The organism is Arthrobacter sp. Leaf234, assembly GCF_001422665.1.
Taxonomy (GTDB): Bacteria; Actinomycetota; Actinomycetes; order Actinomycetales; family Micrococcaceae; genus Arthrobacter_D.
This window is the reverse complement of the sequence record NZ_LMLU01000007.1, coordinates 168107-225116: the sequence shown is the minus strand read 5'-3', so window position 1 is coordinate 225116 and position 57010 is coordinate 168107. Positions and strand designations below refer to the sequence as shown.

54 protein-coding genes, 1 tRNA gene and 1 riboswitch (2 of these 56 cut by a window edge) are annotated in these 57010 nt (G+C 69.4%); of the genes, 30 read left to right on the top strand and 25 right to left on the bottom strand.

Annotated elements, in window-relative coordinates; genetic code table 11:
• Both cydD and ASF21_RS13360 read left to right on the top strand, forming a co-directional pair.
• Positions 1-1330 carry the end of a thiol reductant ABC exporter subunit CydD gene (gene cydD, locus ASF21_RS13365; protein WP_157365918.1) on the top strand. The gene continues 2492 nt to the left of window position 1, outside the view, so only the last 1330 of its 3822 coding nucleotides appear in the window; its start codon lies off the left edge, out of view; the stop codon is at positions 1328-1330.
• Positions 1331-1546: 216 nt separating this feature from the next.
• Positions 1547-2596 carry a GNAT family N-acetyltransferase gene (locus ASF21_RS13360; protein ID WP_200914838.1) on the top strand — a complete coding sequence of 350 codons (1050 nt, stop codon included), beginning with the start codon at positions 1547-1549 and terminating at the stop codon, positions 2594-2596.
• Between the two features lie 72 nt (positions 2597-2668).
• Here the strand turns inward: ASF21_RS13360 and ASF21_RS13355 are convergent, their stop codons facing one another.
• Positions 2669-5284: a DNA topoisomerase (ATP-hydrolyzing) subunit A gene (locus tag ASF21_RS13355; protein ID WP_082471556.1), complete on the bottom strand. Its 2616-nt coding sequence runs from the start codon at positions 5282-5284 to the stop codon at positions 2669-2671.
• A 125-nt stretch (positions 5285-5409) separates the two neighbouring features.
• Between ASF21_RS13355 and ASF21_RS13350 the strand changes: the two genes are divergently transcribed.
• Genes ASF21_RS13350 through ASF21_RS13335 form a run of 4 tightly spaced genes read left to right on the top strand, consistent with a single transcriptional unit; the run spans position 5410 to position 11013 of the window.
• On the top strand, positions 5410-8265 hold the full coding sequence (locus ASF21_RS13350) for a bifunctional GNAT family N-acetyltransferase/acetate--CoA ligase family protein (protein WP_055772165.1): 2856 nt from the start codon (positions 5410-5412) through the stop codon (positions 8263-8265).
• Positions 8266-8312: 47 nt separating this feature from the next.
• The gene (locus ASF21_RS13345) at positions 8313-8990 is read left to right on the top strand and encodes a DUF5998 family protein (protein WP_157365917.1); all 678 of its coding nucleotides are present in this window, start codon (positions 8313-8315) and stop codon (positions 8988-8990) included.
• Between the two features lie 54 nt (positions 8991-9044).
• Positions 9045-10199, top strand: coding sequence for an alkaline phosphatase family protein (locus tag ASF21_RS13340; RefSeq protein ID WP_321166900.1), 1155 nt, complete (start codon positions 9045-9047; stop codon positions 10197-10199).
• A complete protein-coding gene (locus ASF21_RS13335) occupies positions 10192-11013 on the top strand; it encodes a thymidine kinase (protein WP_082471555.1) in 822 nt (273 codons plus the stop codon). Before ASF21_RS13340 ends, ASF21_RS13335 begins: the two co-directional genes overlap by 8 nt.
• 70 nt (positions 11014-11083) lie before the next feature.
• Here ASF21_RS13335 and sepH read toward each other — a convergent pair whose 3' ends face one another.
• A complete protein-coding gene (sepH, locus tag ASF21_RS13330) occupies positions 11084-12406 on the bottom strand; it encodes a septation protein SepH (protein ID WP_321166899.1) in 1323 nt (440 codons plus the stop codon).
• Between the two features lie 207 nt (positions 12407-12613).
• Here sepH and ASF21_RS13325 point away from each other — a divergent pair, with 207 nt between their 5' ends.
• Positions 12614-12937 carry a DUF4193 family protein gene (locus ASF21_RS13325; RefSeq protein ID WP_055772154.1) on the top strand — a complete coding sequence of 108 codons (324 nt, stop codon included), beginning with the start codon at positions 12614-12616 and terminating at the stop codon, positions 12935-12937.
• A 14-nt stretch (positions 12938-12951) separates the two neighbouring features.
• Here ASF21_RS13325 and ASF21_RS13320 read toward each other — a convergent pair whose 3' ends face one another.
• Complete coding sequence (locus tag ASF21_RS13320; protein WP_055772152.1) at positions 12952-13428, bottom strand: DUF3093 domain-containing protein; 477 nt, start codon at positions 13426-13428, stop codon at positions 12952-12954.
• Positions 13429-13671: 243 nt separating this feature from the next.
• Between ASF21_RS13320 and dut the strand changes: the two genes are divergently transcribed.
• The 4 genes from dut to ASF21_RS13300 all read left to right on the top strand — a co-directional run bounded on the left by dut (position 13672) and on the right by ASF21_RS13300 (position 16486).
• A complete protein-coding gene (gene dut, locus ASF21_RS13315; protein WP_055772150.1) occupies positions 13672-14166 on the top strand; it encodes a dUTP diphosphatase in 495 nt (164 codons plus the stop codon).
• A gap of 150 nt (positions 14167-14316) precedes the next feature.
• A complete protein-coding gene (locus ASF21_RS13310) occupies positions 14317-15216 on the top strand; it encodes a DUF3710 domain-containing protein (RefSeq protein ID WP_082471554.1) in 900 nt (299 codons plus the stop codon).
• A gap of 170 nt (positions 15217-15386) precedes the next feature.
• A complete protein-coding gene (locus tag ASF21_RS13305; protein WP_235498976.1) occupies positions 15387-15626 on the top strand; it encodes a hypothetical protein in 240 nt (79 codons plus the stop codon).
• 23 nt (positions 15627-15649) lie between these two features.
• A complete protein-coding gene (locus tag ASF21_RS13300; RefSeq protein WP_055772148.1) occupies positions 15650-16486 on the top strand; it encodes a DUF3159 domain-containing protein in 837 nt (278 codons plus the stop codon).
• On the opposite strand, the gene ASF21_RS13295 is transcribed toward ASF21_RS13300, so the two are convergent.
• A complete protein-coding gene (locus tag ASF21_RS13295) occupies positions 16483-17169 on the bottom strand; it encodes a potassium channel family protein (protein ID WP_055772145.1) in 687 nt (228 codons plus the stop codon). The two genes, ASF21_RS13300 and ASF21_RS13295, sit on opposite strands and share 4 nt — an antisense overlap.
• Entirely contained in the window at positions 17166-17837 is a 672-nt protein-coding gene (locus tag ASF21_RS13290; RefSeq protein WP_055772364.1) for a potassium channel family protein, read from the bottom strand. Before ASF21_RS13290 ends, ASF21_RS13295 begins: the two co-directional genes overlap by 4 nt.
• Positions 17838-17950: 113 nt before the next feature.
• Here ASF21_RS13290 and ASF21_RS13285 point away from each other — a divergent pair, with 113 nt between their 5' ends.
• The 17 genes from ASF21_RS13285 (at position 17951) to ASF21_RS13205 (ending at position 39494) form a co-directional block, all read left to right on the top strand.
• Positions 17951-19927, top strand: coding sequence for an APC family permease (locus tag ASF21_RS13285; RefSeq protein WP_055772142.1), 1977 nt, complete (start codon positions 17951-17953; stop codon positions 19925-19927).
• A gap of 9 nt (positions 19928-19936) precedes the next feature.
• Positions 19937-21289, top strand: coding sequence for a class I SAM-dependent RNA methyltransferase (locus ASF21_RS13280; RefSeq protein WP_055772140.1), 1353 nt, complete (start codon positions 19937-19939; stop codon positions 21287-21289).
• 130 nt (positions 21290-21419) lie between these two features.
• Entirely contained in the window at positions 21420-23393 is a 1974-nt protein-coding gene (gene dxs / locus ASF21_RS13275; protein ID WP_055772137.1) for a 1-deoxy-D-xylulose-5-phosphate synthase, read from the top strand.
• A gap of 413 nt (positions 23394-23806) precedes the next feature.
• Positions 23807-27346 (top strand): Rne/Rng family ribonuclease, encoded by a 3540-nt coding sequence (locus ASF21_RS13270; protein ID WP_082471553.1) that lies wholly within the window; start codon positions 23807-23809, stop codon positions 27344-27346.
• A gap of 176 nt (positions 27347-27522) precedes the next feature.
• Positions 27523-27636: riboswitch (TPP riboswitch) on the top strand.
• A complete protein-coding gene (gene thiD, locus ASF21_RS13265; protein ID WP_082471552.1) occupies positions 27628-29208 on the top strand; it encodes a bifunctional hydroxymethylpyrimidine kinase/phosphomethylpyrimidine kinase in 1581 nt (526 codons plus the stop codon). It overlaps the preceding riboswitch by 9 nt.
• 212 nt (positions 29209-29420) lie before the next feature.
• A complete protein-coding gene (rplU, locus tag ASF21_RS13260) occupies positions 29421-29729 on the top strand; it encodes a 50S ribosomal protein L21 (RefSeq protein ID WP_043444935.1) in 309 nt (102 codons plus the stop codon).
• A gap of 55 nt (positions 29730-29784) precedes the next feature.
• Positions 29785-30045, top strand: a complete 261-nt coding sequence (gene rpmA, locus ASF21_RS13255) for a 50S ribosomal protein L27 (RefSeq protein ID WP_028280075.1) — start codon at positions 29785-29787, stop codon at positions 30043-30045.
• A 126-nt stretch (positions 30046-30171) separates the two neighbouring features.
• Complete coding sequence (gene obgE / locus ASF21_RS13250; RefSeq protein ID WP_055772131.1) at positions 30172-31755, top strand: GTPase ObgE; 1584 nt, start codon at positions 30172-30174, stop codon at positions 31753-31755.
• A gap of 4 nt (positions 31756-31759) precedes the next feature.
• A complete protein-coding gene (gene proB, locus ASF21_RS13245) occupies positions 31760-32923 on the top strand; it encodes a glutamate 5-kinase (RefSeq protein WP_055772128.1) in 1164 nt (387 codons plus the stop codon).
• 107 nt (positions 32924-33030) lie between these two features.
• Complete coding sequence (locus ASF21_RS13240) at positions 33031-34419, top strand: glutamate-5-semialdehyde dehydrogenase (protein ID WP_055772125.1); 1389 nt, start codon at positions 33031-33033, stop codon at positions 34417-34419.
• A 107-nt stretch (positions 34420-34526) separates the two neighbouring features.
• Positions 34527-34763: a hypothetical protein gene (locus ASF21_RS13235; protein WP_055772123.1), complete on the top strand. Its 237-nt coding sequence runs from the start codon at positions 34527-34529 to the stop codon at positions 34761-34763.
• Positions 34764-34800: 37 nt separating this feature from the next.
• Positions 34801-35514 carry a nicotinate-nucleotide adenylyltransferase gene (gene nadD / locus ASF21_RS13230; protein WP_414826633.1) on the top strand — a complete coding sequence of 238 codons (714 nt, stop codon included), beginning with the start codon at positions 34801-34803 and terminating at the stop codon, positions 35512-35514.
• A gap of 82 nt (positions 35515-35596) precedes the next feature.
• Positions 35597-36970, top strand: a complete 1374-nt coding sequence (locus ASF21_RS13225; RefSeq protein ID WP_157365916.1) for a hypothetical protein — start codon at positions 35597-35599, stop codon at positions 36968-36970.
• A gap of 27 nt (positions 36971-36997) precedes the next feature.
• Positions 36998-37408, top strand: coding sequence for a ribosome silencing factor (rsfS, locus tag ASF21_RS13220; protein ID WP_055772117.1), 411 nt, complete (start codon positions 36998-37000; stop codon positions 37406-37408).
• Positions 37405-38085, top strand: coding sequence for a histidine phosphatase family protein (locus tag ASF21_RS13215; RefSeq protein ID WP_055772114.1), 681 nt, complete (start codon positions 37405-37407; stop codon positions 38083-38085). The genes rsfS and ASF21_RS13215 overlap by 4 nt, the downstream gene beginning before the upstream one ends.
• 97 nt (positions 38086-38182) lie before the next feature.
• Positions 38183-38255: transfer RNA gene (locus tag ASF21_RS13210), tRNA-Ala, on the top strand.
• A 111-nt stretch (positions 38256-38366) separates the two neighbouring features.
• Positions 38367-39494 (top strand): tyrosine-type recombinase/integrase, encoded by a 1128-nt coding sequence (locus tag ASF21_RS13205; protein ID WP_055772110.1) that lies wholly within the window; start codon positions 38367-38369, stop codon positions 39492-39494.
• 12 nt (positions 39495-39506) lie between these two features.
• On the opposite strand, the gene ASF21_RS13200 is transcribed toward ASF21_RS13205, so the two are convergent.
• Positions 39507-39740: a helix-turn-helix domain-containing protein gene (locus ASF21_RS13200; protein WP_055772107.1), complete on the bottom strand. Its 234-nt coding sequence runs from the start codon at positions 39738-39740 to the stop codon at positions 39507-39509.
• Positions 39741-39782: 42 nt separating this feature from the next.
• Here ASF21_RS13200 and ASF21_RS13195 point away from each other — a divergent pair, with 42 nt between their 5' ends.
• Positions 39783-40091, top strand: coding sequence for a hypothetical protein (locus ASF21_RS13195; protein ID WP_055772104.1), 309 nt, complete (start codon positions 39783-39785; stop codon positions 40089-40091).
• On the opposite strand, the gene ASF21_RS17445 is transcribed toward ASF21_RS13195, so the two are convergent.
• Positions 40092-40220, bottom strand: a complete 129-nt coding sequence (locus ASF21_RS17445) for a hypothetical protein (protein ID WP_268753702.1) — start codon at positions 40218-40220, stop codon at positions 40092-40094.
• Positions 40221-40494: 274 nt separating this feature from the next.
• On the opposite strand from ASF21_RS17445, the gene ASF21_RS13190 reads away from it, so the two are divergent.
• Complete coding sequence (locus ASF21_RS13190; RefSeq protein WP_055772101.1) at positions 40495-41322, top strand: acyltransferase; 828 nt, start codon at positions 40495-40497, stop codon at positions 41320-41322.
• A gap of 54 nt (positions 41323-41376) precedes the next feature.
• Here ASF21_RS13190 and ASF21_RS13185 read toward each other — a convergent pair whose 3' ends face one another.
• From ASF21_RS13185 to ASF21_RS13105, 18 genes are all read right to left on the bottom strand, one after another.
• Positions 41377-42933 (bottom strand): hypothetical protein, encoded by a 1557-nt coding sequence (locus tag ASF21_RS13185; protein ID WP_055772098.1) that lies wholly within the window; start codon positions 42931-42933, stop codon positions 41377-41379.
• A 67-nt stretch (positions 42934-43000) separates the two neighbouring features.
• A complete protein-coding gene (locus ASF21_RS13180) occupies positions 43001-43654 on the bottom strand; it encodes a hypothetical protein (RefSeq protein WP_157365915.1) in 654 nt (217 codons plus the stop codon).
• Positions 43655-43677: 23 nt separating this feature from the next.
• Complete coding sequence (locus ASF21_RS13175; RefSeq protein WP_055772094.1) at positions 43678-45060, bottom strand: SGNH/GDSL hydrolase family protein; 1383 nt, start codon at positions 45058-45060, stop codon at positions 43678-43680.
• Positions 45061-45067: 7 nt separating this feature from the next.
• On the bottom strand, positions 45068-45613 hold the full coding sequence (locus ASF21_RS13170) for a hypothetical protein (protein WP_055772090.1): 546 nt from the start codon (positions 45611-45613) through the stop codon (positions 45068-45070).
• Between the two features lie 71 nt (positions 45614-45684).
• Entirely contained in the window at positions 45685-45870 is a 186-nt protein-coding gene (locus tag ASF21_RS13165; protein WP_055772087.1) for a hypothetical protein, read from the bottom strand.
• The gene (locus ASF21_RS13160; RefSeq protein ID WP_055772084.1) at positions 45867-46640 is read right to left on the bottom strand and encodes a M23 family metallopeptidase; all 774 of its coding nucleotides are present in this window, start codon (positions 46638-46640) and stop codon (positions 45867-45869) included. Before ASF21_RS13160 ends, ASF21_RS13165 begins: the two co-directional genes overlap by 4 nt.
• Positions 46641-46713: 73 nt before the next feature.
• The gene (locus ASF21_RS13155; protein WP_055772080.1) at positions 46714-47073 is read right to left on the bottom strand and encodes a hypothetical protein; all 360 of its coding nucleotides are present in this window, start codon (positions 47071-47073) and stop codon (positions 46714-46716) included.
• Between the two features lie 9 nt (positions 47074-47082).
• Positions 47083-47562: a hypothetical protein gene (locus tag ASF21_RS13150; RefSeq protein ID WP_055772076.1), complete on the bottom strand. Its 480-nt coding sequence runs from the start codon at positions 47560-47562 to the stop codon at positions 47083-47085.
• Between the two features lie 8 nt (positions 47563-47570).
• A complete protein-coding gene (locus ASF21_RS13145; RefSeq protein ID WP_055772074.1) occupies positions 47571-48587 on the bottom strand; it encodes a hypothetical protein in 1017 nt (338 codons plus the stop codon).
• A complete protein-coding gene (locus ASF21_RS13140) occupies positions 48587-49771 on the bottom strand; it encodes a Gp37-like protein (RefSeq protein ID WP_055772071.1) in 1185 nt (394 codons plus the stop codon). Before ASF21_RS13140 ends, ASF21_RS13145 begins: the two co-directional genes overlap by 1 nt.
• A gap of 4 nt (positions 49772-49775) precedes the next feature.
• Positions 49776-50801, bottom strand: a complete 1026-nt coding sequence (locus ASF21_RS13135; RefSeq protein ID WP_055772068.1) for a hypothetical protein — start codon at positions 50799-50801, stop codon at positions 49776-49778.
• Positions 50801-54454, bottom strand: coding sequence for a phage tail tape measure protein (locus tag ASF21_RS13130; protein ID WP_055772065.1), 3654 nt, complete (start codon positions 54452-54454; stop codon positions 50801-50803). The genes ASF21_RS13135 and ASF21_RS13130 overlap by 1 nt, the downstream gene beginning before the upstream one ends.
• Before the next feature lie 350 nt (positions 54455-54804).
• Positions 54805-55374, bottom strand: a complete 570-nt coding sequence (locus ASF21_RS13125; protein WP_055772063.1) for a hypothetical protein — start codon at positions 55372-55374, stop codon at positions 54805-54807.
• Positions 55375-55464: 90 nt separating this feature from the next.
• On the bottom strand, positions 55465-55971 hold the full coding sequence (locus tag ASF21_RS13120) for a hypothetical protein (protein ID WP_055772060.1): 507 nt from the start codon (positions 55969-55971) through the stop codon (positions 55465-55467).
• On the bottom strand, positions 55971-56162 hold the full coding sequence (locus tag ASF21_RS16970) for a hypothetical protein (RefSeq protein ID WP_157365914.1): 192 nt from the start codon (positions 56160-56162) through the stop codon (positions 55971-55973). The genes ASF21_RS13120 and ASF21_RS16970 overlap by 1 nt, the downstream gene beginning before the upstream one ends.
• 9 nt (positions 56163-56171) lie before the next feature.
• Complete coding sequence (locus tag ASF21_RS13115; RefSeq protein ID WP_055772057.1) at positions 56172-56597, bottom strand: hypothetical protein; 426 nt, start codon at positions 56595-56597, stop codon at positions 56172-56174.
• Positions 56590-56931 carry an HK97-gp10 family putative phage morphogenesis protein gene (locus ASF21_RS13110; protein WP_055772054.1) on the bottom strand — a complete coding sequence of 114 codons (342 nt, stop codon included), beginning with the start codon at positions 56929-56931 and terminating at the stop codon, positions 56590-56592. Before ASF21_RS13110 ends, ASF21_RS13115 begins: the two co-directional genes overlap by 8 nt.
• Positions 56932-56946: 15 nt before the next feature.
• A protein-coding gene (locus tag ASF21_RS13105; RefSeq protein ID WP_055772051.1) for a DUF6093 family protein crosses the window boundary here: on the bottom strand, positions 56947-57010 show its end. It continues 365 nt past the right edge of the window; only the last 64 of its 429 coding nucleotides appear in the window; its start codon lies beyond the right edge, outside the window; the stop codon is at positions 56947-56949.

Here is a 57010-nt window from a genome sequence, read left to right as displayed (position 1 = left end):
ATCCGGCGCGATCGAGCAGCTCGTCGGCGACGTCGACGAGCTGAGGGACCTCTCCGCGCGGGCGCTGTCACCCTTCCTCACCGCTGGCCTCACCGGCGCGGCGGCCCTGGTGACGACTGCCGTCCTGCACCCCGCCTCCCTGGGCTGGCAGGTCCTCGCCGTGGGCGGCGCCGTCGTCGTCGCGCCCGTGGTCGCGGTCCTCAGGGAACGGGCGGCGGGTGCTGCGGCAGTGCAGCTGAGGGCGGATGCCCTCGGACGGGTAGCGCGGCTGCTGCGGGCCGCACCTGATCTCCGCGTCAACGGTGTCCACGGTCCCGCCCTGCTGGCGACACGTCGGACGGAGGCGCTGCTCGCCCGCGCGGCGCATCGTTCCGCAGCGGCAGCCGGGGTGTCGACCGCGGTGGTGGTCGCCGCGTGCTCAGCCGCAGCTCTGGGCATCCTCGTCACGGCGGAGGGGCTGCCGGCCGATGTCACGGCCGTCCTCGTCCTCATGCAACTCGCCCTGATCGAGCCGTTCGCGGCCGGTACATCGGCCGTCCGGCACTGGGGTCCGCTCGCCGCCGTGGTGGGGAGGCTCCGGCCGTCGCTGGACGCTGCGCCGACGGCGGGACGCGACGACGCCCGGCCGGACCGGCAGGATCCCGTCGCCGCCTCGACGCTCGCCCTCGAGGACGCCTCGATCGGGTACGTGCCCGGGGAGCCCGTGGTCACCGGCGTGGACCTCACGCTCGTCCCGGGTCGGTGGACGGGTCTCACCGGCGCTTCGGGGAGCGGCAAGTCGACCGTCCTCGGCGCGCTCCTCGGCTTCCTGCCGCTGGATACGGGGCGGCTCCTCGTCGATGGCGGGTCCGCCCGGCCGTCGACGAGGCCGCGGGTCGCCTGGTGTCCGCAGGAGAGCCACCTGTTCACCTCCACCCTGCGGGCGAACCTCCAGCTCGCCCGGAGGCCCGGGGATCCCGCCACGGAGGAGGAGCTCCGCGCGGTGGTCCGGGCGGTGGGCCTGGCGGAGCTGGTGGACGGACTCGAAGACGGTCTCGATGCCCAGGTGGGCTCCGGCGGGTCGCGCCTCTCGGGCGGGCAGCGCCAGCGGCTCGCCGTTGCACGTGCCCTGCTCACGCGGTCCCGCGTCGTGCTCCTCGACGAGCCGACCGCGCACTTGGACCGTGACGGTGCCCGCGCGCTGCTCACCGACCTGCGCGGTGGCCTGCCGCACACCGCCGTACTCCTCGTGACGCACGATCCCGCCGAGGCGGCGACCTGCGACGAGGTCCTGCTCCTCGGCGCGGCGCGCAGGCAGGCGGAGGCCGCGGTACCCCGCATCCGCCCGTAGTCGTGTCCCGATGGGACCTACGGCCCCGCCCGGCCCGCCCGGCCCGCCCGGCCCGCCCGGCCCGCCCGGCCCGCCCGGCCCGCCCGGCCCGCCCGGCCCGTCCGCACTGGACCGGTCCTGCGTGTGCCGGGGCCCGGGACCCCGCCGCGCCCGGAAACCGCCCGGAGGCGGACGGACCTCCAGCGGGGCCGGTTGACCCTGCAATACGCTGGCATCATGACGCGCGAGACTTCATCACCGGACATCGGTCCCACCTCCGACCGCGGGGAGGGCGTCCTCCCGCTGCCCGCTGTGCTGCAGTGGCGGCCGCTGGCCTACGCGGACATCGACCGCTGGCTGGCGCTCGTCAGGCGGATCGCCGTTGAGGACCAGCCGGACTGGGTGGAACAGCGTGCCGATCTCGAGCAGGCCCTCCGGGCGTCGAAGAACGACCCGCGGCGGGACACCCTCGCCGGTCTCGACGACGACGGCGTCCTCCGCGCGTTCGGCCGGGTGTCGATGAACGCCGGCTCGTCACTCGTCCACGGCGCGGGCGGCGTTGATCCGGCCTGGCGCCGGCGGGGGATCGGCGGAGCGGTCCTCGCGTGGCAGGCACGGCGTGCAGCGGAACGAGTGCGGGACACCGGCCGGACCGACGGCATCTTCCGCAACTATGTCGAGGAGCGGAACCCCTCGCACCTGGCGCTGATGACGGCGAGCGGGAGCACGATCGTCCGGTACTTCACCGAGATGACGCGCCCGCTGGACCAACCCATCCCCGATCTGCCGTTCCCCGCCGAGCTGGAGCTGGTGACGTTCGCGGACGGCGCGGACCGCAACATCGCGGAACGGGTGCGCCTCGCCCACAACGACGCCTTCCAGGACCACTGGGGGAGTGAGCCCCGGGACCAGGAGTCATGGCAGTTCACGGTCAGTCATCCGGAGTTCCGCGACGACTGGAGTCTCGGCCTGGTGGACCCCCGCACCGGGGAGGTGGTGGCCTATCAGCTGGCGAGCTTCGACCCGGATTCGCCGGAGCTGCTCGGTCATTCCGAGGGCTACACCGATCTGCTGGGCGTGCGGCGGAAGTGGCGGGGACGGGGACTCGCCCCGGCCCTTCTCGCCGAGGCGATGCGGCGCTACCGTGCGGCGGGAATGGACAATGCCGGCCTCGGTGTCGACACGGAGAACCCGTCCGGTGCGCTCGGCCTGTACGAGCGCATGGGATTCGTCCCCACGCAGCGCTCCATCGTCTTCGATCTGCCCCTCGACCCAGCGATCGACTGACCCTTCCCGCGCGACCACGGGACGCCACGCCGCGCCAGGAGGACGGGCGGCCACCAGCCCGGCCGGGAGGGGCTAGAGCAGGGTGCCCTGCGCGTCGTCGGGTGTTCCACCGGCCGAGCCGTCGACCGCCCTGACCGTATCCGGAGCATCATCGTTCGCGGGCTGCGTCTTCCCGACCGGAGCCTCCGCTCCCGATCTCCCGGGCTCGAGGAGTCCCTTCAGCGCCGGGCCGACCGCGTCGATCTGCTGCGTGAGGGGCACGCCGGATCCGTCCCGGCGTCCGTGCTCGGTCGGCAGGGCCCGCGCCACGCCGTTCGTGGAGGCGGCCCTCGCCGGACCGTGACCGGCCCAGGCCAGGGAGAGCGATTCCTCGCCGCGAAGGAAACGGTGGGCGCGCACTCCCGCGGTCGCGCGTCCCTTGACCGGGTACTCGGCGAACTCGGTGACCTTGGCCGAGCCGGCCGAGGTCCCCGGCAGTGCATCTCCCGCAGCCGTGACCGTCACGACGACGGCCTGGCCGTCGCCGGCCGCGACGGCGCCGAAGTGCAGCACGGTGTCCCCGGCCCCCAGCTTGATGCCTGCCATCCCGCCGGCGGTCCTGCCCTGCGGCCGCACGGCCGACGCCGGGAAGCGCAGGAGCTGGGCCGTGCGGGTGACGAAGACGAGATCGTCCTCGTCCGCGGCGGTCGCGACACCCACGACGGCGTCCTTCGGCTTCAGCGAGATGACCTCCCAGTCGTCCCTGTTCAGCGGATGGTCCGGCTGCACGCGCTTCACCACGCCCTGCGCCGTGCCGAGAGCCACCACGCCGTTGAGCGGAGCGAGTCCTATCAGGCGCTCCCCGCGCTCGAGGGTGATGAACTCCGTCGACGGCACGCCGCCCGCGAGATTCGGCACTCCGGCCGTGGGCGGGAGGGCCGGCATGTCCATCACCTGCAGGCGGATCATGCGACCCGCCGACGTCACCGCACCTACCTCGCCGCGGGCCGTGGACGGCAGCACGGAACGGAAGGCGTCGTGCTTGATGCGCTGGCCGTCGGCAAGAGGCTCCCGGTCCGACGTCCGGGCGAGCTGACCCGAGGCCGAGAGCAGGACCCAGCAGGGGTCGTCGGCGATCTCGAGCGGCATGACGGCCTTCGCCCCCTTGCCCGCGGGAGCGGGCAGGCTGGACCCCTTGAGCGGGGCGGCCGCCTCGGACTCGAGGAGGACCGTGCGGCGTGGTGTCGCGAACTGCTCGGACAGTGCCGCGAGCTCGTCGGAGACGAGGGTCCGCAGGCGCTCCTCCGACCCGAGGATCGCCTCCAGCTCGGCGATCTCGAGACGCAACTGCTCCTGCTCCTTCTCGAGCTCGATGCGCGAGTAGCGGGTGAGCTGGCGCAGGCGCAGTTCGAGGATGTAGTTGGCCTGGATCTCGGTGAGATCGTAGATGGCCATCAGGCGCTCGCGCGCGGCGGAGGACTCGTCGGACGAACGGATGATCTGGATGACCTCGTCGATGTCCACGATGGCGACGAGCAGGCCCTCGACGAGGTGCAGGCGGTCGCGCTTGCGCTGCAGCCGGTAGGAGGTGCGACGGCGGACCACGAGGATGCGGTGCGCTACATAGACCTGCAGGAGCTCCACGAGCCCCAGGGTGCGGGGCTGTCCGTCGACGAGCGCCACGTTGTTGATGCCGAAGGAATCCTCCATGGGCGTGAACCGGTACAGCTGCGCGAGGACGGCATTCGGATTGAACCCGTTCTTGAGCTCGATCACGAGCCGCAGCCCGTGCTTCCGGTCGGTGAGGTCGACGATGTCCGAGATGCCCTGCAGCTTCTTGGCGGTCACGGCGTCCTTGATGCGCTCGATCACCTTCTCCGGGCCGACGGTGTAGGGCAGCTCGGTCACCACGAGGCCTGTCCGCCGCGCGGAGAGCTGCTCCACCTTGACCGTCGCCCGGGTCTTGAACGAGCCGCGGCCCGTCGCGTAGGCGTCGCGCACGCCGTCGAGCCCGACGATCTTCCCGCCGCTCGGGAGGTCCGGGCCGGGGATGAACCGCATGAGGTCCTCGAGCGGTGCGTCGGGGTTCGCGATCAGGTGACGTGCGGCGGCGACGACCTCGCCGAGATTGTGCGGCGGCATGTTCGTCGCCATGCCCACCGCGATCCCGCTCGCACCGTTGACGAGGAGGTTGGGGAAGGCCGCCGGGAGCACCTCGGGCTGTTCGAGCGAGTTGTCGTAGTTGGGGATGAAGTCGACGACGTCCTCGTCGAGGTGGTTCGTCATGGTCAGCGCCGCTGCTGCGAGACGGGCTTCCGTGTAGCGCGCGGCCGCCGGTCCGTCGTCGAGCGACCCGAAGTTGCCGTGCCCGTCGATGAGGGGCAGCCGCAGGGAGAAGTCCTGGGCCATGCGGACCATGGCGTCGTAGATGGCGCTGTCACCGTGCGGGTGGAGCTTCCCCATGACCTCGCCCACCACGCGGGCGGATTTCACATGGCCGCGGTCGGGACGCAGCCCCATGTCGGACATCATGTAGAGGATGCGCCGCTGCACGGGCTTGAGCCCGTCGCGAGCGTCCGGCAGGGCACGCGAATAGATGACCGAGTACGCGTACTCGAGGAAGGACTCCTCCATCTCGGCTTCGACGTCGACGTCGATGATCTTCTCGGTGAAATCCTCCGGCGGAGCGGGGGTCTGGCGCCTGGCCATGTGCGGCTGTTCCTCAGTGGTTCGGGGGGTGATGACGGGGTGCTGTGCCTGCGTCCACCCCGCGGCGCGGCTCCGGTGACGGCCGGGCCTGCGACACCGCAGGGGATGCCGACTACCCTGAGTCTATGGTGGCGGACGGACAATACCCGGAATATTGGGAGGCTGATGTCATCCTGCGCGACGGCGGCACGGCGCACCTGCGGCCCATCTCGCCGACGGACGCCGATGCGGTCCAGGCCTTCCACGTACGCCAGTCCCAGGCATCGATCTACCTCCGCTTCTTCACCTACAAGGCGAAGCTGAGCGCCAAGGAGCTGACGCGCTTCACCGAGGTGGACCACCGGGACCGCGTTGCGTTCGTCATCACGCGGGGTGCGGACATCATCGGGATCGGCCGGTACGACCGCCTCGACGATCCCCTCGAGGCGGAGGTGGCCTTCAACGTCTCGGACCACCACCAGGGCCGCGGCGTGGGGTCGATCCTCCTCGAGCACCTCGCGGTGGCCGCTCGCGAGAACGGGATCCGGCGGTTCTCCGCCGAGGTGCTTCCCGAGAACCGGAAGATGATCACGGTCTTCGCCGAGGCGGGTTACGAGGTGGAGCGCCACTTCGACGACGGCGTGGTGATGCTCAGCTTCGACATCGACCCCACGCGGAAGTCGCAGGCCGTGATGGAGGCGAGGGAGCACCGCGCGGAGGCGCGGAGCATGGCCGAGCTCCTGACGCCGTCGTCGGTCGCCGTCATCGGCGCGAGCCGTGAGTGGGGGACGGTGGGCCACGCGCTGCTGGAGCACCTCGTGGACGGCGGATTCACGGGCCGCATCCACGCGGTCAATCCCGAGGCCTTCGAGCTCGGCGGCATGATCTCGTACGCCTCCCTCGCCGAGGTGCCCGAGCAGGTCGACCTCGCGGTGATCGCCGTGCCCCACGAGGAGGTCGACGCCGTCGTGGACGACTGCGCGCGTGCCGGCGTGAAGGGCCTCCTGGTGGTGACCGCGGGCTACGCCGACGACGCCGGTGAGGGCATGGTGCGGCAGCGCGCCCTCGTGCACAGGGCGCGGGCCCACGGCATGCGGGTCGTGGGACCGGCGTCCCTCGGCCTGGTGAACACCGATCCCCTGGTGCGCCTCAACGCGTCGATGGCACCCGACCTGCCGGAGCGGGGGGCCCTCTCCCTCTTCAGCCAGTCGGCGGGACTCGGGGTCCTCCTCTACGCCAGTGCGCACCGCCGCGGCCTCGGCGTCTCCTCCGTCATCTCGGCGGGCAACCGCGCCGACGTGTCCGGTAACGACGCCATGCAGTTCTGGGAGGACGATCCCTCCACCCGTGCTGTGGGGCTCTACTTCGAGTCCATCGGCAACCCGAGGAAGTTCTCGAGGATCGCCCGGAGGCTAGCCCGCACCAAACCCGTGATCGTGGCGAAGTCCGACGTCACCGGCCTCCAGCTCCCGCCCGGGCACGCCGTGCGGACCAGCCAGGCGCCGCCGGGAGCGCTCGACTCGATGCTCCGGCAGTCCGGCGTGATGCGCGTCGAGACCACGGAACAGCTGATGGACATCGCGCAGATCGTCGCGAGCCAGCCGCTGCCCGGGGGTGGCGGGATCGCCGTGTTCAGCAACTCCTCCGCGCTCGGCAAGGTCGTGGCGGACGGCGTCGTGTCGCAGGGCATGACGGTCGCCCGCCTCCACACCGACCTGCAGCTCGACGCCGGGCAGTCCGTCGCCCTGCCTGCCCTCGCCGCGGCGGTGGACGGTGCCCTCGCCGATCCGGCCGTCCACGCGGCGGTCGTGACGACCCTGCCGGCGCGCGGGCTGACCGCCGAGTCCGTCGCCGCCTGCCTGCAGCGGTGCGCGGAATCCGCGGGCAAGCCGGTCGTCGCCTCCTTCACCGGCATCCTCGACGCCGCCCTGCAGCTCGACGGGCTCGTCACCGCCGCGTCGGCGGGCGGCGTGAGCCCGGCTCCGCTGGACGCCACGCCGGAGGGCGAGGGGAAGGGTGGCGTGCAGGTGGAAGCAGCGCACGACGGGTCCGCACCCGCGGGACCGTCGCGAGCGCCTGCGGGACCTGTCACGACGGCGGCCGACGGACAGGCCGCGACGCCGCTGGCGCTCCCGCTGCAGCGCGGACTGCCCTGCTTCACGAGTCCCGGTGCGGCCCTCGCCGCCCTCGGCGCCGTCGTCCGGTACGCGCGATGGCGTGCACGGGACCACGGCGAGTTCCTCGACCCGGAGGGGGTCGACGTCGACGCCGCGGCCGCTGTCCTCGCGACGGCGCGGAGGCGCGTCGCCGACGTCGAGCTGTCGCGCCTCACCGGCGAGGAGTGCGTCGCGCTGATGGCCGCCTACGGCATCCGCCTGCTGCCCTCTGCGCGGTTCACCACGGCCGAGGAGGCAGTCGCCGAGGCGACACGCCTGGGCTGGCCCGTCGCCCTGAAGACGATGGACGAACACCTGCGGCACCGCCTCGATCTCGGTGGGGTGCGCCTGAGCATCGACGATGCCGCCTCGCTCCGGCGCAACATCGCCCAGATGGAACGTGTCCTGGCCCCGTTCGGGAGCTTCGGCATGGAGGTGCAGTCCATGGCGCCGGCGGGCCAGGCCTGCAGTATCCGCGCCATCGAGGATCCCCTCATGGGACCGGTGGTGTCCTTCGGTCTCGCGGGCGACGCCGTCAACCTCCTCGACGACTGGGCGCACGCCGTCCCTCCGCTCAGCACGGTGGACGCCGCCGACCTGGTGCGTTCTCCCCGCGCGAGCCGCAAGCTGTTCGGGTACCAGGGCCTGCCGCCGGCCGACGTCCCCGCGATCGAGGACCTGCTGGCGCGGGTCGCGCTGCTGAAGGACAACCATCCCGAGATCGCCCGGCTCGACCTCAACCCGGTGCTCGTCGCGACGTCCGGGCTGACCGTCCTGAGCGCCGCGATCGACGTCGGGAACCCGCAGCGGCGGACCGACAGCGCGCGCCGCGCCATGCGGGACTGACGCCACCGGGTTAGGCGCTGGGCGGCCCGGTGGGGGAAACTGGGAGCATGACCCCATCGCCCTCCGCCACGTGGCGCGACCTCGATGCGTCCCTCGAGCGGGCTGGTTTCTACCCCCGACTCGTGGCCGACGTGGTGCACGATGCCCTCGACGGGCGTGAACCCCTGTCCCACGTCGCGCATCTCGAGACCCACTTCGAACGGACCGAGGTGCACCGGCACATCACGGTGCTCGTGCTGACCGAGGACATGCTGGTCATCACGCACGTGGACGACCAGCAGCTCGACGACGCCGGCGAACAGGTCACGGCGCAGATCTCCACGGAGTCGGTGCCCGTCAGCCAGATCCGCTCGGTGGTCCTGAGCTACCTCTACGCGCAGCCCCAGGACTACAAACCCAGCGACCAGACGCGCGAGGTGACCCTCGCCATCGCCTGGTCGGGCGCCCAGCGGCTCGACATCGGTCCGGCGAGCTGCGGGGACCCCCAGTGCGACGCCGACCACGGCTTCACGGGGACGGTGGCCCAGGAGGACATCGTGCTGCGCGTCAGCGCCGAGGCGGACGGCGCGCAGGCGGTCCAGAACGCGAAGGCGTTCGCCCGCGCCCTGCGCAAGGTCAACACGGCGAGCCCCGTGGGTGGCGGGTACTTCGCCGGCCCGGACGTGGCGCCGCGTCGCCAGCCGGGCTTCGCAGGCCGGTTCACGCGGGCCCACCACCAGCGGTAGCGGCCGATGCCCCGACAGCACAGGGAGCCCCTCCCGGCTCCGCCCGCCTACGGCGTGTCCACAGTCTCCGAGGTGATGACGAGTGCGGCCGCCGCGCTCGGCGTCGACGGCTTCACCAACGCCCTCGCCCTGCCTGCCGCGCGCCGGATCGCGGTGGTCATGGTCGACGGACTCGGGATGACCCTGCTGCGCAGATATGCCGCGCACGCCCCGTTCCTCCGCGAGGGCCTCGGGACTGCGAGGACCCTGTCCTCCGCGTTCCCCTCGACCACCGCGGCGTCCCTCGCCGGCCTCGGTACGGGCCTCGCCCCGGGCCAGCACGGCATGGTCGGCTACGACGTCCTGGACCCCGACCAGGGCAGGGTGGTGAATATGCTGGGCCGCTGGGATCCCGGTGTCGATCCGCAGGCCTGGCAACCGCACCGCACCGTCTTCGAGCGCGTCGCCGAACACCTCCCGATGGTGACGGTGAGCCAGCCCCGCTTCGCCGACTCGCCCATGACGCGCGCGGCGCTGCGCGGGGGGCGTTTCGTCGGGGAGAACACGATCCACGCGCGCATCGATGCGGCCGCGACGGAGCTCGCCGCCGCCCCTCGGGCGCTCGTCTACTTCTACGTCAACGACCTCGACAAGGCCGGCCATCGGTACGGGGTCGACTCGCCGCAGTGGATCACCGCGCTCGAGGACCTCGACGCCGCCCTGAAGCTGCTCGCACGCCGCGTCCCGTCGGACACGCTGCTGCTGCTGACCGCCGACCACGGGATGGTGGATGTCGCGCGCTCGCAGCGGATCGACTACTCCGAGCGCCCGGACCTGCTCGACGGCGTCGCCCATACGGGTGGGGAGGCGCGGATGCTGCACCTGTACCTCGAGCCGGCACTCGGCGCTCCTGAGCGTGAACTCCTCGCGGAGCGCTGGCAGGAGGCGTTCGGCAACCGGGCCTGGATCATGACCCGCCAGGAAGCGGTGGCGCACGGGTACTTCGGCACGGTGAGCGACGTCGTCCTGCCGAGGATCGGGGACCTGCTCGTGCTCGCACGGGAGGGGATCGCCCTCGTGGACGGGCGGCGGTCGCAGCCCGCGGCGTTCGAGATGGTGGGCCAGCACGGCTCGCTCACCAGGGCGGAGCGCGAGATCCCGCTCCTGACCCTCGCAGCACCGGTGGGCGACGGGCGCCGTGGGCGGACGACGGGCACGGGGCATGGCTGAGCTGCTGTTCTTCTCGGGCACCATGGACTGCGGGAAATCGACCCTCGCACTGCAGATGGACCACAACCACAAGGCCCGCGGCCGGCGCGGAGTGCTGTTCAGCTCCCACGACCGTGCGGGGGAGTCGATGATCTCGAGCCGGCTCGGCCTGCAGGTACCCGCCGTCGAGGTCTTCCCGGACACGGACTTCTGGGCGGATCTGACCGCGCGCCAGACCATGGGTGCGCGCATCGACTACGTGATCTGCGACGAGGCGCAGTTCTACTCCATCGAGCAGATCGACCAGCTCGCGCGCGTCGTCGACGAGATGGGCATCGACGTCTTCGGCTTCGGCATCACCTCGGACTTCCGGACCCGCCTCTTCCCGGGGTCGCAGCGGCTCATCGAGCTGGCGGACCGCGTGCAGGTCCTGCAGGTCGAGGCCCTGTGCTGGTGCGGGAAGCGGGCCACGCACAACGCCCGCACCCTCGACGGCGTCATGGTCGTCGAGGGGGACCAGATGGTCGTGGGGGACGTGGACCAGTCCGACGGCGCCGGTCCCGTCCCGCAGCCCACCGATGCGGCCGGGCCGGCATCCGGTGCAGGGGAGGACGTGTCCGGCGGACCGGCGTCCACGACGGGACCTGCGCCCCGTGGAGCGACCGTCGGCTACGAGACGCTGTGCCGGCGGCACCACATGCGACAGCAGACCTCACGCACGTCGCCCTCGCTGTACGTCAACCAGGTGCCCCTGCCGTTCGAGCAGGGCCCGACGGCGGGACCGGATGCGGGCAAGGACCGGACGCTCTCCGGCCAGGCATCGGTGCAGGCCTGACCCGACGCCGTGCAGTGCTCGTCCGGGCGGATCCGCCCGTCGTGCGTGCAGAGGCGGTGTCCGGCTGGTGCTAGTCGCCCTTGCGGCCGAACACGATGTCGTCCCAGCTCGGGACACTCGACCGCTTCGGCTTGGCCTTCCGCTCGGGTGCGGGCCCGGTGCCGTCCGCTGCGTCCTTCTGGCTGTTCCTCCCGGCCTCCCGACCCGCCTGCTGACCCGGGTCCTGGGCGCTTTGAGCGGGGCGCGCCGAGGCGTCGTCGGACGGGGGTTTCGGGGGAGCGAGCGGCTGCAGCCGGCGCGAGGGCTGCGCGAAGATGCTGATCTCGCGTGTCTCGGTACTGACCCCGTCGTAGAGGCGCGGCGTCCCGTCCTCGTGATACGCCGTCGCGTCGTCGGACTCGTCCAGGCCGTCCCCTCCGGCCCTCGGCGCGAGTGACAGACCGGGGATCAGGGTGTCGCGTTCCTGCGCGGGGTCCTCGGACGGGTCGTCGACGGGACCGTCGGGCGCCTCACCGTCGCGCGGGTGTGCTGCGGGGATGCTGCCGCGGGTGAGGAGTTCGGCGAGGGCGTCGTCGCCGTCCTCGTCCGCGCCGAGGCGCTGGCCCCGGCGCGAGCGCAGCACGTCGAGCAGGCCGTCCTGGTCCGTCTCTACCGACCCCGGTGCTTCCTCCTCCTTCTCCGCCTCGAAGTCGAACACGCGATCGGCGACGGCGCTCAGGCGGCGCGAGGGCAGGGGACCGTCGAGCGGCTCGAGCTCACTGAGCACCTGCGCCCACCGGTTGCCGTTCGCCACGGTCTTCCGCGTCGGGTTGTACGTCCAGTGCGCCGGGGGCTGCTCGCCGAGATCGACCGCGAAGTCCTCGGGCAGGTCGAAGGAGGCCTCGACGTGCCAGGAGCCGTCCTGCAGGCGCCAGGAATCCCATTCGAGAGACCCCGGATCGATCCCGTAGCTCTGGACGCGGTAGGACACCATGTCACCGAGCAGCGCGGGAGCATCGCCGAAGGCGGAGCGGTAGCCGTCGTGGCTGGGGAGGGGCGAGGCCACCTCCACGCGCTGGGCGAGGTAGGCGACGTAGTCCCGCTCGGCACGCACGGGGCCTTCGTAGCGTCGGACGTGCGCCAGGTCGAGATCGGACTCGGCGACGACCTGCTCCGCCGTCGCCCCGGCGCGGATCCGTGCCTGGATGTCACGGGGCGTGAGATGCACGGGCGCCTTGGCCGCCTTCTGGCGTGGGGGCTGCCGGAGGTCCTGCGCCGGGGCGGAGGCCGGCGTGGCCGTCTCCTCCGACCCACCCGTGCTCGCAGTGCGCAGTGCGTCGTCGATGGGCAGTCTGAAGGACGTACCCGTCTCACCGCTCAGAAGCAGATGTCCGCCATCCTCATGGACACCCACCAGGCGTAACTCCTGCATCAATTCCTCCAGCCGAGAATAATCACTAGGTGAAACTTTGCCATTGAATGGCGGCCATTCCTACTACGCGGTAAGGCGTGGCGGGGCGCACGGCGATGAACGGGCACAAATCCGGGGGTCCCGGCGTTGTGGCTGCCGAGGGGACACAGCCGGGGAAGGACCCGACCGATGGAGCGTGGGAGAACAGGTATGCCGATGGATGACGAGACGCCGCGCACGACGACGGCGAACGACGGCGGGACCGGGGGCGCGGGTGCCGTAGCACAGCTGCTCGTCGCCCACACGGGAGACCGGCGAGGAGTGGGTGAGGTGCTGATCGACGAGGACGAGCTGGCGGCCGCCGACGCCTTCGACCTGCCGGGTGCGGATCTCTCGAGCGAGGAGATCTCGGTCCAGATCCTCGCGGCCCAGGCCGACGAGTTCACCTGTGCCTCGTGCTTCCTGGTGCGCCACCGGTCGCAGATCGCCGCCGACCGCGGAGGCCGGCTGTACTGCGTGGACTGCGAGGGCTGACCGGGGACGTGGCGTCAGCCCTCGAGGGCGGCCACCAGGCGCTCCGGTGTGCGCGAGGAGGCGAGCCAGTAGGGCGTCCGGTCCTCAGGATCGACGACCTCCACCCTGACCACCGGTGAGATCCACCCGCGGATGCACAGATAGGCGAGCCCGTTCAGGCCACGGCCGCGCTGGTACGTGGCGTCGTCGCCCGTGAACCATTCCGCGGTCCCGAGGTACCGGCGTTCGATCGTGGCCCGCCCCACCGTCAGCGTGGTCGGGGTGACCGTGATACGTGGGGTGGACGTGAAGAGCAGGGTGAAGACGATGACGGCGACGACGGCGGCCGCCCCGAACCCGACCTCCATCGAGATCGGCGCGAACATGACGATCGTGGCCGACGAGAATCCCGCCGCGATGAGCCAGATCCACGGCGACGGCCAGAGCCGCTCCTCGTACAGGACTGCCTGGTCTGGTGTGTTGCGGGGGGCTTCCCCTGGCGCGCTGGACATGACACCAGCATTCCACTTCTGGGCGGCGACCTCATCCCGACGGTCGGTGAGGCGTGCGGCCCCACTCCCGGGCCATGCCGAGGACTGTCAGGTGGGGCTCCGGCAAAGGCGCTACAGTGGGGTGCTGGTCACCGGGAGAGGTGCTCGACGGAGCCGCGCACGCACCTTCACCTCCGTGCCGGCCGCGTCCTCGCCAGCCGGCCCGCCAGCACAGGTTCATCAAGTACATCAAGGGGTACACCGATGAGTACGCAGCAGGGCCTTCCGGTCCGCATCCGGTTGCTCGACGACGGCCTCGAGCCACCGTCGTACGCCACCGAGGGGGATGCCGGAGCGGACCTCAGGACCGCCGTCGACGTCGTCATCGCCCCCGGCGAGCGTGTGCTCGTCCCGACGGGAGTCGCGATCGCGCTCCCCGACGGCTATGCCGGGCTGGTCCATCCCCGGTCGGGGCTGGCCGTCCGCCACGGCCTCACGATCGTCAATGCGCCGGGGACCATCGACGCGGGCTACCGTGGCGAGATCAAGGTCTGCCTCCTCAACACGGACCGGACCGAGTCCGTGCGCCTCACCCGCGGCGACCGGATCGCGCAGCTGGTCATCCAGCGCGTGGAGCGGGCGGTGTTCGAGATCGTGGACGAGCTCCCGGGCAGCGTGCGTGGAACCGGTGGCTTCGGCTCGACCGGTGGCTTCGGCACCATCGACGCGGAACCCGCCGTCCGTCCCGCGGTCGGCTGACCGGGCGGCTGACCGGGCGCGGAGCACGCGCCCCCGGGACCCGGGCGGGGACGCCCGGCAGCAGCGATCATCACGTGCAGCCACAGATACCGACAGATACCGACAGATTTCTCCGACACACAGACCATGGCATCAGGAAAGGGACCCGGAATGGCTTTTGGGCGCCTCAGGAAGAAGAAGCAGGACGACGCGGCCGGCGAAGCTGCGGGGACGACGGGCGACGCCGTGCCGGCGACGCCGCAGGACAGCGCCCCGGGGACGACCGCAGCTGCCGGGTCCGACGACGCGGCAGGTCTCCCCTCCTCGGACGAGGAGTCGACGAACGGGTCGCCGGCACGGGGCGACGGCGTGGCCGGTGATGCCCCAGCGCCTGCCGCTCCCACCGCATCTGCCGTCCCCGCCGCGCACGTCTCCAGCGCGGACTACGACCGGACCGCTCTCGGGCCGTTCGACGTCTCCGAGCAGAACACCGACAGCGGCTACATCGATCTCGGCGCCTTGAGGATCAAGGCCGCCGAAGGACTGCAGCTGCGCCTCGAGGTCGAGGAACGCAGCAAGCGCGTCATCGCCGTGACCCTGGACCTCGGTGGTTCGACCCTGCAGCTGCAGGCTTTCGCGGCGCCGAAGACCGAGGGCCTGTGGGACGAGATCCGCGAGCAGATCGGCGTCTCGGTCGGGTCCCAGGGCGGAACGGTCGAGGAGCGCCCGGGACGGCTGGGCACCGAACTCCTGGCCAGGCTGCCCGCGCAGCTGCCCGACGGTCAGGCCGGCTACCGCGTGGCGCGCTTCGCGGGCATCAACGGACCGCGGTGGTTCCTGCGGGGTGTCTTCGGGGGACCGGCGGCGCTGGAGCAGAATGCGGCCGCCCCGATCGAGAGCCTCTTCCGCGACGTGGTCGTGGTGCGTGGTGACCATCCGCTGCCGCCACGTGAACTGCTGCAGCTCAAGCTGCCGAAGGACGCCGCCGCAGCACCGGCTCCCGTTCCCGAGTCCCGGCGGCCGGACCTCAATCCGCTCGAGCGCGGCCCCGAGATCACCGAGACCCGCTAGCCCCGGTGCCCGCCACGACCTCACTTCCCGGGCCCGCCGATCCCCCCGGGCCCGCGGATCGGTCGGCGCACGGCACGTTCCACCACGCTCAGCGCCCGGGCCCCGCGGCGGTCTCCCCGGCGCCGTCGTCGTCCGCCCTGCCGACGCGGGGCAGGATCAAGGCGCACGGGGTGATCGAGAGGATCACGATCGCTCCGGTGACGGCGTCTCCGTCGTTCCGGGCGCTCGCCCGCATCGAGTGGAACGGAGCCCGGGAGTCGGTGCTGATCGTGTGGATGGGCCAGCGCCGCGTGCCGGGCGTCGAGGCAGGCGTGACGCTGCGGTTCGAGGGCATGCTGAGCCGCGTCGCCGGCACGCCCACGGTCTACAACCCCCGCTACGAGATCTTCGGGCGTCCCGAGGAGTACTGAGGAGTACGAATGAGTGTCCACGCATGAGCACCCCGGAGCAGTCCCCGGAGCAGTCCCCGGAGCACGGTCCCGAGCAGCATCCGGAGCACAGCCCGCAGCAGCGTCCGGAGGGCACCGCAGCTGGGGCCGATCAGCGCCCGGCAGGCCCGACGGCGGCGGACCTGGCGACGCAGTACGCCGCGACGTCGGGCGTGCGCCGGAGCGACGACGGGCAGATCGATGTCCTCTCCTCGATCGGCGGGGTGCAGGGACTTGCCGAGAGCATCGCGCCCGGGCTCGTGTTCACGCTCGTCTTCACGTTCGCGCGGGACCTCATGGTGTCCCTCGTCGCCGCCCTCGCGGTCGCCGCGGTCTTCACCGTGGTCCGCCTGGTGTCGAGGAAGCCCGTCACGCAGGCCCTCGCCGGCCTGGTCGGTGTCGCGTTCTGCGCCTTCGTGGCGCTGAGGACGGGGAACGCCGAGGACTTCTTCCTCCCGGGGTTCTTCATCAACGGCGCCTACATCGTGGCGATGGCCGCGTCCGTGCTGTTCCGCTGGCCCTTCGCCGGGCTCCTCTTCGGATTCATCCGCAACGAGGGCATCGAGTGGCGGAAGGATCCGCTGCGCGTCCGCGCCTACTCCCTCGCCACGTGGATCATCGTCGCGGTCCTCGCCCTGCGCCTCGTGGTGCAGGTCCCCCTCTACCTCGTCGAGAACGTCGCCGCCCTCGGCTCGACGCGCGTGGCCATGGGGCTGCCGCTCTACGCCCTCGGCCTGTGGCTCGCGTGGGTCGTCTCGCGTCCCGCGTCCGCCACGCCTGCTGCGGCGGACGCCTCCGAGCCGGGACCCACGCCGGACCCTGCGGGGCCCGGGCGTAGCTAGCGCTCCTCCTCCGGGTCGTCGTCGCTCCGCGCCGAGAGCGCGATCCTCAGTTCGTCCTCCGCCGCGATCGCCGCGAGGAAGAACATTTCGTCGCCGCCCTCGACGACGTCGTCGGGGCTCGGCGTGATGGGGGAGTCGTCGCGCAGGACGGCCACCACCGCGCATTCCGCGGGCAGGCTGATGCTGCCGATCGTCCCGCCGACCAGCGGCGAGTCCTGGGGGACCGTGAACTCGACGATCGAGGACATGCCGGTCTGCAGGGTCAGCAGGCGCACGAGGTCGCCGATCTCCACGGCTTCCTCCACGAGAGCCGTCATGAGGCGGGGCGTGTTGACGGCCACGTCGACGCCCCACGAGTCGTCGAACATCCAGTCGTTCTTGGGGTTGTTGACCCGGCCGACGGTCCGGCCCACGCCGAACTCGCTCTTGGCGAGCAGTGAGACCACGAGGTTCACCTTGTCGTCGCCGGTCGCGGAGACGACGACGTCGGCCTCGTCCAGCCGCGCGTCCTTCAGGGTGGTGAGCTCGCAGGCGTCGCCGATCAGCCACTTGGCCCCCTTCAGCCCGCTCCGCCCGATCACCTCGGGCTTCTCGTCGATCAGGAGGATCTCGTGCTTGTTGCCGAGCAGTTCCCGGGCGATGGAGGAGCCGACGCTCCCCGCCCCGGCGATGACGACCCTCATGACTCCTCCTTCGGTGCGGCCGCGAGGATCCGTCCGATCTCGTCCGTCGCGGTCGTCTTCATCATGGCGTGCAGGATGTCGCCCTGCTGGTAGCTCGTCTCCGGTGTCGGCAGGATGCCCTCGCCGAAGCGCGTGATGTACGCGATGCGCACACCGCTCGCGATCTCGATGCCGCGCAGGGGCCGCCCGAGCCAGGCGTCGCTCAGGGCCAGTTCGGCGAGGATCAGGCGCCCGGACGTCTCGCGGAAGTCGCCGTTGATGGTCTGCTCCGGGAGGATCCGCCGGAGTACCTGGTCCGCGCTCCAGCGGACGGCCGCCACGGTGGGGATCCCGAGGCGCTGGTAGATCTCCGCGCGGCCGGGATCGTAGATGCGGGCGACGACGTGGGGGACGTGGAAGGTCTCGCGGGCCACGCGCGTGGCGAGGATGTTCGAGTTGTCGCCGCTCGAGACCGCGGCGAAGGCATAGGCGTCGTCGATCTCGGCGTACTTCAGGGTGTCCCGGTCGAAGCCGACCCCGGTGACCTTGCGGCCGCCGAAGGAGGAGCGGAGGCGGCGGAACGCACGGTCGTCCTGGTCGATGATGGCCACCGAGTGCCCGGATTCGTCGAGCGTGTGGGCGAGGCTGACACCCACTCTGCCGCACCCCATGATCACAAAATGAGCCACCGAGGGCACCCCTGATTCCTGGTCTGTTCGTCGTGGAGATCCTGCTGATCCGTGCTGTACCAGCCCCAAGCCTAGTGGCTGCCCACCCGCGCGGACGCGCTAGTCTGAGGGCTGTGCTGACTTTTCTCGAGGCCGTCAAGCGGGTGCTGGTGGGTAAGCCGTTCGCCAGCGACAGGCTGAGGAACCGAAGCCTCCCCAAGCGCCTCGCCATGCCCGTCTTCTCCGCGAGCGCCCTCTCCTCCGTGGCCTACGCGCCGGACGAGATCCTGTTGACGCTCGCCCTGGCCGGGGTCGCCTCGGTCGCCATCTCACCCTGGGTCGGACTCGCCGTGATCGCGGTCCTCCTCGTCGTCGTCGCGTCCTACCGGCAGGCCGTGCACGCCTACCCCTCCGGTGGCGGCGACTACGAGATCGCGAAGCGGAACATCGGTCCCCGCGCGGGCACCACGGTGGCCTCCGCGCTCATGATCGACTACCTGCTGACCGTCGCTGTTTCGGTGTCGGCGGCCGCGCAGTACGTCGTGTCCCTCGCCCCGGCGCTGGAGGGCGCCCGGACCACGCTCGCCGTCCTCGGCGTCGCGGTCCTCGTCCTGCTCAACCTGCGGGGCATCACGCGCGGCGTCCGCGCCCGGGCCGTGCTGACCTACGCGTTCCTCGCCGGGATCGCCGCACTCTGCGTCACCGGCATCGTCCAGGCCGCGACGGGTACCCTGGCGCAGGCTCCGAGCGCCCGCTTCGAGATCGTCCCGGATGCGGCCCTCGACGCCGGCCTGGTCGGGCTCGCCGGGGCCCTGCTGATCCTCCGCGCGTTCTCCGCGGGCGCCGCCGCCCTGACCGGGCTCGAGGGCCCGGGCTCCAATGTGCCGCGCTTCGAGGCGCCGCAGGCTCGCAACGCCGCGACGACGCTCGTCGTCCTCGGGATCGTGTCGGCCGCGATGCTCGCCGGTGTCATCTACCTCGCCAATGCGGCGCGCGTCCACGTGGTCCAGGACCCGTCCCGGCAACTGCTGCTCGACGGCGGGCCCGTCCCCGAGGACTACATCCAGGCGCCGGTGGTGAGCCAGCTCGCGCGCACCGTCTTCGACGCCGGTTCGCCCGCCTTCTACCTCGTGGTCGCGGCGACGGCGCTGATCCTGATGCTCGCGGGTCATGCGGCCTTCAACGCCTTCCCCGTCCTCGCGTCGATCCTGGCCACGGACGGGTACCTCCCGCGGCAGCTCCGCACGCGCGGTGACCGGCTGACCTTCAGCAACGGGATCCTCGCGCTCGGCCTCGGCGCCGTGGTGCTCATCCTCGTGTTCCGCGCCGACGTCACGGCCCTGGTGCAGCTGTACATCGTCGGGGTGTTCGTCTCCTTCACGGGCGGCCAGCTCGGACTCATCCGCCACTGGAACAGGACATTGCGGAGCACCGTCGGGGCGCAGAACCGCTGGGCCATCCACAAGTCCCGGGCCATCAACAGCCTGGGCTTCGCGCTCACCGCGGCGGTGCTCGTCGTGGTCCTCGTGACCAAGTTCGAGTACGGGGCCTGGATCGCCGTGCTCGCGATGGCCATCCTCTTCGCGGTGATGCGCAGCATCAAGAAGCACTACGACGCCGTGGCCGCCGAACTCGCGATCGACGACGCCGTCCGGCTGCGTGCGCTCCCGTCACGCGTCCACGCGGTGATCCTGGTCTCCCATCTACGGAAACCCGTCCTGCGCGCTCTGGCTTTCGCGCGGGCGTCGCGACCCTCCCGCCTGGACGCGGTCACGGTCGATGTCGACCCCGAGCAGACCCGGCGGACCCTCGCGGACTGGGAGAAGTACGAGATCCCGGTCCCGATCACGGTCCTGGCCTCGCCCTACCGCGACACCATCACACCGATCCTCGACTACATCAGGACCATGCGCCGCGACTCCCCGCGCGACCTGATCGTGGTCTACATCCCGGAGTACGTCGTGGGAAAGTGGTGGGAGCAACTGGTCCACAACCAGACCGCCCTGCGGATCAAGGCGCGCCTGCACTTCGTGCCCGGCGTGATGGTCGCCAGCGTGCCCTGGCAGCTGGCGTCCTCCGACGCGGCGCAGATCTACCAGGACCTCAAGTAGGAAGACACCATGACCGACGCAGTACCAGCCGCCGCCGCCCCGTCGACGGGGGAGCAGGCCGGTCCGCCCACCGCGGAGCTGACCATCGGACGCCCCGCGCACGGCGGGCACTTCGTCGCACGGCACGAGGGCCGCGTGGTCTTCGTCCGGCACGCGCTGCCCGGTGAGCGCGTGCGGGTCCGCTTCACCGACACGTCCGACGACGCCAGCTTCTGGCGGGCCGACGTCGTCGAGGTCCTCAAGGCCTCGCCCCATCGCGTGGACCATGTGTGGCCCGTCGCGGATGCCCTGCGCGCCGCCGCCCGCGGGCGCTCGGCGGTGGGCGGCGCGGAATTCGGACACATCGACCTGGCGGAGCAGCGGCGGCTCAAGGCCGCCGTCGTCGAGGAGCAGCTCTCGCGGCTCGCGGGGACCGACCGCGCCGTCGTCGTGGAGCCGGCGCCCGGGGAGTCGGAGGACGGCCTGGGCTGGCGGACGCGTGCGGCCTTCGCGGTCGACGCCGCGGGCCGGCTCGCGATGCATCTCCACCGCTCGCACGAGGTCCTGCCCGTCCAGGAGATGCCCCTCGCCGTCGGGCCGGTCAACGCGCTGCGCCTGTGGACCCTCGATCTCAGCGGGATCGAGCGCGTCGATGTCGCCGTCCCCTCCGGCGGAGGGGACCCACTGGTGCTGCTCGTCCCCGCAGCGGGCACCACACCGAAGCGCGTCGGCACCGTGGCCGCATCGATCGACGGCGCGTCCGTCGGGGTCCTCGATCCGGGATCCGGCCAGGTGGAACGGCTGAAGGGCCGCACCTGGCTGCAGGAATCGGTGCTCGGTACCGACTACCGGGTCACCGGTGCCGGGTTCTGGCAGATCCACCGCGGTGCGCCGGAAGCCCTCGTGTCGGCGGTGCTGGACGGACTCGTCCCCTCGCCCGGCGAGCGCGTCGCCGACCTCTATGCGGGCGCCGGCCTCTTCACCGTCCCGATGGCGCGCGCCGTCGGACCGGACGGTGCGGTCCTCTCGGTCGAAGGATCGGCGGGCACCAGCAGGGACGCGCGCCGCAACCTCCACGGACAGGGCCACGTGTCGATCGTCCAGGGCAGGGTCGACGCCGTCCTCGGACGCTGGACGGACCGGCTCGACATCGTCCTGCTCGACCCGCCGCGTGCGGGTGCGGGGAAGAAGGTGGTGCGGCAGATCGCCGCCGCCCGTCCGCGGGCCGTCGGGTACGTCTCGTGCGACCCCGCGTCCTTCGCGCGCGACCTCGGCTACTTCCACGCGGCAGGCTGGACGCTGGACAGCCTGCGCGTCGTCGACCTGTACCCGCACACCCACCACCTGGAGTCCTTCGCCCGTCTGCTGCCGCCTGCCGCCTGACGGTTCGGAAGGGACGCAAGCCCCGCGGGTGCCGCGCCGTCAATGGCACCCCTGGGGAAGCCCGAACGTTAGGGTTAAGGTCAATCACGGGTGGTCGACCGCCCGTGCCGAACGAAGCGAGGAGGCGCCGATGGGACTCTTGGAGACGATCAACGGCCCGCAGGACCTGAGCAAACTGACCGCCGTGCAGCTGACGGCCCTGGCGAAGGAGATCCGCAGCTTCCTGGTCAGCACCGTGTCCCGCACCGGGGGACACCTCGGTCCCAACCTCGGCGTCGTCGAGCTGACGCTCGGTATCCACCGCGTCTTCGACTCGCCGCGCGACAGCATCATCTTCGACACCGGCCACCAGTCCTACGTGCACAAGCTCGTAACCGGGCGTCAGGACTTCAGCACCCTCCGCCAGCAGGGCGGCCTCTCCGGGTACCCCTCCCGCGCGGAGTCGGTGCACGACGTCGTCGAGAGCTCCCACGCCTCCTCCTCCCTCTCTTGGGCCGACGGCATCTCGCGCGCCCGCGCCCTCAACGGCGAAGGTGATCGCTACACCGTCGTGCTCGTCGGCGACGGCGCGCTCACCGGTGGCATGGCGTGGGAGGCCCTCAACAACATCGCCGCCGACAAGCGCCGGCGCGTGGTCATCGTGGTGAACGACAACGGCCGGTCCTACGCGCCCACCATCGGCGGAGTCGCCGACTATCTCGCCTCGCTGCGTCCCACGCTCGATTCCGTCCGCACCCACCGCGTCTACGAGCGCACGCTCGACTGGGTCAAGCTCCGCATGCAGAACGGGGGACCGGTCGGGGAGTTCAGCTACAAGAGCCTCCACGCCATGAAGAAGGGCATCAAGGACTGGTGGGCGCCCCAGGGCCTGTTCGAGGACCTCGGGATGAAGTACGTGGGCCCGGTGGACGGTCATGACCAGTCAGCCGTCGAGCAGGCGCTGCACCTCGCCAAGAACTACGAGGGGCCCGTGATCGTCCATGCGATCACCGAGAAGGGTCACGGCTACGCTCCTGCCCGCGCCCACGAGGCCGACCAGTTCCACGCCGTCGGCATCATCGACCCGGAGACGGGCGAACCCGTCGACGCCGCGGGCCAGCAGTCGTGGACCTCGGTGTTCGCGAACGAGATCGCGGACATCGCGGACGAGCGTCCGGACATCGTCGGCATTACCGGCGCCATGCTCATCCCCGTCGGCCTGCACCGCTTCGCCGCGCGGTACCCGAACCGCGTGTTCGACGTCGGCATCGCCGAGCAGCACGCCCTCACCAGTGCGGCCGGCATGGCCTTCGGCGGGCTCCACCCCGTCATCGCGCTCTACGCGACGTTCCTCAACCGGGCGTTCGATCAGCTGCTGATGGACGTGGCCCTCCACAGGGCCGGTGTCACCGTCGTCCTCGACCGCTCCGGCGTCACCGGGCCCGACGGCGCCAGCCACCACGGCATGTGGGACCTCGCCCTGCTGCAGGCCGTGCCCGGCCTGCACCTCGCCGCTCCGCGGGATGCCTCCCGCCTCCGTGAGGAGCTGCGCGAGGCCGTCGCGATCTCCGACGCGCCCAGCGTGGTCCGCTACTCCAAGGGGTCGGTCGGTGCCGAGGTCGAGGCGGTCGAGCGACTCGACGACGGCGTGGACGTGCTCTCGCGCCGGCCCGCGGGCTCACGCCACAACGACGTCCTGATCGTGAGCGTCGGGGCCATGAGCGAGCTCGCGCTCGACGTGTCGAACCGGCTCGGAGCCCAGGGCATCAGTTCCACCGTCATCGACCCGCGCTGGCTGCTGCCCGTCCGACGGTCGGTCATCGACCTCGCTGCCGAGCACCGCATCGTCATCGTCATCGAGGACGGCGTCCGCGCAGGCGGCGTGGGGTCGCGCATCCGGCAGGAGATGCGCTCGGCCGGGGTCGACACCGCGCTGAACGAGGTGGGTCTCCCGGTCGAGTTCCTCGACCACGGCTCGCGCAACCAGGTGCTGGAGCGCGTGGGGCTGACCGCGCAGCAGATCACGCACGACGTCGTCGCGCAGGTCCTCGGCACGAAGGTGCCGGTCGCGCGCCCGCTGGCCGAGGACACGGCCCCGGCGACGGGTCAGTTCCCCCAGCGCTGAGCTCGTCGGGCTCCGCGGGCGCGGCGCGGCCCCGCGAGCACGTCCGGCCCGGCGCAACGGTCCTTCCGGGGGGTGGTGTGAGACAATGACGAAGGCCGGAGAGGGAACCACATTCCCCCGCCGGTCCAGTGACAGGCTTCCGTTCCGCGAGCGATGCTTCTGCCCTCCCGAGTCCGCCCCACCGGCGGAAGGAGGCGGAATCCGCTGGGGGGACCCACCGTCCGCAAGGGCGGCTGAGGTGGAAAAGCGCCACTGGTCTCCGAGTGATTCCGCACCCGATTGACGGTGTGACCTCGGACGACATGACAACGACTTCCGGTCTGCCGCCGGGCGAAGGGCCCGCGGCCGGCCGACATACCGCCCTGGTGGGTGCCGGAATGTGGCCGGCGCCGCAGGGGTTTGGAGCGAGACCCATGGATCAGTCAGAACTGCAGGGGAACGAACAGGACCGCACGGACGCGCCGGTGACCACTCCGGAGGTCGCGGCGGACACCGCCCCGCCGAAGGCCCCGAGGAAGCGCCGGGCGGCCAGCGCGCCGGAAGGCGCCCCACCCGCGCCGCCGGCGCCGCCCGAGGGGGCCGTCGCGGCCCCCGTGCGGAAGAGGGCGACCCGCGTCCGCAAGCCGGTCGTCGTCACCGACGAGACCGCTGCGCCGGCTGTCGCCCCTGCCGCGGGCGTCGCGGACCCTGCCGACGCATCCGTCGGGGCCGAGTCCGCTCTGCCCTCGGCGATCTCCACCGAGGCAGGGGCGCAGAACGGTGCAGCACCTGCACGCGCGCCCCGGACCCGCCGTCGTGCCGCGACCGCGGAGGCCGGACCGGCCCGTGCCGTCGAGCCCGCCGCGCCGGCCACGATCGGGGCAGGCAGTGCCGCGGCCGCCGCTCCCCCCGAGTCCACCGAGTCGTCCGACAGCGCTGAGGCACCCGTCGACGCAACGGCGTCGGGCGCAACCGTGGGCGACGGAGACACCTCGTCCGGTGCCGAGGAGAAGCCCGCCCGCACCAGGCGGACCGCCACCCGCACCCGCAGCCGTCGCGCCTCCGAGCCCGTGGAAGCACCGACGACGGACACCGTCCCCGACGCCTCCGCCCCGAGGGACGTCGTTGCAGCCGCGCCCGACAGTGCAGCGCCGGACACCGCCACCGAGACCGGAGCGACCCGCCCGGCGACACGGCGCACCTCCCGGAGGTCCGGCCGCGCCGCGACGCAGGGCGACGGGCAGGGCGTCGGGCAGGTCGACGCAGCGGCACAGGCGGACGCACCCGCGACCGGAGTATCGTCCGAGCCTGCCGGGCAGCCGAGCAACCAGCCGGACGTCGCCGCCGGCGAGGATCCGGCCGACGTGACCGAGGAGGCAGCGGACAGCTCGACCCACCGCTTCGACCCGTTCGCCGTCCCCGAATCCCCGCTGTCCCTGCTGTTCCACGCGCCCGACCTCACCACCGTCACCGTGCCGTCCGTCAAGGTCGCGGCGCCCCGGGACGACGACTCCGAGGAGGACGACACCGAGGATGCCGGCCGTCGCTCGCGTCGTAGCCGCCGGACCAGGAACCGCACGCGCGGAGACGCTGCCGCGGATTCCGCGACCGGTGCCGCCGAGGACGGGTCCGACGCCGAGGGCTCCGACGATGCCCCGCAGGCGAACGGGCCGGATGCCTCCACCGCCGTCACCTCGCGTCGTCGTCGCCGCCGCCGCCGCGGTGACCAGGATCTCGAACTCACCGGTGGCGAGGACGACGACCCGCCCAACACCGTCACGCGCGTCCGCGCACCGCGCCAGTCCAGCGAACCCGTCTCGGACCGCGTCACGAGTGTGCGCGGCTCCACGCGCCTCGAAGCCAAGAAGCAGCGCCGCCGCGAGTCGCGTGACACGGGCCGACGCCGCCAGGTGATCACCGAGGCGGAGTTCCTCGCGCGCCGTGAGTCGGTGGACCGGCAGATGATCGTACGCCAGAGCGACGACCGCATCCAGATCGGCGTGCTCGAGGACGGCATCCTGGCGGAGCACTTCGTGTCCCGCACCCAGCAGGACTCCCTGATCGGCAACGTGTACGTCGGCAAGGTCCAGAACGTGCTCCCCAGCATGGAGGCGGCCTTCGTCGACATCGGGCGCGGCCGCAACGCCGTCCTGTACGCCGGCGAGGTGAACTGGGACGCCGCCGGCCTCGACGGGCAGCCGCGCCGGATCGAGCTCGCCCTGAAGTCCGGCGACCCGGTGCTCGTCCAGGTCACGAAGGACCCGGTGGGCCACAAGGGCGCCCGCCTGACCAGCCAGATCTCGCTGCCCGGCCGCTACCTGGTCTATGTGCCCGGCGGCTCCATGACGGGCATCTCGCGCAAGCTCCCCGACGTCGAGCGCAACCGCCTGAAGCGCATCCTGAAGGACCGCCTGCCGGAGAACGCGGGCGTGATCGTCCGCACGGCGGCCGAGGGTGCCAGCGAGGAAGAGCTGACGCACGACATCAACAGGCTCCGCGCGCAGTGGGAGGAGATCGAGCGCAAGTCCGGCTCGACAAAGACCCTCGCGCCGGAGCTCCTGTACGGCGAGCCCGACCTCACCATCAAGGTGGTCCGCGACGTCTTCAACGAGGACTTCTCGAAGCTCGTCGTCTCCGGTGAGGACGCCTGGGACACCATCGAGGCCTACGTCATGTACGTGGCGCCCGATCTGGTGGGCCGGCTGGAGAAGTGGACGGGCGAGGAGGACATCTTCGCGGCGTCGCGCATCGACGAGCAGATCGCCAAAGCCCTCGAGCGGAAGGTGTTCCTGCCCTCGGGCGGATCACTGGTGATCGACCGGACGGAGGCCATGACGGTGGTCGACGTCAACACGGGGAAGTTCACCGGCAGCGGCGGCAACCTGGAGGAGACCGTCACCAAGAACAACCTCGAGGCCGCCGAGGAGGTCGTGCGGCAGCTGCGCCTGCGCGACATCGGCGGGATCATCGTCATCGACTTCATCGACATGGTGCTCGAGGCGAACCGCGACCTCGTGCTCCGGCGCCTCGTGGAGTGCCTCGGGCGCGACAGGACCAAGCACCAGGTCGCGGAGGTCACCTCGCTCGGCCTCGTCCAGATGACGCGCAAGCGCATGGGGACCGGGCTGCTGGAGGTCTTCGGCGAGGACTGCGAGCACTGTGCTGGTCGCGGCGTCGTCACGCACATGGAGCCCGTCGAGCACCGCCGGGCTCTGCCTGCACCCGAGCAGCAGCAGTCGCGGCAGGACAAGATGTCCCGCAGCGAGCGCAAGCGGAACCGCGGCGGACGTGGCGGCCAGCAGGACGACCTCGTGACGCCGCCTGCCGCGCCCGTCGCGGACAGTCCCGACCGCGCGGCGAAGGCCGAGGCGGCCCGAGCGGCACTCGCGAGTATCGCAGCGGCAACGCACCACGCCCATGAGGAATCCGCGGCACACGGTGATCGGGGTGCACACACCGACGTCGCGGCCGCCGACGCGGACATCCAGGTCACCGAGGCCGTGCTGACGATCAACGGCGAGACGGTGACCCTGCCGCGGGCCACCCATCGGCGTCGTCCTGCCGCGGAGGAGACGGCGGACGCCCCGGCGACCCGCCTGACCCTCGACAGCCTGAGCGAGGCCTTCGGACGCACGGCGGTATCGGGCGAGGCGCGGCAGGCTGCCCCGCAGCGCGCGCCCGGACCGGAGGCGGTTGCCGCAGTGGCGCCGTCGTCCGCTCCCGCCGGGACCACCCGGGTGGCCCCGGCCGCGGCGGAGGAGGCTCCTGCCGTCCGGTCACGGCCCCGCCGCCGTGTCGCCCGCAGCGCGCAGGGTGCTGCGGACACCACCATCGAGACGCAGGGCGCCGAAGCCGCAGCCGAACCGTCGGGCACGCGACATGTCGCTCGAGCCCACGCTCAGGTGCGGACGCCCGCGACCGGTGCCGCAGAGCCGTTGATCTTCGGCGTCGGGGTACCCGCCTCGGAGCTGTAGCAGCAGGCGCTGCAGGACGGAAGAGGACCGGGGTCCAGGGGACTCCGGTCCTCTTCCGCGTCCAGGGAGGTCCGATCCGGGAGCGACGGCGGATCGCCTGCACCAAGGGCACGACGCTCGACGTCCGGCCCCTGCCGCCGGCCAGGGACGTGGTGCCCTGGAGCTGCGCTAGGCTGACCGGTGACACGGGGTGCCCTGCCGGATGCAGGGCTGAGATCACACCCGTCGAACCTGATCTAGCGGACGCACGGCGTCCGGGGCCTAGCGGAGGGATGTCAGCCATGGAACCTCACCGAGCAGCGACGAGCCGGGACACGGTCATCCCGAACGTCCTGAGCATCGCCGGATCCGACCCGAGCGGGGGAGCCGGGATCCAGGCGGACGTCAAGAGCATCAGTGCCAACGGCGGGTACGCCCTCGCGGTGGCGACGGCGCTGACCGCCCAGAACACCATGGGTGTCACAGGCGTGCACACCCCGCCCGTGGAGTTCCTGCGCCGGCAGCTCGATACGGTGTCCGACGACATCCTCCTCGATGCCGTGAAGATCGGGATGCTGGGGAGCGAGGAGGTCGCGGACTGCGTCGCCGGCTGGCTCGACGGCGTCCGGCCCGCCGCCGTCGTCCTCGATCCCGTCATGGTGGCGACGAGTGGAGCGCGCCTGCTCCAGGACGACGCCGTACGGGCCGTTCTCCGTCTGGCCGCCCGCGCGTCCCTGGTCACCCCGAACATCCCGGAGCTCGCCGTCCTCATCGGTGTGGAGCCTGCCGGATCCTGGCAGGAGGCGCTACGGCAGGGGCGGGAGCTCGCCGGACGCGTGGGGACGGCCGTCCTCGTCAAGGGCGGGCACCTGCCGGGGCCGCGCTGCCCCGATGCCCTGATCCTGCCGGGCGAGGGAGCCGGACGCCCCGGTGACGCCCTTGTATTCGACGGACGCCGTGTGGGCACGGACAACACGCACGGGACCGGCTGCTCGCTCTCGTCCGCCGTCGCCACGCGGTACGCGGTGACCGGGGACTGGTCCGCCGCCGTCCGTGAAGCGAAGGCGTGGCTCGAAGCAGCCCTCGGCGCCTCGGCATCCCTGCGGGTCGGGCGTGGCGCCGGGCCCGTGCACCATTTCCATGCGCTGCCGGATCCGCGCCACCTGCAGCCGTTCACCGACCTCGCCTGGCGGGACACCGCCGGCCTGCGGCACGAGATCCTGCAGCTCCCGTTCGTCGTCGGGCTGGCCGACGGCAGCCTGCCCGCGGCGGACTTCGCGTGGTACCTGAGGGAGGACGCCCTCTATCTCCGCGAGTACGCGGGCGTGCTGGCCCGTACCGCCTCACTGGCACCGACCGAGGCCGAGCAGCTGTTCTGGCTCCGGTGCGCCGCCTCGTGCCTCGAGACGGAGGCGGAGCTGCACCGGTCATGGCTCGGGACGGAGCACGGACCGCGCGGCGAGGACCTGCCCGGCCCCGTCACGCGTGCCTATTGCGACCATCTCGTGGCGACGACGGCCCGTGGCTCCTACGCCGAGCTCGTCGCCGCGGTGCTGCCCTGTTTCTGGCTCTATGCCGCGGTGGGGGACTACATCCGGGACCAGGTGCGGCAGGACGCCGGCGCGGCAGAGGCGGCCCACCCCTACGGTGACTGGATCGCGACGTACGCCGACCCCGTCTTCGCCGAGGCCACCGCGGAGGCCAAGCTGATCGCCGACCGAGCCCACCGCGCCGCCTCGCCGGGCGAGCGGGGTGCGATGCTCCTGGCGTTCCGCTGGTCCGCCACCTACGAGCGCGACTTCTTCGACGCGCACCGCGGACCATCCGCGGACGCCGCGCCGACCGAGCACGCTGATTTGCGGGAAGGCGTCGTCCTGCCGTAATCTTGACCCTCGGTGCATCCGCCTGTTAACGGCGTGTCCGCCGGAACCCGGAGGGGCACGGCCCCGCAGGAATCCGGTCGGGCTCCGGCAGCCCCAGGGCAGCAGCGTCGACGACGCACAGAGCGGGCCCGGTGCGGCGCAGCAGTTCGTGCTCGAGGCGCACCCGAGTTTTTTCATCAGAAGTCAGATTGTCGAGAGAAGTGAGTTCCCAAGTGGTGTACGCGATTGTCCGCGCAGGCGGCCGCCAAGAAAAGGTTTCTGTAGGAGACCTCGTTACCCTTGACCGCGTCACCGGTCAGGCCGGAAGCACGTTCAAGCTTCCCGCCCTCCTTCTGGTCGACGGCGCCAAGATCACCTCGGCAGCGGAGGACCTCGCGAAGGTCTCCGTGACTGCCGAGATCGTCGAGAATCTCCGTGGACCGAAGATCGTCATCCAGAAGTTCAAGAACAAGACCGGCTACAAGAAGCGCCAGGGTCACCGTTCGGAACTGACCCGCGTCAAAATCACAGGTATCGCGTAGTCCTTCGGACTACCGATCGGTCACCTAGACACTTCAGCGAAGGCAGGCACACACCATGGCACATAAGAAGGGCGCAAGCTCCACTCGTAACGGCCGCGACTCGAACGCGCAGTACCTCGGCGTCAAGCGCTTCGGTGGCCAGGTCGTCAAGGCCGGCGAGATCATCGTCCGCCAGCGCGGCACCCACTTCCACCCCGGTGCCAACGTAGGCCGCGGCGGCGACGACACCCTCTTCGCACTCGAGGCAGGTGCCGTCGAGTTCGGTACCCGTCGCGGACGCAAGGTCGTCAACATCGTAGGGGCCGCAGCAGAGTAATCTGCGCCGCGGACGTGCACCGACCGTGCACCAGCATTCGGGTGGGGTGAGCCGCTTCGGCTCGCCCCACCTTCTTTTAAGCCGATCAGACTCGGCACAGTGAAGTACTTGTAGAAGGAGACCCACGTGGCGAGCTTCGTAGACCGCGTCGTCCTGCACGTATCCGGTGGCACCGGTGGCCACGGCTGCGTGTCCGTCCACCGGGAGAAGTTCAAGCCCCTGGGTGGACCCGACGGCGGCAACGGCGGCGACGGCGGGAACGTGATCCTTCGCGTGGACCACCAGACGACGACCCTCCTCGACTACCACCACGCCCCCCACCGCCACGCCACCAACGGCGGCAACGGCATGGGCGACTGGCGCGGCGGCAAGAGCGGAGAGACCCTGATCCTCTCCGTCCCCGACGGCACGGTCGTGAAGACCAAGGACGGTGAGGTCCTCGCCGACCTCGTGGGCGAGGGTACCGAGTTCGTCGCCGCTGCCGGCGGCCAGGGCGGCCTCGGCAACGCCGCGCTCTCCTCCCAGAAGCGGAAGGCGCCCGGCTTCGCCCTCCTCGGTATCCCGGGCGACGAGCGCGACGTCGTGCTGGAACTGAAGTCCATCGCGGACATCGCCCTCGTCGGTTTCCCGTCGGCGGGCAAGTCCAGCCTGATCGCCGCGATGTCGGCCGCCCGGCCCAAGATCGCGGACTACCCGTTCACGACGCTCGTCCCGAACCTCGGCGTCGTCGAGGCGGGCTCCACGCGCTTCACCATCGCGGACGTCCCCGGACTCATCGAGGGTGCGAGCGAGGGCAAGGGGCTCGGACACCACTTCCTGCGCCACGTCGAGCGCTGCGCGGCCCTCGTGCACGTCCTCGACTGCGCCGCGCTGGAGACGGACCGCGACCCCCTCAACGACCTCGCCATCATCGAGCGCGAGCTCGAGAAGTACGCCGTGGACATGAGCTTCGCGGGCCCCGCCGGCGACGTCGTGCCCCTCAACGAGCGGCCCCGCCTGATCGCGCTCAACAAGGTGGACGTCCCCGACGGCAAGGACATGGCCGGTTTCGTCCGGCCCGAACTCGAATCCCGTGGCTACCGTGTGTTCGAGGTCTCCGCATCGAGCCACGAGGGCCTGCGCCAGCTGGGCTTCGCCATGGCGGAGATCGTCGAGGCGGCCCGCAAGGCCGTCGCCACGGCTCCGCCCGTGGTGGCGCCCCCCGTGCTGCGCCCCCGCGGCGTCAATGCCGCCTCCTTCCGCATCCGCAACGAGGAGAAGGACGCGCTGCCGCTGTTCCGCGTGCTGGGCGAGAAGCCCGAGCGCTGGGTCAAGCAGACCGATTTCACCAACGACGAGGCCGTGGGCTTCCTCGCCGACCGCCTCGCCAAGCTCGGCGTGGAGGAGCAGCTGTTCAAGTCGGGCGCGAAGCCCGGCGACACGGTGGTCATCGGCGAGGGCGACGGCGTCGTCTTCGACTGGGAGCCGACCATGATGGGCGGCGCCGAACTGCTGGCGGGTCCCCGCGGCAGCGATCTCCGACTGGCGGAGTACATCCGGCCCACGCGCGAGCAGAAGCGCGAGGAGTACCAGGAACGCAAGGACGCCAAGGCTGCGGCGCGCGCCGAGCTCGAAGCCGATCGCAAAGCCGGCATCTGGACCGAGTCGGTGCAGAACCGCAAGCAGTCCGCCCCTGCCCAGCAGGAGGCCGACGCCGAGTCCCAGAGCTAGGACCGTGGCGCTGGACCAGTCCGGGCCGCGGCCCGCCGCCGATCGGGCAGGGCTCGCATCGGCACGCCGCATCGTCGTCAAGGTGGGGTCGTCCTCGCTCACGTCGGTGACGGGCGGCATCTCCGGCGAGGCCCTGACAGGCCTCGCCGACGTGCTGGCCGAGCGGCGGGAACGGGGGACCGAGGTGATCCTCGTGTCCTCCGGTGCCATTGCGGCGGGCCTCGCCCCGCTGGGCCTGGCCCGACGCCCGGCCCAGCTCTCCACCCAGCAGGCCGCTGCCAGCGTGGGGCAGGGTCTGCTCATGGCACGGTACTCGCAGGCCTTCGGCACGCACGGGATCACCGTGAGCCAGATCCTGCTCACCGCTGACGACCTGATCCGGCGCTCCCACTACGCGAACGCCCACCGGGCCATGGAGCGCCTCCTCAATTTCGGGGTGGTACCGATCGTCAACGAGAACGACACCGTCGCCAGTCACGAGATCCGGTTCGGCGACAACGATCGCCTCGCCGCGCTCGTGGCACACCTCGTCAAGGCGGAGGCACTCGTGCTCCTGTCCGATGTCGACGCCCTCTACGACGGCCCGCCCAGCGCGGGGGCCCGGCGTATCCCCCTTGTCGCCTCACCGCTGGACCTCGAGGGGGTCACCATCGGCAGGACCGGCAAGGCCGGCGTCGGAACGGGCGGCATGGTCACGAAGGTCGAGGCCGCCACGATCGCCGCGTCGTCCGGCATCCCCGCGCTCGTCACGTCCACCACGAACGCGGCAGCCGCCCTGCGGGGGGACGACGTCGGCACGTGGTTCACGGCCACCGGCAAGCGCCAACCGATCCGGCTCCTCTGGCTCGCCCACCTGGCGCGGGTGGTCGGAACGCTCGTCCTCGACGACGGTGCGGTCCGCGCTGTCGGCGAGCGGCGCCGGTCCCTGCTCCCGGCCGGGGTGGTCGACGTCTCGGGCGCCTTCGAGGCCGGAGATCCGGTGCAGCTGGTCGCCGGGGACGGGACCGTCGTGGCCCGCGGTCTCGTCAACTACAGCTCGTCCGAGCTGCCACGCATGCTCGGCCGGTCCACCCACGACCTCGCCGAGGAGCTCGGCGCGGAGTACGAACGCTCGGTCGTCCACGTCAACGATCTCGTGGTCCTCCGGCAGGGACCGGCAGCGTCCTGAGCGAGCCGCGGCAGGGCGGCGGTGTGGCCTTCACCGCCCCTGCTGAGGGCTGCGTCACGAAGCGGAGACCCGCGGGCCCGGACGGAGCAGCTCGCTAGACTGTCCGCATGACCGAGCTCCAGGACGCCCGCACCACGCAGAACGACGACGACGCCGAGCGATCGCCGTCGACCCATCCGTCCGCGTCGTCCGCGTCGTCCGCGTCGCCCGCGTCGTCCGGCTCGTCGCTGTCACCGGACGAGCTGACCGAGGCCGTCCACTCCATCACCGACCGGGCCCGCGCCGCCTCGCGCGTCCTGGGCCGCGCCACCAGGGCTCGCAAGGACCGCGCGCTGCTGGCCATCGCCGAGGCGATCGTGGCGCGCCGCGACGTCGTCCTCGCAGCGAACCGGGCCGACGTCGAACGCGGCCGTGCGGCCGGAACCTCCGACTATCTCCTCGACCGCCTGACCCTGGACCCCGCGCGGATCGACGGGCTGTCCGCCGCCCTCGCGCAGCTGGCAGCCCTCCCGGACCCCGTCGGCACCGCGGTGCGTGCGGAGACCCTGCCCAACGGACTGCGGATGCGGCAGGTCCGGGTACCCCTCGGAGTCGTCGCGGCGATCTACGAGGCGCGTCCCAACGTCACGGTCGACATCGCCGGGCTGGCGCTCAAGAGCGGCAACGCCGTCGTCCTCCGCGGCGGCAGCGCGGCCCGGGCGACCAACGCCGCGCTGATCGGCATCATCCGCGACACGCTCGAGGACCACGGGCTGCCCGACGACGCCGTCCTCACCATCGACGAATACGGCAGGGCCGGTGCCCAGGTCCTCATGGCCGCGCGCGGTCGGATCGACGTCCTCATCCCACGCGGTGGCCGTGACCTCATCCAGTCCGTCGTGACGACGGCGCGCGTGCCGGTCATCGAGACCGGTGAGGGCAACGTCCACATCCTGCTCGACGCGTCCGCGGACGAGGAGATGGCCGTCGACCTCCTGCTCAACGCCAAGACCCAGCGCCCCAGTGTGTGCAACACCGTCGAGACGCTCCTCGTCCACAGCCGGTCGGCGGCTGCACCGGGCGTGCTTGCCGCGCTCATCCGCGCCGGTGTCACCCTGCACGTGGACGATCGGGCCCGGTCGCTGCTGCCAGAGGGGGTCGACGCCCCCGCAGCGACCGATGACGACTGGGGCCGCGAGTACATGCAACTCGACCTCGCGGTGCGGACCGTCGATTCCGTCGACGAGGCCCTCACGCACATCCGACGGTGGAGCACGGGACACAGCGAAGCCATCATCACCAACGACCTCGCGGCGTCCGAGGAGTTCGTCGCCGGCGTCGACTCCGCAGCCGTCCTGGTGAACGCCTCGACCCGTTTCGTCGACGGCGGGGAACTGGGACTGGGTGCGGAGGTCGGGATCTCCACGCAGAAGATGCACGCTCGCGGGCCCATGGGCCTCAGCGAGCTCACGACGACCAAGTGGATCGTCCAGGGCGAGGGCCAGATCCGGCGCTGAAGGCCGTGGCCGAGGGGAGGCCCCGGGGGCCGAGCGCGTACCATGGGACGTAATGCCCGCGCCGGACCGAATGGTCCGACAGTTCATGACCCGACAGAGGACACACGATGCTCTACTCCCTCGGCAGCGCACTGCTGGCGACCGAAGCCATGGAACACCACACCGAACTCCCGATGCCCGCCATCGCGTACGGACTGATCGCCATGGGCATCCTCCTGACCCTCATGATCGTTACGGTGTCCTTCTCCAACGTGCGCAACCGGCACGAGGCCGTCGAGGAGCACCTCGATCCCCACAAGCAGCACGCCAACAACCACGACCACGGTGAAGCGGGCCGGCACTAGCCGTACCGGTCCCGTGGACAGCAACCGGAGGGACGTCATGGGCGGGCCCCGGCAGCGACATCGTGACGGTTCACCCTGGCGCCTCGGCGTCATGGGTGGAACCTTCGATCCGATCCATCACGGGCACCTCGTGGCTGCCAGCGAGGTGGCCTCGGTCTTCGATCTCGACGAGGTCGTCTTCGTCCCCACCGGACAGCCGTGGCAGAAGGCGGACAAGGACGTCACGGCGGCCGAGCACCGATACCTGATGACGGTTGTCGCCACGGCGTCGAACCCTAGCTTCACGGTGAGCCGCGTCGACATCGAGCGGCCCGGACCGACGTTCACGATCGACACGCTGCGGGACCTCAAGGTCCAGCGGCCCGATGCGCAGCTCTTCTTCATCACGGGCGCGGATGCGATGTCGCAGATCCTCACCTGGAAGAACGCCGAGGAACTGTGGTCCCTGGCCCACTTCATCGGTGTGACACGGCCCGGGCACGAACTCAACGGCGGGGGACGCGACGTCAGCCTGCTGGAGGTACCGGCGATGGCCATCTCCAGCACGGACTGCCGTCGGCGCGTCGGCGAGGACAAGCCCGTCTGGTATCTCGTGCCCGACGGCGTGGTGCAGTACATCGCGAAGCACCGCCTCTACCGCAGGGTCGGCGACCTCGAGGAAGTCATGTCGGCGGAGATCGACGAAGACGTCTTCCCGTCCGAGGGAAGGCACGCGGGCGATCACAGCTCCGCACAACGACTCACCGGGTGAATCAGCAACGAGCAGGATGATGGACGACGCACGGGTCTCCGGGTCTCACGAAGCGGACCGTGCCGAGTCAGGGGAGTCGGTCATGGCAGGAAGCGACGCGTCGGCGTCACGGGACGATCCGGTCGATGGTTCGGTGGTGGACACCGGCGCGGCAGGGACCATTGCCGGAACCGGAGCAGAAACCATCGACGAAGCCGAAGCAGGAGGCGGGTCCGGGACCGCGACGGACGGGGGAGCTCCTGCGCGGCAGCTGCCGCGCAGGAGCAGGAGAGCGGCCGGTACACCGGTGGACGCCGTTCCCGCGGGGCGCCAGGAGCGCGATGCGCGGGCCCGCGCCCGCGACCGGGAAGCGATGCTGGCCAGGCGTGCATTCATGGAGGGCGCGACGGCAGGGACGGAGGACGGCGCGAGGGTCGAGACGCCCACCCGTCGTCAGCTGAGGCTGCAGCTCGCGCAGGGGCGGGCCGTCGATCCCACGGGGCACCCTCAGGCCGACGATGTCCCCACCGACACCGACGATGACGGCGCGGCCGACGCGGTGAATCCGTCGCACGCCGTCGAGGCACCTCCGGTGCTCGCCGGTTCCGGCTCTCCGGCCGCCGAGGAGAACGGCACAGCGGACTCCTCCGCCGTCCGACCCTCCTCCGAGCCCCTGCCGCCACGCGCAGGTTCGACCACCGCAGGGTCCACGCGTGATCGGTTACCCGGCGGCCGCAGGGACCGACGTCGACAGACCGACACGGGCAGGATGGCGCAAGCGGCGCTGCCGGCTCCCGGCGACACCGGCGACACCGGCGACACCGGCGACACCGGCGACACCGGCCAGCATGAGGCCGGCGCGGCCGAAGGATCTGCCGGGACGCCGATCGAGAACGACCCGGCGACCCGCGAAGCGCTCCTCGAGGACGCGCGGCGGCATGCCGTCCTCCTGCAGGGCGAGAAGGATCCGTTCACGGTCGACCTGGAGGTCCTGGCGCAGCAGAAGGCGCTGGCCGAGCGGGCCGCCGTCCTCAACGCGCGTGCCAGGCGGGTCAGGGAACTGGCAGAGCAGATGCAGCCGCGCACACCCGTCCCGAATGACCCGGCGGCGGCCCACAACCTGTCGATCGTCGCGCCGCCCGAGTACATCCAGGTGCCCGGTGGCAGCAAGGCCATCCTCCGGGCGCCCGCGACGTCGCACATCCCGATCGTGCTGCCGAAGCCCGGGCGGGAAGCAACGGTCGTGCCGGCCCGGTCCGGGGAGACGGATCCGCGCGTGGCATCCGACCCTGCCGGGGAGCCGAAGTCCGGGCCCGTCGAGGCACGCAGCGCCTTCGGACTGGAACCCCTCGATGCGATGACGGCGGGGCTCGGGCGGATGCGCCGCGTACGCTACCTGCAGTACTCGTTGCTCGGGATGGGCGCAGCCGCACTTTCAACCGGGATAATGATGACAGTCAGCTCCCTCAATGGGTAAGAATGCTGGCCACACACAAGGAGATCAGTGAGCGCAACCGAACAGTCCATCAGCATCGCCCGCACCGCGGCGCACGCGGCAGCGGACAAGATCGCCCAGGACATCGTCGCCATCGACGTCAGTGACCGCCTCGCCATCACGGACGTCTTCGTGATCGCCTCCGCTCCGAGCGAGCGCCAGGTCAACGCGATCGTCGATGGCATCGAGGAGGAACTCTCGAAGCAGGGACTCAAGCCCGTTCGTCGCGAGGGTCGCAGCGAGGGCCGCTGGGTGCTGCTCGACTACGCGCAGGTCGTCGTTCACGTGCAGCACGAGGAGGACCGCGTGTTCTACGCGCTCGACCGGCTGTGGAAGGACTGCCCGTCCGTGGACCTGGAGCTCGAAGGTACGCTCCAGAGCTCGCCGCAGGCGGCAGTGTCCGGCGACGTCGCGGAGTGACGCGGCACGTACACGCTGACCCCGGGGCTCGTCGCGTCATCTTCTGGAGGCACGGGCGGACGGAGTGGAACCATGCGGGACGGTTCCAGGGCCAGGAGGACATCGACCTCGATGCCACGGGCCGCGAGCAGGCCCTGCGGGCTTCCGAGGTGCTCGAGACCCGCCATCCGGCAGCCATCATCTCGTCGGACCTGCGTCGCGCGGCGGATACCGCTGCCGCGCTGGCGGAGCGGACCGGCCTGACCGTGAGTTATGACGAGCGGCTGCGCGAGACGGATGCCGGCCGGTGGCAGGGGTTGTCCTTCGCCGAGATCGACGAGCAGTTCGCCGAGGACAACGCTGCCTGGCGCGGTGGTGACCCGACCGTCCGCGCGGGTGGTGCGGAGAACCGCATCGAGGTCGGACGGAGGATGCTTGCGGTGGTGACCGAGGCCGTCGGACGCATCGCACCGGCCGGCACGCTCGTCGTCGTCAGTCATGGGGGAGCGATCAGGGCTGCGCTGGCAGCGCTGATGGGGCTGCCGCCCGAACGGTGGGGGGCCTTGGCGGGCCTGTCCAACTGCCACTGGTCCGAGGTGCACGAAGTCGTAGACCGGGGCGATGCGCTGTTCTCCTGGCAACTCACGGAGCACAACGTGGGTCTGGGCTCCCTTCCGGCCGAGCCCATCGAGGGTTGACCTCGGTGCCCCAGCCGATTTGGCGCTGCCGCCAGAATTCATTACACTGGACAAGTTGCTTCGGCGGTGTGAAAGCCTTCTGAAGCGGCGTGAGTACGGGGCTATGGCGCAGCTGGTAGCGCACCTGCATGGCATGCAGGGGGTCAGGGGTTCGAATCCCCTTAGCTCCACAGTTCGAGGCCCGGGAAACCGGGCCTTTTCTGTTTCCCGCTCACAAAACTGGCTCACCTGCTCACAAACGGGGGGTCTGAAAGTCAGCGCCGGTGCCTAGAGTTCAGGGCATGGCACACATCGTCGAGCGGCCCCTGCGGAATGGGGACATCAGCTACACCGTCCGATGGCGGGACCCGCTCACACGCAAGCAGGACTCCATCGCCACAGAGGACCGCGACCACGCGCTCACTCTCAAGAGACTCCTCGACGCCAACGGGCAGTCCTTCGACATCGCCCAAAGGCTCATCCTCGAGCAGAAGTCCCTCGCCCCGACTGTCACCTCGACGATCGAGAAGCACGTCGGGTCGCTCACGAACATCAGCCTCGGCACGGAGAGCAAGTACCGAACGTACCTTCGCCTCTACCTCAACGGGCCACTCGGTGGCCGCCCAGTAGACGCGATCGAGTACGACGACGTCGTCGCCTGGATCAAGTGGATGCAGGCGCAGGGGAAGTCCGCGAAGACCATCGCGAATGTGCACGGGCTCCTGTCCGCCGGTCTGTCCACCGCGGTGCGGTTGAAGCTGCGACCCGACAACCCGTGTAAGGGGGTCAACCTGCCGAAGGGCGACCACATCGTCGAGCCGGTCACGTTCCTCACGCACGAGGAGTTCCGGCTTCTCATGCGCTTCGCACACCCCCACTATGTGCCCCTGTTCCGGTTCCTCGTGGCAACAGGGCTACGCATGGGGGAGGCGACGGCACTCGTTGCGTCGGACTTCGACCTCGACGGCGCGACGCCGTCCGTGCGTATCTCGAAGGCGTGGAAGCAGGACGGGGCGGGCGGGTACTACGTGGGCCCGCCGAAGACCCGCAGGTCCCGGAGGACGGTCGCCCTGGCGCCGGACACTGTCGCCGTGGTGTCGTCGCTCGTGAAGCGGGCGAAGCTCACCAAGGGCGAGGTGTTCACGTCGCCGACGGGGAAGGTCATGCGCAACGGGACCGTCTATCGGCGAGCCTGGTACCCGGCGATCGTCGCCGCGCAGGCGCACGGGCTGGAGAAGAAGCCACGCCTGCACGATCTCCGCCACACCCATGCGTCGTGGATGCTGAACGCCGGCACCGACATCTTCAAGCTGTCCCGGCGGCTGGGACACGAGTCCACGACCACAACGACCGACCTCTACAGCCACCTGCTACCCGAGGCGCTTGAGTCCACAGCAGTGAGCGCTCAACGAGCCATCGCCGGCGCCTAGCCGGGCCAAAGGCTATTCGGCGGGGAGGTCTTCCAGCTTGAGCTTCCCACGCTGCTTTTCCGCCTGCTCGTACATGCGGGCAATGTACTCCTCGAGCTTCACCCGCTCTACCCGCCATTGCCCGCGGCCGCCAACCTGAATCGCTTGCAGGTCGCCAGACTTCACGAGCGCGTACATCTGAGACTGACTCACCGCCAACTCCTCCGCAGCATCGGTGAGGGTCATGAAACGGGGCTGAGCAGTCATGAGCCGATCATAAGGTCACCGGCGGCTCCTACCCTGCATCAAATGGGCCAGAACAAGCGGTACGCCGAGCACTACGGCCGCTTGATGGACGAGCGGATCGGGGAATGGGTGATGCGCGAGGAACCCATGCTCCTCACCGCAGCCGAGCTGCAGCTTCGACAGAACCCTCCGAAGAACTTTGACCAGCCGCGCCGCGTGTATGCGTGGGTGCGCTACCCAACGCAGGCCGTGCGGATGCAAGCCATGGCAACAGCGTGGACCAGAACCGCCGTGAAGATTCGCTTCTACGAGCAGCACGTCGACGCGTGGCGAGAGGGTTGGGTGTGGAGGAACGCGGTCACCCCAGCCTGATCAGCCGTCGCGGTTCCGCTTCCGCTCCTCGAGCTGGCGGCGCTTCACCACGCCGGCGTCAACCCACACTTCACGTGCCACGCTGTATTCGACCCACTGCACGCGGACCATGCTGTTGGTCCACGCCATCGCGAAGCCTCTCACTGTCTGCTTCTGCCCGTCCGCGTACACGAGGTCAATCCAGATCGGCGGTGCTTTGTCAGTAGTCTCGGTGATTCCGGATGTGGGTCCCGGCAAGCTGATCGGTGGCACGTACCTGTCCCTCGAGGGTGGGATGCCGTGCCAGCCTGGGCGGGGTGCGCGTTCCATGGGTGTGACCCTAAGCGCCCGCGGTGACGGTCCAACGTCCTCGCACCCTGCTATGACACCATTGGCGAAGGTCTCGACGAAGGAACGCACACTCATGAACGAAATCACGCCTGTCCTGCTGCGCGGAGCAGATATCAAGCCCTATTCGGACGACAACGGGAACGTCATCGAGGGAACCCCGAGAACGAACGGCTACAGCATCGTGGAGTTCAGGGGCTCGAACTGCAAGCTCGTCTTCGGGGAGAACGTGCGCATGTATGGGCAGATCGCTTTCCAACGTGACGACTCGATTGCATCCCTGGCTGACAAGGGTTTCTACCGGGGCCGCACGTCTTTAGGCCTCGGCTGCAGCGTCTCATTCGGATACAACATCTACTGCGGTATCGACCTGCAGGTGAATACCGCTGAGGGCCAGAGCATCACCATCGGTGACGACATCCTCATCGCCAACCACGTTCGCATCAAGGGCGACGACTCCCACCCGATCTACGACGGCGTCACAGGGCAGCGCATCAACCCTTCCCGCCCCGTGGTCATCGAGGATCATGTGTGGATCGGGCAGGAGACGTTCATCATGCCCGGGTCGCACATCGGCACTGGCAGCATCATCGGTGCTCGGAGCATGGTGATGCGAGGAGGCCCGATACCTCCCCATTCACTGGCCGCCGGGTCGCCGGCCACTGTGCGACGCAGTAACGTCCACTGGGTACGGAAGCACACCCAGAACAGCTTTGACCTGACCGAGGAGATCGAGCCCATGCTCAGCCCCGAAGAGCCGGCACCCGTGCCACGAGGCTCGAAGCTTCTCACCTGCGACTCCTGCAGCTTTCAGGCGCACGCCCGCGATGAGGGAGACATCGTTGCGGCCGCAGCAGGGCACGAATTCGACGAACCAAAACACACGGTGACCGTCAGTAATTGAATGCTGAACGTAGAAAGCCCCGCACTCCGGTTGGAGTGCGGGGCTTTTCTGTGACTAGGCGAAGACGGGCTGCGGGTTGTAGGCCACGTTTGTCACCAGGGGGCTCTCGTACTGGCTGTAGAACGTCTGGCTGATGTCGAAGTTGTACTGGTACGGGGTGGCGGGGTCGATCTTCACGTCGCGGATGGTCTTGTTTCCGAAGGCGCGGCACGCTGTCTTGTTCGGCGAACCCGGCACGTTGCGTGAGAGCCGGATGTGCTGGATGGATGCGTTGGAGGATCCTCCGCAGGAGATGCCGCCGGGTGCTGAGTCCTTATGGGTGCCGCCGAGGATGGTGACGTTCTCGGCGGGCTGATCCCCCCCGGTGCAGTGGATGTCCCAGGTGCCGGTGGTGTGGCCTTGGATGCGGTAGCCGTCGAGGACGACTTCTCCGGCGAGGAAGTGGATGAGTACCGCGGAGCTGCCGGCGTAGTTGTAGTTCGGGTCGCTGCGCATCGTGAAGTTGGTGTTTGTGACCCCGTGATATGCGCCGACAACCCAGTGGTGGTACTGGCTCCCGGGTGGCGTCTGGTCGTCTGGGACGTCCTGGTCGGGGTTCTCGACACCGCCGAAGAACACCCGGCGAGGGTGCGTGGACTTACAACCGATCATCTGGATGTTCTCAGCGGTCAGCGATCGTACGGCAGGGTTGCCGGGGTAGTTCACGTGATGGCCGATGTGTCGCTGCGACCAGTTGCATTCGTTCCGCTCGGCATGGCATCCGATGTAGGTGACGTCTCGTGCGGCGCTCATGGTGCCGTGGGCCTTCGCTTCGAAGCCGTGAGCGTTGCCTGTGGAGTAGCAGTCGGTGTGGTTGACGTCGTAGGAGTAGTCGTCGGCTTCGAAGCCGTTGGAGTTCACGTAGGAGCGTTCCAGCGCGTAGCGGGTTCCGTTGGCGTGGCAGCGGGTGTACCAGATGTGTCCGGATCCGTGGGAGGTGAAGCCGTCGTCGCCGTACTTATCGGCGTAGCAGTCGGTGGCGTAGATGAATTCGGAGGGGTCCGGGATGATCGCGCCGTCGCCGGCGTTCCCGTAGTACGGGGTGGTGAAGTCGAAGCAGTGCTGGACGGCGTTGATGGAGCGCACGTGCTCGAGGTAGATGTGCCGGGAGTTCACGACGGACACGTTGGTGCCGTAGATCCCGCCGGCGGGCTGCGTGCCGGGGGCGGTGCCGATGGTGGTGTCTCGCTCGAAGTAGCGGCCGTCGACGGTTAGATGGCGAAGCCCTGCGTCGTGGGTGCCAGGGGGGAAGACGAATCCGCGGGCGTCCCACCCGAGGCCGGCCGCGTGGTGGAACTGCGTGGCTTCCCGCCCCCGGCCCTCGAGGAACGTCTTCGTATGGATCTCTACCTCACCTTTGTACCTGCAGAACCCTGCTGGGGCTTGGTGGAAGCCGGGGGTCTGCCCGGCCAGGCGGAGCCCGATCGTGTTTTGCTCGATGATCTCGGGCGTCCAGATGAGGGCATCGAAGACCACGTTGAACGGGGCGCCCGTGATGTCGTTGAACAGGTCCTTGAACAGTTCGACGGCGTTCGCCTCCGTGAGTACCCGTGTAGCTGGGGTTTCCGGCATTGCACCCTCCTACGGGCATGGGAAAGGGGAGCCACCGTCGCTGGTGACTCCCCTTCGCGTGGCTGGGTCAGAGGCCGTACTGGGCTTTCATCTGGGCGAGGATCGAAGCACGTTCGGCGGTGGTGGCGGCGTAGGGCAGGAACGCGAGGCGCGTGTAGTCCGTCCTGTTGAAGACGCTGGCGGCGCTGTTGATCCCGAGGTTGATGAACGTCCTCGAGCTGGTGCCCGCATTGCCGGCTACTTCGACTCCGTCGACGCTGATGCTGGAATTTGCACCGTTGTTGACGACGATGTAGATCCGCCAGTTGGTGTTGACTGCGGCCGCCGAGGTGCCGAGTGCTGTCCCGGCCGTGACTTCCATTTTCGTGTTGGTGCCGTCGGTGCGGACGTGCACGCCTCCGGCGAGGACGGTGTTGCCAGCCTTCAGTTCGTTCATCCTCGCGACGATGACCGTTGTCATTGGTTGAGGTTTCGCGTAGGCGAGTTGCATCCAGTTCGCGACACCGTCGAACCGGACGATCCGCCGGCCGCCATCAGTCACGACAGATGGCATGTTGCCAGCGGCGGAGCGAGACGGAAGTACCAAACCGCTGACAAGATCGGGCCAGGACGCGAGCAAACCGACCGGCAGGATGTCCGCAGCCCAGTCGTTCACTGCACCAGCGACAGGCCGTACGTACGCAAGTTCGATCTTCGGGAGGGTGGTGTCGCCGAAGGACACCGGGGCGATGATGGCGCGAGCGGTCACTGCGGGATCCAGCCTCTCGATTGCAGGTATGGGTAGAAGACCTTTGACGCCAGAAGTGCGGCTGAGGCTTTGGTGTAGTGCGTCCCGTCGGCCATGATGGACGGCGGCAAAGTGTCCGCCGCCATGGCTGCAAGATCGTCCGATGTAGGAGTGATGCCCTGGTCGTAGATGCACCTGTCGATGAGGTACCGGCGGACGTCCACGAAGCGTGGGCCGTACTTCGCCGCGAGGGCGGCGTTGATACTCGTCACGGTCGCGTGCCCGGCGGTCCCGCGAGTTTCGGTTGTCGTTGTGATTGTCCCGACCAAGATGACTTGTTTGAGATCGACCGTCAGGTAGTTCACGAGCCTCTGTGTGGAGGCGACGACGTGAGTGACGACGCTCGAGTCGGCGCCGATGACGTTATTAGAGACGTCATTGCGCCCGATGAAGATGATGAGGGTGTCGGTCCGGTGCAGGTCCCAGTTCGCGGCGAAGCGGAGCGGCCCGTCGACGGGTGTCGCCGCCCCCGCACTGTTCCTGGTGAAGATGAGCGCGTTGCCCTCATTCTTTCGGATCACCCCGGAGATACCAGCGAGGGAACCGTGGAAGGATCGGATGTTGTTCGCACCGGTCCAGCCAATTATCTGGCTAGTCGTCAGATTCACCGGACCCGACGCAGGGATTGTCCCGCCCACGACTGCAACCTCAAAGGGGAGACCCCCCAGATTGATGGCTATCTCATCGGCAGTCCAGCCAGCGACGGCCCGGTTGAAAACCTCGACGCCCGCGGGCACGAGAGTTTGGAGTTGGGCTGGCCACGACTGGCCCGTGGACCAGTTACCGGAGACCCCGTCATAGCCAGCGGTCAAGGAGTCGCCCAAGGTCGCGATACGGGTCTTGGCCGAGCGCGTGTAACCGAGCATGTCGTTTGCGGCGTCAAGGCTCGACGCCGCGGCGGTCTTATAGGCCACGAACGTCCCATCGGACCTGACCCCGTGAGAAATGTATCCGTCCTGATCAACGTGAACCTCAGCCCAGCCAGGGGCGCTGACAGGCTGGGCGACTGTTCCCGCCACCCCGAGAACAGTCGGCGGCTTCTCGAAGTTGAAAGCGCCATCCGGCTTGACGCCGCCGGCGATATAGCCTGCCTCGTCGGTGAACGGCAAGGCGTACTGAGTGCTGCGCACATCTCGAAGCGCCCGTGCGTCAGAGCCCTTCACGACGTCGACCCCGGCAAGAACTGTGTTTACGGCGTTCGTTGCTGCTTGCACAGGTGCGGCGTCTGAGGCGATTGCATCGACGACCATCCCTTCCACCGCGTCGAGGGGTGCGTAGATGTCGGCCGCGTTCTGCTCGGTGAGGAGTCGGATGACCGGGTCGTCCTGGGGGAGGGCCATGTGGCTCCTATCCGGTGAAGTAGTAGTTGCCGTCGGTGCCCTGGTAGACGGTGATGTCGTTGGCGCCGAGGAGTATGTAGGGGACCCCGTCTGGGGCGAGTGCGAGGTTCGACGGGCGTGACGCACGCTTGAAGGCCTCGTCTACCTGCTCGTCCGTTGGGCCCTGCGCGAATTGCTTCGCCTCTTCGGCTGCGTCAGCGGAAATCTCAGCTGCGATGCGGGCCAGCTCGGCGTCGTCTCGGGCGGCGATGACCGCGGCGTCCTTCGCGTCGTTGGAGTCGCGGCGGAAGCTCAGGTTCCCGGACTTCCAGATGTGGTGGAAGTTCTCGGAGACGACGTACACGTCGGGGAAGATCGGCAGCGCCCCGACCGGAACATCCAGGCGGGTGAGTCCGGACGGCGTTTTGATCGTCAGTGGGTTGCTGAACGTCGTGTCGTTCTCCTCGAACACCTGGTACGTGGTGTTCGAAGTGACGATGGCGCTGACGACGCCGTCCGGGCCGACCGAAGCGGCGTCGCCAGCTGCGATGCCCGGGTAGTAGATGTCCGGCACGGCGGCCTCCTAGTGGGGTTGGGCATAGAAAAGGACCCCACTAGGAGGTCCGGGGTGGTGCAGGAGTGGTGCTATTCGGCTCGACGTTTCCCTGTGCCGTTGGGGATGACGTAGACGCCGGCGGCGGTGAGCATCGCGGACAGCACGGTGAGGACGACGAACAGGTCCGTTCCTGGGCCGATCAGGCCGAGGGCCGCGGTCGTACCGGATCCGAGGATCGCGACGATGAACTTGGCGTAGGGTGCGAAGTCGTTCACTTGGCCCCCTTGATCGCGGCGACGATGGTTGCCACGGCGCCTTTGATGGAGTCCGCCAGCAGTCGGCGGTCCTCGTCGCGGGAGGCCCGCTGCGATGTCAGCACCCACGCAAGACTGTTCTGGCCCTTCCCCTTGTTGTCGACGACGACCTTAGTCAGGACCCGGTCGGCGATCTTGTCGATGTCTTCGTTCGTGAGAGCCATGTCGTCCTCTTCCGTTGCTGCTGCGCCCGTGCTGCCGGGCCTAATGGGTGTGTTCGTAACCACGGAGAAGTGGTCGAGTGGGTTGACCCGCGAGTAGAGCGGGTCGGAGTAGTTCACGGGGAAGCGGATGGCGGAGAAGTGGACGTGGGGTCCACCTGACCGGCCGGTGTTCCCCGATAGGCCGACGAGCGTGCCTGCTGTAATGCGCTGGCCCACCCGGGCGTCCATGTAGGACTCCTGCTTGTGGGCCATGTACGACCCGATCGGTCCGTGGTCGAGGCACGTGACGATTCCCGAGGGCCACCCGCCCGGCCCGTAAATGAACCCGTATTTCAGGGCCACCCATTCGGGCATGTTCTCGCCCCACCCGGCGTAGTCGACGACGGCGTCCCCTGGCGCATAGACGGGGGTTCCGATCGGGCATCCGTAGTCGATGCCGTCGTGGCCCATCGGCTGGTAGTTGCCGTAGTTGAATACGAGCTGCTGGACGGCAGTGCCGTTCGGGTCCGCCCCGACGCCGCCCGTCTTGTTCGCTCCCCACGGTTGGGTGATGACCGGGTTATCCACCGGGTGTCTACTGAATACGTTCATTCGGGTCCCTTTCGCAGGGTGCGGAAAAGCCCTGTCCGATTGGCGGGGCTCAGTGTGGGTAGAGGCGAGGAGGCTCGCCGATGTCGGTGTCTTTCAACCGGTGCCGTGCGTCGATGTCCCAGACGCGGTGCTTCGCGATGAGTTCATCGCGGGTACGGATGTCGCGGTAGAGCCCGTCGTTCTCGCGGCGGAGGTCCCGGGTCGTGGTGCGCTCGGTGCGAAGGTCCTCCTCGGCGATCCGTTTGCCTTCAGTCAGCTCCTCCCATGACTGCTCGCGGGTGGCGAGTTCGTTGGCGGCTTTCTGCTGCGCGATGGTGTCCTTACGTCCGCGCCTGGCCTGGATGATGCTCCAGACCAGTGCGGCGAGACCCGTCAGGGACACGATGAGGGCGGCGATGTCGATCTGCATGTGTGTCCCCTACTTGTCGCGCCGTGTCAGATCGGCCGTCACCTTCTGGATCAGTGGTTCGAATGGGTTGCGCAGTGGCTGGCGGAGCATGGTCGCGTCTTTGAGGAAGACCGCTGTCCAGATGACGGCGCCCGTGTAACCTGCGGAGGTTCCGCCGTAGATGGAGGCGAAGAATCCTCCGGCCCAGCATGCTGTGGTGACGACGGAGAACAGGAGTCCGGCGCGTGCTGCGGCTTCCCTCCCGACTACCGCGGCGATGAGGCATGCTGCTCCGGTGATGAGGAACAGGTAGCCCCAGAAGACGATCCCGGCTCCGAGTGAGATGCCGGCTACGGCGTCGATGATGCCTTGGTAGGAGCCGGAGGTGAAGGACCCTGGGTCGAGGACGCAGAGCAGGCCGATGATGAGGTGGCGGCCAGCGGCGACGAGCAGGTAGAACCTTGCGCGTCGGGACATGTACTGCTCGCTGATGAGATCGGACCGCGACATGGGTGCCTCTATCCGACTTTGTCGATGCGGACGCGGGTGTCGACGGTTCCGGACCCGATCGATACTGCTCCGAAGCGGATGACCTCGCCAGCCTGGAAGAGGGTGCGGGGGAACGTCGTCGAGATCTCCCAGAGGTATCCGGAGGTGTTGCCGGTCGTGATGACGTCGCCGCGCCCGTTCCTGAGGATCACTCCGGCGTTGCCGACGTTCGTGGTGCGGGGGGTGGTGATGGAACCGCCCTCGTAGTAGCCGCGCCGAAGGATTCTGATGGACCCCGACAGGGGGCCCTGCTCCGCGAAGCCCGCGTTGACTGCGTAGTTCGCGTCGTGGGAGAGAGGCCCGACGTCCCATGCTCGGCCGCCGCCGGCCCAGCCAAACCCGTTGCTCCCGGTCCAGAACTCCATGTGCTGGATGCCGTCGCGGATGACCCAGTCCCAGACGCCATTACCGATCGGCTCGTACTGGTAGAGCGTGCCGTCGATCGTGACTCTCGCCCCCGGTGCTTTGAGGTACTCGAGGGCCATCTTGTTCATGGCGATCTGTCCACCTCCGCCGCCGCCGAATACGCGCAGGTCGGTGATGGACTGGGGCTGGGTTTCACCTCCGAGCCACTCGACGAGCCACAGTGGCTGGTCGTCGACCTCGCCCGGGCTCGTCTCGCGGCCGGTGGGGATCGATCGCGATGACGTGCCCTGCACCTTCGTGATGGTGGTCGGCCCGCCACCGGTGGGCGTCCAGTCTCGGCGAGGTGTGATGAGGTCGAAGCGACGGGCGTTCAACGCGGGCGGTGTGCACACCACCGTGACGGTGCTGTCCGATGTGTCCCACACCCCGTGTCCCCAGAACCCTGAGGGGGCGGGGCTGATGTTCACCGCGTACGGGGTCGAAGGGTGAGCCGTGCACAGCAGCTCCGAAGGGTTCGACACCCCGTAGATGGGGCCCCGGGATCGGGCCGACTCGGACCACTCGATCTCGTTGATGCCCTGCCCGGGGATGGTGTCGTAGAAGTGCGATTCGATGCCCATCAGGCTCTCTCTTCCTTGCGTTGGGATGCCTTGACGGCGGCGAGGTTCTTCTGGGTTTCGGCTGCCGAGTCGACGCGTTCGCCGATGACTGGTTCGGACACGATGACGTTGGGTGCGACGACGGTCCGGACGGCTTCGGTGACGGGCTGGTTGATGACGCCGGCGGGTGTCCGGATTGGGACGATGTCGCCGACGAGGACCCCGTCGGTCCCGTACCGGAATGCTGTGGTCTCGGCGAGGGTGATGGACAGGAAGTCGACCTTCCCGGCTTCGACGAGGGCTTCCTGGCCGCGTGCGTCCATTGTGGCGATCGTCTTTGCGACGTCCTCGGGTTCGGTGTCGTCCTTTGCGTCGCGGGCGTCGACGAAGCCTTCGCCGCAGAACCCCCAGATAGTCTCGGCGCCGGTGTCGACGAGGCGCCGGTACCGGCGTGCCTTGCCCTCTCCTGGGCCGCCGACGACGACGCGGGTGATGGTGGGGCGCCGCCTCGTGTGCTTGTAGGCCTTGAGCGTCCCAGCCTTTACGGAGAGCTCGTACGGGTACACGCGAGGCACGTACACGTCGAACACGAGTTGCACCCCGATCTGCCGGATCCGGATCCCGATTCCGGCGTTCGTGACGCTCGGGAAAATCCGGTCCGGGAGGGGGTGCATCCGCAGGGTGGCTCCTCCGGGGATGGTCGCGCCGCGCTGCTGGTCCGGCGCGACGACCAGCCCGGGGATCTGGAGGCGGGTGACGCCGTTCTCGCGGACGGCGTTCTTGATCACGGTTTCGGCTTTGCCCGTGTACGACCGGTACTCGGCGGCGGACTGATCGACCGTGTACCCGGTGGCCCCGGACGTCGGAACCTGCCAGCCGAGGATCGCCCCGATGAGGCTGTCGTCGGACAGGACGAGGACCTCGAGGGTGTCGCCGTCGCTGGTCTCCGTCGCCTCGTCCACGACACCCGTGAACAACGAGGCGGGGTCGCCGTCGTCGAAGACAACGCGGGCGGACGGCGCCCGGAGCGCGGCGACGACGTCGGCGTGCACCATGCGGTCCGCGTCCGTGCCGGTCACCTGCAGCGGCACCACCATGCGGGCCGTCCCGATGAGGGGGAAGACCCGCGGGGTGATGACCAGTTCCACCGGTGCGCCGACCTGTGCGGCGAACTGGCGATCCTTGTCGTAGACGGTGATCTTCAAGGGTTCACCACGCTCGCTTGTAGAGGGACGGCAAGTTCAGTTCGACCACGCCGTTCCCTTCGAAGTTCACGGCGAGCTTCACGCGGCGCCCGACTGCGACCGGCGCGAAGTCTGGGGAAGCACCCAGCTGCTTGGACCTGTTGACCGGGTTGATGAGGTCGACGCCGAACACGCGCTCCGAGGGTTTCATCCGGTCCGCCGGGCTGAGGGCTGCCTGGGCTGGGCTGAGCTGGTAGAGGACGGCTCCGATCTTCGTCGGGTCCGACTCGATGACCAGGCAGTGGCCGGCCGGAACGGCGAAGGGAATTGCAATGGTCCTCGACCCCACACCGACCCACGCGCCGGCGGCGGTCTCACCGTCGACGTACCAGCGGCCGTAGGACTCGACGTCGCCGAGGTTGTCGATCGACGCGTTCGCCGTCGTGAAGCCCTGCCCGATGTTGAACAGGCCGGGCCCGTTCGGATCGAAGAACGGGTCCTCCGGGCGGGGCGGGTCGAACGACTTGACCGACGGTTTGCCCACCCAGAACGGCTGGTCCGCCATCAGGTACAGGGCGTACCGTGCCCAGCCCTGTAGCGAGGGGATGGTCTCCACGCCGTCGTCGACGGACTTCTCCGGGTCGTAGCGGAGCTCGAGGTGGCGTTCCTCGCCGCCGTCCGGCTGGACGACAACCCAGCGCCCGACTCGCTCTGGATCCATCGTGTCGAAGAACGCCCGGTCCCGTTCGATGAATTGGGTGCCCTTGCCCTCGTGCCAGGTCTTCACCGGCCAGAACACTTCCCGCTCGTTCCAGCGGGTGCCCCTGTGCTGTGATCCGTGGAAGCCGGGCGGGCTGTTGCGGAACCTGACCCCTGTGGGCTGTCCGAGGCCGCGCAGCCCGGAGAGGAGGAACACGCCGGACCGGCGGTCGCACACGTCCCAGATTGACCCGTCCCAGCCCTCCCACCGCATCCGCATCCCGTTGAGGTCTGCGCTGTCGGCGGGAGTGCTGGGGCTGGGTGCGGACATGCCGAGCAGGAGATTGGGCATCAGTTCCTCCTGTTTCCGTAGGCCGCCGCCATGTCGCGGGATTGTTGTTCGCCCTGCCGGGCGATGCTGCTGGCGTACTCGTGTGCGAGGCCGGGCTCCGCGCTGATCTGCCAGACGTGCTGCACGGACGGTGTGGACGCGGCTGCTGCCCCGTAGCCGGTGGTCGCGTACTCACGGCCGCCTGCGCGCCCGCCTGACGCGAACGCGGGGAGGGAGGATAGGCGCGGGTCGTCGCGGTGGATGGCCCACAGCAAGTCGCTGTGCTTCTCGGTCATCCGTGCACTGGTGATCTGCTCACCGCCGTCGAGCCAGGACATGGGCGCCCCGGTCTTCGAGTTGATGCCGAGGATCCCATCGGTGATGTCCGTACCCGGCCCCGTGGTGGGAAGGCGTCCGCCGATGGCGTGGCGGGGGATTCGCCCGCCGTCCGCGTTCCTGCCGACTTGCCCGACACCGACGCGCTCGTTCCGCTCGGTGACAACGACGATCTTCGACTCTTTGTAGGAGGGGATCGCCGCGATCGCCGCGCTGGTCTGGTTCGCCATGTCGCGGGCGTAGGAGTCCATGAACGACGTGACTGACGCGCCGGCTGGGATCTTGAGGATCTGAGACGTCGTGTTGTCGGCCTCGTTGCGGGCGGCCGACGACATGAAACTATCGATCGCTTCGGACTCTGGGATCCCGAGGGACGCCGCACGCGTGCGCAGAGCCTCCTGGAACGCCGCATCGGACATCCACGAGTCGATGGTCTCCCTGTTCGGGATGTCGTCGGCGGCCTTCTTCGTCATGCCCGCGGTTTCGAACGCGGCCGTGTTCATAGCCGATTCGACGTACACGCTGTTGGGGATCTCCCCGATGGCCTCGCCCGTGGTGTCGGCCCGCATCTCAGCGGCTTCCGACATCCACGTTTCGATAGCCACGCCCGGGGGGATGCCCATCAGCTCGCGGGTCAACGCGATCGCCTGGTCCTTGCCGAGGCCGAGACCCATGGCGCTTTGCACGCCGGCGTCATAGGTCGCGATGAGCTGCTGGTTGACGTCCGCAGTCGACTTGGAGAGGTCGCCGGAGAACGTCTCCGCGACCTTGAGTCCGTCGGACACGATCCCTTGCAGGACACCGTTGGCGTTCTTCCCAGCCTCGGACATGGTGTTGAAGTCCGTGCCCGTCGCGTTCAGGATCGACCCGAGTTCGCCCTGCGAGTTCACGACGTCGGCGACTGCCTGACCCATCCCGCGGAGGGTCTCCTGCCAGCCGAACGCTGCGTCTCGGCTGGACATCGTTGCGAGGCCCATCGAGAACAGCATGTCCGTGAACTTCTGCAGGTCGATGATCGCGCCCTCAGCGGACAACCCGATCTCGGCGAGTGCTTCGATCATTTCGTCTGAAGCCGCAGCTGCCTGCTCTGCAGCGGCACCAGCGAGCCCGAGGGCATCAGCTGTGCCCTGGGCGCCGCCAGCTGCGTTCTCCTGTTCGACAGCGACGCCTGCGAGGGCGTCGGCGTACTGCGGGAACAGTGCGGAGACTTCCTCCGTCGTCGCACCCTGAGCGAGCATCTGCTCCTCGAGGCGCTTGAACGTCGCAGCTGCACCGTCGATGTCGCCCGAACTGACGAGGTCGGACAGTCCGGCGTCGACGCGCTTCCACGAGTCCTCGAGGATCGCCACGGACCCTTCCACCCCTGTCACCGCGGTCACAATGGGCTGGGCCCAGTCGTTGAAGCGCTGCTCGGCGTTCGGGTTGAAGGTCCGCTCGATGGCGGATTCGAGGTTTGTGATGTTCTCGGTGAGAGCGTCGCCGTCGCGGTTCTTGAACAGGTCGTCAAGGGCCGCGGAGGCACCCGGGCTCTCGTTGGCGACCTTCGTGAGGGCGAGCGCGACCCGGCCCATACCGGTGTCGATCTTGCTCATGTAGTTCGCTTCGGCGATCTTCGCGAGGACGACCGTCACGCCCGCGAGGGCGCCTGCCGCGCCAGCGGCCCTGCCAACCTTCGACAGGCCGGTGGCAGCACCGGGCGCGCTGGAGGAGAGCTTCTTGAAGGCGTCCACTGTGTCCAGCGCCCGCGGCACGACAAGCAGGAGCCCGCCAGCGGCGAGGGCGGCGACGCCGACGACGCCAGCAAGCCCTGAGATGGCGCCCTGCACCGGCGCGGGCAGGTTCCCCCACATCTCCGCCATGTCCGCGACCGACTCGGAGACCTCCTGGATGACAGGGAGGACCACGGCGCCGGCGTCGATCGCGGCGTCCTTGATCCCGTTCCAGGCGATCCGGACCTGCGACTCGGTGGTCGCGTACCGCTTGTTCGCTTCCTCTAGGAGTGCCGTGTTCTCCGACCATGCCTGGTTGCCCTGAGCGAGGCCGTCGGCGAGGAGGGTGCCCGAGTTTGCGAGGGCGAGCATGACCTGCGTGCTCTCGGTGCCCTTGATGCCCATGTCGGCGAGCGAAGCGACGACGTTGCCGCCTTCGTCCTTCACTCGTCCGAGGCCCTGCGCGACCATGGACAGCGCCTGCACCGGGGACCGTTCGAACGCTGCCGCGAACTCCGCCGCACTGGTGCCGGCGGTCTTCGCGAACGCCTCGAGCTTCGGGCCGCCCTCCTTGATGGAGGAGTACATGCCCAGGAGGACGCGGGTCGCGACGCCACCGCCCAGCTCGGCCCGAATGCCCATGGACGCGAGGGCATTGGACAGGGCGAGGACTTCGACTTCGGACCCGCCTACGGTCGCCATTGCACCGGCGATCCGCTGGGCCATGGACAGGATGTCTGCTTCCGTGGAGGCGCCGTTGTTGCCGAGTTCGACGAGGGTCGCGCCGAAACGGGACACACCTTCGGCCCCTTCGCGGCCCATGGTGCCCATGACGTTCGAGATTTGGGCGATCTGCGTTGCGGCTTCGTCAGCGGTGAGGTTTGTGGACTCGCCGAGGTCGATCATGGTCTTCGTGAATCCGAGGACGTCCTCACGGGCGACGCCAAGCTGCCCGGCTGCCTCAGCGACGGCGGCGATCTCCATGTGCGCGAGGGGGAGCGACTTCGCGAGACCGCGGATCCCGGTTTCGAGTTCTGCCATCTGCTCGGGCGTGCCATCGATGGTCTTGGTGACACCAGCCCAGGAGGATTCCCAGTCCATGGCGGCCTTGGCGGCGAAGCCCAGGGCCCCGACTGCTACAGCACCAAACGCGGTGAGGGAGCCACCGGCCTGATCCCATGCGGCCCGGTTGTCCTTCGCGGACTTCGCGACCTCGTCGAGAGTGCGGCCGAGTTGCTTGATGGGCCCGCCTGCTCGAGCAGCTACGGCTGCAGCAGCGTCCGATGCTACTGCTGCGTCCTTTACTGCCTTCGAGTAGGTTGACAGCCCGGTCTCGGCGGCCCGGGACGACGAGACGAACTTGTTGTTCGAGTCGACCAGTTTGCCCGCTGAGTTGTAGTGCAAGTCGTGGGCTTTGGCGGCGTCCTGCGCTGCCTGCGCTTCTTTGCCGAGCGCCGCCGCTGTTGCTGCTGCCGCAGCGGCGGCTTCCTTTGAGGCCTGCTTCGACTTCTGTCCGGTTTTCTCCGTAGACGAGGCCACGTCGTCCGTGGCCTTCTTCGCCTGGCCCATCGCGGACACGTATGCCCCGACACTGGCGGCCAGCCGGACGACGACGGAACGCTCGGCCATGGTGCCTCCAGGTATGTAGTTGTCAGGTCACGCGTCGACGGGCATCGGCTTGAGTGGCTTGTCGTCGGGGCGGGTGTACTCCGTGTAGAGGAGCTCGCCGGGGGACGGCTCGTAGCCCTTGACCCCGGTGATCCGGTCGACGGCCGCTTTGCTCTGGCAGGTCCTCCGCTTCGCGTCGAACCAGCCGTCGTTGTCGGGGTTCTGACAGATGTGGCGGGGCCACCCGCAGTCGCAGAGGCCGTCCTCGTAGAGGGTGTACGCGTACTCGAGGAGCCGGTCCTTCGTCTCGTCGCGGTACCCGAGGTACTCGGACGGGGCCCGCGTGTAGCGAGCCGCGGTCTTGAGCGCGGCTACGACTCCGGGCCAGCGGCGGGTCCAGAGAGCTTGCGCAAAAAATCGGCGTCCAGGGTGGGGATCCCGTTGGTGGCGGTGAGCTGCGCGTCGTGGATTGCGCCGAGCTGAGCGTCGCCGATCTTCTTGTACAGCTGCTCGACCTGCTCGACGGATAAATCCACGGTTTTCCGTTCGCCGCCGGACTTTTTCATGCCGACGATGGACATGGCGAGGACGCGGAAAATGAACCCGCTGTTCTCTTCGGTGCCATCGTTCATCGCCTGGTCGTGGGCTTCTCGGATGTACTTCCGCTCCGTTCCGCTGAGGGCACGCACGTACACGGTGATCTTCGATGCTTCGAACTGCTTCGCGAGGTTCACCCACTGGTCCTCGAGGCTGTCCTTCGTGGGCGACGCGGCGGTCTTCTCGGCGTCCTGGACGCGGACCTCTACGTCGATGCGGCGCTGCAGGTCGGCCATCTCGCCGAGAAGCGCCGCGTTCGTGAAGATGTCGGCGGACTGCTCGGGGAGGTTCGCGTCGGCGAACCAGTCAGCGAAGTCGAACTCTTCGGGGGTGGTCTTGGTCATGGGGTTCAGCCTCCATAGGTCGGGGCAGCCTCAGGGGTGGTGCAGCGGGCGCGTGGAGGCTGAGACACACGCGCCCGCCGGTCGTGCTGGTCAGACCCCGGCGACGGGGACTTCGGTGACCATGTTCTGCGCGAGGAACTCGATGCGGCGCTTGATGTTGCCGTCGTTGTTCACCCGCATCGGGGCGTCGGACACGAGCTCGCCGCCGAGGTGGATCTCGTCGCCGCTGGCCCAGTCCTCGGTGGAGGCCTTGTCGGACTCGCGGAGGTAGATCCACACGGTCGTGCCGCGGGTGCGGACGGCCTGGTAGCCGAGGTCGTCCCCGGTCTTATCCGCGCCGCCGGCCTCGAGGTACTCGCGGAGGAACGTGAGCGCCGTGTCGTAGTTCGCGGCGCCGAGTGCCTGACTGTTGCCCATCTGGCAGGCGGCCTTCTCGTTGAACCGGTCGGAGGCCGTGTTCGTGAAGTTCGCGTCGGAGTCGAGGACGGAGCAGGAAATGTCCTGTCCGGCGTTGAGCTCGGCGGCGGTGGGGATCCGGGCCGCGGGGGCTTCGGTCAGTAGGGTGAATTTCTTGCGTCCGTCAGCTGCTACCTTCATCAGCTAACCTCCTCTGTGTTCTCCGGCCGGGCCGGTTCGGTGACGGTGGTTGTGGTGCTGGCCGGAGTGGCCCTTCCCCGTGTTTTCGGGGGAAGTTTGTAGTTGAACGGTTCCTCCAGGTAGTGGAGGGGGACGCGGCGTTTCTTGCCGCCGCCTGGGGGTCTCGCGGTGACGAAGCCGTCTTCTGCCATGGGTTGCTCCTAGTTGGTGATGAGCCGCCATTGGAGGGGCAGCATGTACCGGACTGGGGTGAGTTCTTCGCCGCGGATGGGGGTGGGCTGGTCGAAGCCGTCGGGGTTCTTCCTGACGGTGCCCTTGGCGACGGTGAGGTTCAGGAGGATCTTCCGTACGTCACCTGCGACCCCGGCGGTCTGGGCGGTGCCGGGTCCTACGCAGGTGGTCTGGAAGTCGAAGACCAGTGCGCCGGTGGGGGTCTTACCTTCGGCGGTGGTCTCGCGTGGGTTGTCGCCGATGCCTGCGAAGAGGACGACGTAGGGGAGGACGAAGCCGGCTTTGTCGGTGGGGATGGGCCCGGTGACGCCGCCGTCGTACACGCGTCCGCTGATCCCGGCGATGCCACGGAGCGCTGCGAGGATTGCGTCTTTCAGGAGGATCGGGTCAGCCACCGAGGAGCCCTTCGCCTAGTCGCGCCATGGCGTCCCCGAAGGGGCCTTGCCGTCGGTCCGCCGCGGGGCCCATGAAGGGCTGCGCGGCCATGCGGGTAGTGCCGAGTTCGAGGTAGATGCCGTAGGACGCGGTGGGCCCGATGGTCGCTTCGAGTCCGTTGATGTCGGAGCCGATGGATCCTTGCAGGTTCCCGGTGTCGACTGGCGCGAGTTGCTTCGCGTCGGCTTCGATGTCGCGGGCGGTTTTCGCGACGACGAGTCGGGCCCTGGGCGCGGCTTGCGCTGCGGCCCGTGCGATGTCGGCGGACAGCTTCCAGATCTCGCTACCGTCCACGCGCTCACCGTCCTTCTAGTCGGGGTTCTGCTGGGTGAGGTTGTCGACGCAGGTGAAGTCGCGTTCCCACAGGTAGGTG

What these genes read in the sequence shown, in the direction of transcription:
- ASF21_RS13360 (WP_200914838.1), top strand. Translation starts at nt 1,547, where the DNA reads ATGACGCGCGAGACTTCATCACCGGACATCGGTCCCACCTCCGACCGC.
- ASF21_RS13355 (WP_082471556.1), bottom strand. Translation starts at nt 5,284, where the DNA reads ATGGCCAGGCGCCAGACCCCCGCTCCGCCGGAGGATTTCACCGAGAAG.
- ASF21_RS13350 (WP_055772165.1), top strand. Translation starts at nt 5,410, where the DNA reads ATGGTGGCGGACGGACAATACCCGGAATATTGGGAGGCTGATGTCATC.
- ASF21_RS13345 (WP_157365917.1), top strand. Translation starts at nt 8,313, where the DNA reads ATGACCCCATCGCCCTCCGCCACGTGGCGCGACCTCGATGCGTCCCTC.
- ASF21_RS13335 (WP_082471555.1), top strand. Translation starts at nt 10,192, where the DNA reads ATGGCTGAGCTGCTGTTCTTCTCGGGCACCATGGACTGCGGGAAATCG.
- ASF21_RS13325 (WP_055772154.1), top strand. Translation starts at nt 12,614, where the DNA reads ATGCCGATGGATGACGAGACGCCGCGCACGACGACGGCGAACGACGGC.
- ASF21_RS13320 (WP_055772152.1), bottom strand. Translation starts at nt 13,428, where the DNA reads ATGTCCAGCGCGCCAGGGGAAGCCCCCCGCAACACACCAGACCAGGCA.
- dut (WP_055772150.1), top strand. Translation starts at nt 13,672, where the DNA reads ATGAGTACGCAGCAGGGCCTTCCGGTCCGCATCCGGTTGCTCGACGAC.
- ASF21_RS13310 (WP_082471554.1), top strand. Translation starts at nt 14,317, where the DNA reads ATGGCTTTTGGGCGCCTCAGGAAGAAGAAGCAGGACGACGCGGCCGGC.
- ASF21_RS13300 (WP_055772148.1), top strand. Translation starts at nt 15,650, where the DNA reads ATGAGCACCCCGGAGCAGTCCCCGGAGCAGTCCCCGGAGCACGGTCCC.
- ASF21_RS13295 (WP_055772145.1), bottom strand. Translation starts at nt 17,169, where the DNA reads ATGAGGGTCGTCATCGCCGGGGCGGGGAGCGTCGGCTCCTCCATCGCC.
- ASF21_RS13280 (WP_055772140.1), top strand. Translation starts at nt 19,937, where the DNA reads ATGACCGACGCAGTACCAGCCGCCGCCGCCCCGTCGACGGGGGAGCAG.
- dxs (WP_055772137.1), top strand. Translation starts at nt 21,420, where the DNA reads ATGGGACTCTTGGAGACGATCAACGGCCCGCAGGACCTGAGCAAACTG.
- ASF21_RS13270 (WP_082471553.1), top strand. Translation starts at nt 23,807, where the DNA reads ATGGATCAGTCAGAACTGCAGGGGAACGAACAGGACCGCACGGACGCG.
- thiD (WP_082471552.1), top strand. Translation starts at nt 27,628, where the DNA reads ATGGAACCTCACCGAGCAGCGACGAGCCGGGACACGGTCATCCCGAAC.
- rpmA (WP_028280075.1), top strand. Translation starts at nt 29,785, where the DNA reads ATGGCACATAAGAAGGGCGCAAGCTCCACTCGTAACGGCCGCGACTCG.
- ASF21_RS13240 (WP_055772125.1), top strand. Translation starts at nt 33,031, where the DNA reads ATGACCGAGCTCCAGGACGCCCGCACCACGCAGAACGACGACGACGCC.
- ASF21_RS13235 (WP_055772123.1), top strand. Translation starts at nt 34,527, where the DNA reads ATGCTCTACTCCCTCGGCAGCGCACTGCTGGCGACCGAAGCCATGGAA.
- nadD (WP_414826633.1), top strand. Translation starts at nt 34,801, where the DNA reads ATGGGCGGGCCCCGGCAGCGACATCGTGACGGTTCACCCTGGCGCCTC.
- ASF21_RS13225 (WP_157365916.1), top strand. Translation starts at nt 35,597, where the DNA reads ATGGCAGGAAGCGACGCGTCGGCGTCACGGGACGATCCGGTCGATGGT.
- ASF21_RS13205 (WP_055772110.1), top strand. Translation starts at nt 38,367, where the DNA reads ATGGCACACATCGTCGAGCGGCCCCTGCGGAATGGGGACATCAGCTAC.
- ASF21_RS13200 (WP_055772107.1), bottom strand. Translation starts at nt 39,740, where the DNA reads ATGACTGCTCAGCCCCGTTTCATGACCCTCACCGATGCTGCGGAGGAG.
- ASF21_RS13195 (WP_055772104.1), top strand. Translation starts at nt 39,783, where the DNA reads ATGGGCCAGAACAAGCGGTACGCCGAGCACTACGGCCGCTTGATGGAC.
- ASF21_RS17445 (WP_268753702.1), bottom strand. Translation starts at nt 40,220, where the DNA reads ATGGCGTGGACCAACAGCATGGTCCGCGTGCAGTGGGTCGAATACAGC.
- ASF21_RS13190 (WP_055772101.1), top strand. Translation starts at nt 40,495, where the DNA reads ATGAACGAAATCACGCCTGTCCTGCTGCGCGGAGCAGATATCAAGCCC.
- ASF21_RS13185 (WP_055772098.1), bottom strand. Translation starts at nt 42,933, where the DNA reads ATGCCGGAAACCCCAGCTACACGGGTACTCACGGAGGCGAACGCCGTC.
- ASF21_RS13175 (WP_055772094.1), bottom strand. Translation starts at nt 45,060, where the DNA reads ATGGCCCTCCCCCAGGACGACCCGGTCATCCGACTCCTCACCGAGCAG.
- ASF21_RS13155 (WP_055772080.1), bottom strand. Translation starts at nt 47,073, where the DNA reads ATGCAGATCGACATCGCCGCCCTCATCGTGTCCCTGACGGGTCTCGCC.
- ASF21_RS13150 (WP_055772076.1), bottom strand. Translation starts at nt 47,562, where the DNA reads ATGTCGCGGTCCGATCTCATCAGCGAGCAGTACATGTCCCGACGCGCA.
- ASF21_RS13145 (WP_055772074.1), bottom strand. Translation starts at nt 48,587, where the DNA reads ATGGGCATCGAATCGCACTTCTACGACACCATCCCCGGGCAGGGCATC.
- ASF21_RS13135 (WP_055772068.1), bottom strand. Translation starts at nt 50,801, where the DNA reads ATGCCCAATCTCCTGCTCGGCATGTCCGCACCCAGCCCCAGCACTCCC.
- ASF21_RS13130 (WP_055772065.1), bottom strand. Translation starts at nt 54,454, where the DNA reads ATGGCCGAGCGTTCCGTCGTCGTCCGGCTGGCCGCCAGTGTCGGGGCA.
- ASF21_RS13125 (WP_055772063.1), bottom strand. Translation starts at nt 55,374, where the DNA reads ATGACCAAGACCACCCCCGAAGAGTTCGACTTCGCTGACTGGTTCGCC.
- ASF21_RS13120 (WP_055772060.1), bottom strand. Translation starts at nt 55,971, where the DNA reads ATGAAGGTAGCAGCTGACGGACGCAAGAAATTCACCCTACTGACCGAA.
- ASF21_RS16970 (WP_157365914.1), bottom strand. Translation starts at nt 56,162, where the DNA reads ATGGCAGAAGACGGCTTCGTCACCGCGAGACCCCCAGGCGGCGGCAAG.